At 61.7% G+C, this 42,881-nt stretch carries 46 protein-coding genes, 1 tRNA gene and 2 pseudogenes; 15 read left to right on the top strand and 34 right to left on the bottom strand.

Annotated features, from left to right (window positions below; translation table 11 throughout):
* Positions 1-57: 57 nt before the first annotated feature.
* The gene (locus G9463_RS12250) at positions 58-1,062 is read left to right on the top strand and encodes a phosphate uptake regulator PhoU (RefSeq protein WP_004958590.1); all 1,005 of its coding nucleotides are present in this window, start codon (positions 58-60) and stop codon (positions 1,060-1,062) included.
* Positions 1,063-1,102: 40 nt separating this feature from the next.
* Here G9463_RS12250 and G9463_RS12255 read toward each other — a convergent pair whose 3' ends face one another.
* The gene (locus G9463_RS12255) at positions 1,103-1,888 is read right to left on the bottom strand and encodes a hypothetical protein (RefSeq protein ID WP_121303895.1); all 786 of its coding nucleotides are present in this window, start codon (positions 1,886-1,888) and stop codon (positions 1,103-1,105) included.
* Between the two features lie 603 nt (positions 1,889-2,491).
* Between G9463_RS12255 and G9463_RS12260 the strand changes: the two genes are divergently transcribed.
* The 4 genes from G9463_RS12260 to G9463_RS12275 all read left to right on the top strand — a co-directional run bounded on the left by G9463_RS12260 (position 2,492) and on the right by G9463_RS12275 (position 6,688).
* On the top strand, positions 2,492-3,097 hold the full coding sequence (locus G9463_RS12260) for a hypothetical protein (RefSeq protein WP_165896856.1): 606 nt from the start codon (positions 2,492-2,494) through the stop codon (positions 3,095-3,097).
* Between the two features lie 57 nt (positions 3,098-3,154).
* Positions 3,155-4,228 carry a signal peptidase I gene (locus tag G9463_RS12265; RefSeq protein ID WP_004958601.1) on the top strand — a complete coding sequence of 358 codons (1,074 nt, stop codon included), beginning with the start codon at positions 3,155-3,157 and terminating at the stop codon, positions 4,226-4,228.
* Positions 4,225-5,175, top strand: a complete 951-nt coding sequence (locus G9463_RS12270; RefSeq protein ID WP_165896857.1) for a hypothetical protein — start codon at positions 4,225-4,227, stop codon at positions 5,173-5,175. Before G9463_RS12265 ends, G9463_RS12270 begins: the two co-directional genes overlap by 4 nt.
* Before the next feature lie 304 nt (positions 5,176-5,479).
* Positions 5,480-6,688, top strand: a complete 1,209-nt coding sequence (locus tag G9463_RS12275) for a DUF5305 family protein (RefSeq protein ID WP_165896858.1) — start codon at positions 5,480-5,482, stop codon at positions 6,686-6,688.
* Between the two features lie 359 nt (positions 6,689-7,047).
* On the opposite strand, the gene G9463_RS12280 is transcribed toward G9463_RS12275, so the two are convergent.
* The 7 genes from G9463_RS12280 to G9463_RS12310 all read right to left on the bottom strand — a co-directional run bounded on the left by G9463_RS12280 (position 7,048) and on the right by G9463_RS12310 (position 12,514).
* Positions 7,048-7,431, bottom strand: a complete 384-nt coding sequence (locus tag G9463_RS12280) for a rhodanese-like domain-containing protein (RefSeq protein ID WP_011224056.1) — start codon at positions 7,429-7,431, stop codon at positions 7,048-7,050.
* A 38-nt stretch (positions 7,432-7,469) separates the two neighbouring features.
* Entirely contained in the window at positions 7,470-8,012 is a 543-nt protein-coding gene (locus tag G9463_RS12285) for an NUDIX hydrolase (protein ID WP_121302434.1), read from the bottom strand.
* Positions 8,009-8,422, bottom strand: coding sequence for a hypothetical protein (locus G9463_RS12290; protein ID WP_007189288.1), 414 nt, complete (start codon positions 8,420-8,422; stop codon positions 8,009-8,011). The genes G9463_RS12285 and G9463_RS12290 overlap by 4 nt, the downstream gene beginning before the upstream one ends.
* Positions 8,422-8,835 carry a DUF5809 family protein gene (locus G9463_RS12295; RefSeq protein WP_004958625.1) on the bottom strand — a complete coding sequence of 138 codons (414 nt, stop codon included), beginning with the start codon at positions 8,833-8,835 and terminating at the stop codon, positions 8,422-8,424. The genes G9463_RS12290 and G9463_RS12295 overlap by 1 nt, the downstream gene beginning before the upstream one ends.
* Before the next feature lie 23 nt (positions 8,836-8,858).
* On the bottom strand, positions 8,859-9,332 hold the full coding sequence (locus G9463_RS12300) for a DUF5810 domain-containing protein (protein WP_049919110.1): 474 nt from the start codon (positions 9,330-9,332) through the stop codon (positions 8,859-8,861).
* A gap of 131 nt (positions 9,333-9,463) precedes the next feature.
* Positions 9,464-9,961 (bottom strand): ribosomal protein S18-alanine N-acetyltransferase, encoded by a 498-nt coding sequence (gene rimI / locus G9463_RS12305; protein WP_004958630.1) that lies wholly within the window; start codon positions 9,959-9,961, stop codon positions 9,464-9,466.
* A gap of 579 nt (positions 9,962-10,540) precedes the next feature.
* Positions 10,541-12,514, bottom strand: coding sequence for an aconitate hydratase (locus G9463_RS12310; protein ID WP_004958634.1), 1,974 nt, complete (start codon positions 12,512-12,514; stop codon positions 10,541-10,543).
* A gap of 141 nt (positions 12,515-12,655) precedes the next feature.
* Between G9463_RS12310 and G9463_RS12315 the strand changes: the two are divergent.
* From G9463_RS12315 to G9463_RS12330, 4 genes and pseudogenes are all read left to right on the top strand, one after another.
* Positions 12,656-13,138: pseudogene (locus tag G9463_RS12315) on the top strand (deoxyuridine 5'-triphosphate nucleotidohydrolase); the annotation flags it as partial.
* 222 nt (positions 13,139-13,360) lie between these two features.
* A complete protein-coding gene (locus G9463_RS12320; RefSeq protein ID WP_121302431.1) occupies positions 13,361-14,020 on the top strand; it encodes a helix-turn-helix domain-containing protein in 660 nt (219 codons plus the stop codon).
* Positions 14,021-14,244: 224 nt separating this feature from the next.
* A complete protein-coding gene (locus G9463_RS12325; RefSeq protein WP_004958641.1) occupies positions 14,245-14,523 on the top strand; it encodes a HalOD1 output domain-containing protein in 279 nt (92 codons plus the stop codon).
* A gap of 58 nt (positions 14,524-14,581) precedes the next feature.
* A complete protein-coding gene (locus tag G9463_RS12330) occupies positions 14,582-14,965 on the top strand; it encodes a methylglyoxal synthase (protein ID WP_007189293.1) in 384 nt (127 codons plus the stop codon).
* 29 nt (positions 14,966-14,994) lie between these two features.
* Here the strand turns inward: G9463_RS12330 and queC are convergent, their stop codons facing one another.
* The 4 genes from queC to G9463_RS12350 all read right to left on the bottom strand — a co-directional run bounded on the left by queC (position 14,995) and on the right by G9463_RS12350 (position 17,466).
* Positions 14,995-15,693 (bottom strand): 7-cyano-7-deazaguanine synthase QueC, encoded by a 699-nt coding sequence (gene queC / locus G9463_RS12335; protein ID WP_165896859.1) that lies wholly within the window; start codon positions 15,691-15,693, stop codon positions 14,995-14,997.
* Between the two features lie 19 nt (positions 15,694-15,712).
* Positions 15,713-16,495, bottom strand: coding sequence for a 7-carboxy-7-deazaguanine synthase QueE (locus G9463_RS12340; protein ID WP_165896860.1), 783 nt, complete (start codon positions 16,493-16,495; stop codon positions 15,713-15,715).
* Complete coding sequence (locus G9463_RS12345) at positions 16,495-16,944, bottom strand: 6-pyruvoyl tetrahydropterin synthase family protein (protein WP_165896861.1); 450 nt, start codon at positions 16,942-16,944, stop codon at positions 16,495-16,497. The genes G9463_RS12340 and G9463_RS12345 overlap by 1 nt, the downstream gene beginning before the upstream one ends.
* Before the next feature lie 231 nt (positions 16,945-17,175).
* The gene (locus G9463_RS12350) at positions 17,176-17,466 is read right to left on the bottom strand and encodes a hypothetical protein (protein WP_165896862.1); all 291 of its coding nucleotides are present in this window, start codon (positions 17,464-17,466) and stop codon (positions 17,176-17,178) included.
* 141 nt (positions 17,467-17,607) lie between these two features.
* Between G9463_RS12350 and G9463_RS12355 the strand changes: the two genes are divergently transcribed.
* Positions 17,608-17,982: a response regulator gene (locus G9463_RS12355; RefSeq protein ID WP_004958661.1), complete on the top strand. Its 375-nt coding sequence runs from the start codon at positions 17,608-17,610 to the stop codon at positions 17,980-17,982.
* Between the two features lie 102 nt (positions 17,983-18,084).
* On the top strand, positions 18,085-18,774 hold the full coding sequence (locus G9463_RS12360) for a hypothetical protein (protein ID WP_049938968.1): 690 nt from the start codon (positions 18,085-18,087) through the stop codon (positions 18,772-18,774).
* A 465-nt stretch (positions 18,775-19,239) separates the two neighbouring features.
* On the opposite strand, the gene G9463_RS12365 is transcribed toward G9463_RS12360, so the two are convergent.
* Positions 19,240-20,568: a M28 family peptidase gene (locus tag G9463_RS12365; protein WP_165896863.1), complete on the bottom strand. Its 1,329-nt coding sequence runs from the start codon at positions 20,566-20,568 to the stop codon at positions 19,240-19,242.
* Between the two features lie 62 nt (positions 20,569-20,630).
* Positions 20,631-20,963 (bottom strand): hypothetical protein, encoded by a 333-nt coding sequence (locus G9463_RS12370; RefSeq protein WP_165896864.1) that lies wholly within the window; start codon positions 20,961-20,963, stop codon positions 20,631-20,633.
* A 111-nt stretch (positions 20,964-21,074) separates the two neighbouring features.
* Here G9463_RS12370 and G9463_RS12375 point away from each other — a divergent pair, with 111 nt between their 5' ends.
* Together G9463_RS12375 and G9463_RS12380 are read left to right on the top strand one after the other, a co-directional pair.
* Positions 21,075-22,142, top strand: coding sequence for a zinc-dependent alcohol dehydrogenase family protein (locus tag G9463_RS12375; RefSeq protein WP_165896865.1), 1,068 nt, complete (start codon positions 21,075-21,077; stop codon positions 22,140-22,142).
* A gap of 38 nt (positions 22,143-22,180) precedes the next feature.
* On the top strand, positions 22,181-22,417 hold the full coding sequence (locus tag G9463_RS12380) for a hypothetical protein (RefSeq protein ID WP_004958673.1): 237 nt from the start codon (positions 22,181-22,183) through the stop codon (positions 22,415-22,417).
* Between the two features lie 10 nt (positions 22,418-22,427).
* On the opposite strand, the gene G9463_RS12385 is transcribed toward G9463_RS12380, so the two are convergent.
* The 7 genes from G9463_RS12385 to gnd form a co-directional block, all read right to left on the bottom strand.
* Positions 22,428-22,745: a 2Fe-2S iron-sulfur cluster-binding protein gene (locus G9463_RS12385; protein ID WP_007189301.1), complete on the bottom strand. Its 318-nt coding sequence runs from the start codon at positions 22,743-22,745 to the stop codon at positions 22,428-22,430.
* 22 nt (positions 22,746-22,767) lie between these two features.
* The gene (locus G9463_RS12390) at positions 22,768-24,162 is read right to left on the bottom strand and encodes a selenium-binding family protein (protein WP_165896866.1); all 1,395 of its coding nucleotides are present in this window, start codon (positions 24,160-24,162) and stop codon (positions 22,768-22,770) included.
* 112 nt (positions 24,163-24,274) lie between these two features.
* Positions 24,275-25,177 carry an NAD(P)-dependent oxidoreductase gene (locus G9463_RS12395; protein WP_165896867.1) on the bottom strand — a complete coding sequence of 301 codons (903 nt, stop codon included), beginning with the start codon at positions 25,175-25,177 and terminating at the stop codon, positions 24,275-24,277.
* Positions 25,178-25,237: 60 nt separating this feature from the next.
* Entirely contained in the window at positions 25,238-26,122 is an 885-nt protein-coding gene (locus tag G9463_RS12400) for an NAD(P)H-binding protein (protein WP_127014154.1), read from the bottom strand.
* Between the two features lie 243 nt (positions 26,123-26,365).
* Positions 26,366-26,438 (bottom strand) — tRNA-Arg (locus tag G9463_RS12405).
* Positions 26,439-26,482: 44 nt separating this feature from the next.
* The gene (locus tag G9463_RS12410; protein WP_004958689.1) at positions 26,483-27,067 is read right to left on the bottom strand and encodes a 2Fe-2S iron-sulfur cluster-binding protein; all 585 of its coding nucleotides are present in this window, start codon (positions 27,065-27,067) and stop codon (positions 26,483-26,485) included.
* Positions 27,068-27,194: 127 nt separating this feature from the next.
* On the bottom strand, positions 27,195-28,094 hold the full coding sequence (gene gnd, locus G9463_RS12415) for a phosphogluconate dehydrogenase (NAD(+)-dependent, decarboxylating) (RefSeq protein WP_011224074.1): 900 nt from the start codon (positions 28,092-28,094) through the stop codon (positions 27,195-27,197).
* Between the two features lie 264 nt (positions 28,095-28,358).
* Between gnd and G9463_RS12420 the strand changes: the two genes are divergently transcribed.
* Entirely contained in the window at positions 28,359-29,456 is a 1,098-nt protein-coding gene (locus tag G9463_RS12420) for an aminopeptidase (RefSeq protein ID WP_165896868.1), read from the top strand.
* A 261-nt stretch (positions 29,457-29,717) separates the two neighbouring features.
* Here the strand turns inward: G9463_RS12420 and flaJ are convergent, their stop codons facing one another.
* The 10 genes from flaJ to G9463_RS12470 form a co-directional block, all read right to left on the bottom strand.
* Positions 29,718-31,466 (bottom strand): archaellar assembly protein FlaJ, encoded by a 1,749-nt coding sequence (gene flaJ / locus G9463_RS12425; RefSeq protein ID WP_165896869.1) that lies wholly within the window; start codon positions 31,464-31,466, stop codon positions 29,718-29,720.
* Positions 31,467-31,468: 2 nt separating this feature from the next.
* Complete coding sequence (locus G9463_RS12430) at positions 31,469-33,142, bottom strand: type II/IV secretion system ATPase subunit (RefSeq protein WP_127014150.1); 1,674 nt, start codon at positions 33,140-33,142, stop codon at positions 31,469-31,471.
* Between the two features lie 13 nt (positions 33,143-33,155).
* Positions 33,156-33,917 (bottom strand): ATPase domain-containing protein, encoded by a 762-nt coding sequence (locus tag G9463_RS12435; protein ID WP_004515259.1) that lies wholly within the window; start codon positions 33,915-33,917, stop codon positions 33,156-33,158.
* On the bottom strand, positions 33,914-34,366 hold the full coding sequence (locus tag G9463_RS12440) for a CARDB domain-containing protein (RefSeq protein WP_165896870.1): 453 nt from the start codon (positions 34,364-34,366) through the stop codon (positions 33,914-33,916). Before G9463_RS12440 ends, G9463_RS12435 begins: the two co-directional genes overlap by 4 nt.
* Before the next feature lies 1 nt (position 34,367).
* Positions 34,368-34,805: a flagellar protein F gene (locus tag G9463_RS12445; protein ID WP_007189309.1), complete on the bottom strand. Its 438-nt coding sequence runs from the start codon at positions 34,803-34,805 to the stop codon at positions 34,368-34,370.
* A complete protein-coding gene (locus G9463_RS12450) occupies positions 34,789-36,474 on the bottom strand; it encodes a FlaD/FlaE family flagellar protein (RefSeq protein WP_165896871.1) in 1,686 nt (561 codons plus the stop codon). The genes G9463_RS12445 and G9463_RS12450 overlap by 17 nt, the downstream gene beginning before the upstream one ends.
* Positions 36,475-36,715: 241 nt before the next feature.
* The gene (locus G9463_RS12455; RefSeq protein WP_004958717.1) at positions 36,716-37,237 is read right to left on the bottom strand and encodes a chemotaxis protein CheD; all 522 of its coding nucleotides are present in this window, start codon (positions 37,235-37,237) and stop codon (positions 36,716-36,718) included.
* Positions 37,237-38,454: a chemotaxis protein CheC gene (locus tag G9463_RS12460; protein WP_004958720.1), complete on the bottom strand. Its 1,218-nt coding sequence runs from the start codon at positions 38,452-38,454 to the stop codon at positions 37,237-37,239. Before G9463_RS12460 ends, G9463_RS12455 begins: the two co-directional genes overlap by 1 nt.
* On the bottom strand, positions 38,455-38,814 hold the full coding sequence (cheY, locus tag G9463_RS12465; protein WP_004515265.1) for a chemotaxis protein CheY: 360 nt from the start codon (positions 38,812-38,814) through the stop codon (positions 38,455-38,457).
* Positions 38,815-38,962: 148 nt separating this feature from the next.
* The gene (locus G9463_RS12470) at positions 38,963-39,526 is read right to left on the bottom strand and encodes a hypothetical protein (RefSeq protein WP_004958722.1); all 564 of its coding nucleotides are present in this window, start codon (positions 39,524-39,526) and stop codon (positions 38,963-38,965) included.
* A gap of 89 nt (positions 39,527-39,615) precedes the next feature.
* Between G9463_RS12470 and G9463_RS12475 the strand changes: the two genes are divergently transcribed.
* A complete protein-coding gene (locus G9463_RS12475) occupies positions 39,616-40,212 on the top strand; it encodes an archaellin/type IV pilin N-terminal domain-containing protein (RefSeq protein WP_004958725.1) in 597 nt (198 codons plus the stop codon).
* A gap of 581 nt (positions 40,213-40,793) precedes the next feature.
* On the opposite strand, the gene G9463_RS24430 is transcribed toward G9463_RS12475, so the two are convergent.
* The 3 genes and pseudogenes from G9463_RS24430 to G9463_RS12485 form a co-directional block, all read right to left on the bottom strand.
* Positions 40,794-41,753, bottom strand: a complete 960-nt coding sequence (locus G9463_RS24430) for a hypothetical protein (protein ID WP_370457912.1) — start codon at positions 41,751-41,753, stop codon at positions 40,794-40,796.
* Positions 41,748-42,218 (bottom strand): annotated as a pseudogene (locus tag G9463_RS24520) (archaellin/type IV pilin N-terminal domain-containing protein); the annotation flags it as partial. The gene G9463_RS24430 and the pseudogene G9463_RS24520, both read right to left, overlap by 6 nt.
* Positions 42,219-42,468: 250 nt before the next feature.
* Positions 42,469-42,744, bottom strand: coding sequence for a hypothetical protein (locus tag G9463_RS12485; RefSeq protein ID WP_004958731.1), 276 nt, complete (start codon positions 42,742-42,744; stop codon positions 42,469-42,471).
* Between the last annotated feature and the right edge of the window lie 137 nt (positions 42,745-42,881).

Raw genomic sequence — 42,881 nt, forward strand, 5'->3', positions numbered from 1 at the left:
AATACAGTATATAGATATGAGTGGATTTATATCATCGCATGAACGAGTGTCAGTCACATGGAGACACGCAAGGTCCAGGTGACGGGCGGGTCGACATACACCGTCTCACTACCCAAAGAGTGGGCGACAGAAAACGACGTGAGCGCGGGCAGCGTCGTCGAATTCCACGCTGAGCGGGACCTGCTGCTGCTCGCTCCACAGCGGGACAACGGCCGCGTAGAAGGGAGTCTCGACGTGGAGGGACTCGAAAACAGGCACGAACTCACGCGAGCGGTGATGACGATGTACGTCAGTGGCTTCGACATCATCCAGCTCGAAGCGACTCGGATAACGGCCGAACAGCGACGCATCATCCGTGATGCGACACAGGGGCTGGTCGGTCTGGAGATGATTGAGGAAACGACCGACCGGGTCGTCCTGCAGGACCTGCTGGATTCCTCGGAGCTGTCTGTCCACAACGCGATCACGCGTATGCGGCTGGTCTCGTTGACAATGCTCTCCGACGCTGTCGAAGCGCTCATCGAGGACGACGACGACCTCGCGGCGGACGTGATGCAACGCGACGACGACGTGGACCGCCTCTGGTACATGGTTTCGCGCGTGTTCCGCACCGTCCTCCGAAACCCAACGGCAGCTAACGAGATCGGCTTCCCGCGCGAGACCGTCTTCGACTTCCAGTCCAGCGCCCGCCAGCTAGAGCGTATTGCCGACCACGCGACGAAGATCGCCAGCCTCTCCCAGGAAATCGGGGAGATCACCGGCGAAACAGCCGAGCTTCTCGATCAGCTGGAAGCCGAGGCCATTGCAGTCCCCGAGACTGCGATGGACGCCCTGTTGACCGAAGACTCCGACGAGGCCGTCGAACTGGCAAACGGAGCCCGTAGCCAGATCCCCGATGTCGACGAGACTGCCCGCGAAGTCGATGGCCAGATCCGCGAGTTCGACCCACAGAGCGCTCAGGTTCTGGGCCTAATCGTCGACTCCCTGTCCCGGACCGCCGACTACGGCGGCAACATTGCCGAAAGCGCCCTCCAGAAGGCCGCGCCTCGACCGCAGTCCTGACCACCCGGCACGGCAAAAACTAGAGAGCCGTCCTGCGACCTTAGCTTGTCGAAACGATACAATGACGACGATGCCGCCTGATCGTATCGAGGCACGTGACGGTGTCAACAAGCGCCGGGCACGTCACCGGACAGCCGTCGTAGAGATACCGAACGAGACTGGTCCCGTCAACACCGGAGAGAGCGGCGGCCGACCGGCTGTGGAGTTGCTGTTGGCGGGTCGCTGCCGCCGCCTCACAGTTAGCTTCAATTTCAGCAAGCTGGTCGTCGATGGTGTCGAGCCGCGCCGGGTCGGTTGTGCGGCGTGCGTTCGCACCGAGTGCAGCTGCACGGCGTTCGCAGTCATCAAGCGTCGCTTGCACCGACTGTAATGACTCCCGTTCGCGTTCGAGCGCCGGGAGCAACATTTCACGTTCGTCGCGCGCCCCCTCGCTTGCAGTCAACAGTGCCTCGTACAACTGCGCCGTCAAGCGCGTTCCCGTGGCGATCTGCGTGCCGAGTTCCGGGCCGAACTCCATCGACATATTCGCTTCTAGCGAGTCGTCGTACTCGGCTTCGAAATGTGGTACAGCCATGACCGTCTCGCGGTAGGCTTCCCGGACAGCACGCAGGCTAGTATCGGGTTTCGGCTGCCGGGCACTGAATGCCGACATCCCACCCCCGGAGGTGTCAACGGTACCCGCGGATTGGGCCGTCGGCTCAATAGATACCATCTGGGTCCGAAAACGCCTGAGCGCCGCCAGTTCAGCCTCGATGCAGTCGGTCTCTCGCTGAACGACAGCGAGCGCCTGCTCGATCCGCGGCTGGCTTGTCTCGGTGGTAGACACGGACACTCAGCCGGAGTATTTGCTGTCGTCGTATAGGTATTTTATATGTTCGCTATATAGACCGTCGTACCGCTACCGTCGGAATCCACAGTGGTGCGATTCGCTCCGAGCAGCAACGTCCCTGCCAGCGACAGGTACTGTCAGCCCGGCCCGTCCATGTCGTCCGCAACGGATTCACTTTTCCCGAGTGGGGAACTACGACCTGCTGGTAGCGATGACGAGATGTTACCCCCACTGAGAGCCAGTTTCTATGAATAGATTACGTCGCTTAGCGAGGCTACCAATCGGAACTCATACTGTTGGAGAGAGCATTTCACACTCAACGTTCAGTGAGAATGCGGTAGACGGCTTGGCTCTCGGGATAGCGTGTATTGACGGTTCGTGAGAACTGTCGTTCATATACTGCGGCCAAGGAAAAACTCTTGTTTTGCTCGAGATCACCGATGAAAGGACGTTCTGATGGCTTTCACGACCGTTCGAGTGTTAGAGCCTCTGAATCGTGCTGGCCGGAATTCGGATAGGGGACTAACAGCGCGGTAAGCGATACGCATACAAATTTGTTCGCTGATACTTATCAGCTGCTGGCTGTTTTACTATCGTGTAATGGCACGAATTATTCGGACGGTGATGCTCGCGGGCATTGTTCTGATTGCGACGACTGCGGTGGGTGCGAGCGCATTCACGGCGGCGACGGTCGACCGACAGGCGAACACCGACGTGGTGTCCGACGAAGACGGTCTCATCGGCCTGACTGACGGGAACTCCGGCAATCTCGTCTTCCAGAACCAACAAGACCAGCTCGAGATTAACTTCGAGAACGGCACTGCACTCGGCGCGAACACAGACGCTAAGTTCGAGCTCGGTGATCCCGCAAATCCCGGCACGTCACAGGCCTTCCAGGTCAGGAACAACGACGACGAGGCCCACATGATAAATGTCGGGTATTCCCTTGATGCGGACGACGGTAACACCGCCGACAACTACGAGTTCCGCATCTTCGACAGCGAGGGCAACGATGTCGGGACGGTCACCGAAGAGGGAACGACGGCCGCGGTCAACGCGGCCGCCGGCGCTAGCTACAACGTCGTTGTCGTCGTCGACACCGGTCACGGGACCGAGACGCTGACATCAACGAGTGACCTCTCGGGGACCCTCTCGTTCACCGTCGACGATGTCGACGAGGGCGGCACGAACTCCGACGGGAACTAACACTTGAAGGAAACCGCGGGTCGTTCGCGCTGAAACTCCGTCCACTTTCATACACTAATGCTCAGAAACCTCGGCCTCGCGCTCCTCCTGTTGTTCGTGGGCGCACTCGTCGCCCCAGCCGCCGCACCGGTCCAGGTTTCGTACGTTGTTTCTGACAGTATGGAACCGACGATAGCCACGAACGACGGCTACGTGCTGGTCGACGCCGGCACCGTCTCGGCGGGCGACATCATCACGTACCACTCCGAGGAGCGGGGCACGTCTGTCACCCACCGCGTGGTCGATATCACCGAGGCCGGGTTCGTGACACAGGGGGACGCGAACCCCTCGACTGACCAGGCATCGGGTTATCCGCCGGTACAGCCCGCGGATGTCTCGGGGACGGTCCTGACCGTCGATGGCGACCCGCTGCTCATCCCGAATCTGGGCGTCGGCATCGCGCTGCTCCGGAGCTATTGGCACCTGACCGTGGCGCTTCTGGCCGGCCTCGTCCTCTACCGCGTGGCTGGGTCGGCGAGGCAACGCGACAGGGACAGCGTCATTCGGAGCCGGGAAGTGATACTTACGACTGCTGTCGTCGCTGTCGTCGTCGGTGTCGCGCTGGTCTCGTTTGCCGGTACCGCTCAGACGACTGTGTATCAGGTCACCGAAGCGGAGACCCCGGGTGGGCAGACGCTGACTGTCGGGGCCGAACGGACCGAGTCACTGGTCGTCCGGACGGCCAAAACGCCGCTGACACACGTTGTCACCGACACCGACGGGATGACCATCACGGACACGACAACCGTCGACGAGCCAACGGCGAGCACCGGGGACGGTGACGGGGGAGCTATCGCCCGGCTCCAAGCCCGGGTTCTGGAGCCCGAGCGACAGAATATGACAGCCAGTATCCCCCCACAGGAGACGACTGGTCCACACCGGACGAGTCTGCGCGTCTCCCCGTACCCGGCGACGCTCCCGTACGGCGTCGTTACGACGTTGCACGGGATACACCCGCTGCTGGCGGCGCTATCGACGATACTGGTGATCGTCGCCCCGCTGTACGTGCTCTACTGGCTGCTCGTCGACACGATGGCCCCGCTCCGAGGCACGCGTAGTCGGCGGCTCCGTCGTCTGGGGAGGGAGCGATGAGCCGCCGGCGTCGTTCGGGTGGGCGGGGTTCGGGGCCGTCGTCGCTGTCCGTCGCGCTTTTGCTCGGCATGGCGCTCTTGGTGGTGACAGCCGGCACCCCGACGGTAGCGTTCACCAGCGCCACGTTCGACCGCGGGTCGGCGGCCACTGTCGCAGACGACGCGAACGGACTCCTCGCACTCGACGTCGCCGGGAGCGTGAGCGCGGGGTCGAGCAGCCGGCTCATCACAGTCACGAACCAGCTGGACCGGCCCCTCGACGTCACCGTCGTTCCTGAGAGCGCCTCGGTGATGCTGTCGAACGCACAGGCGACGCTCGATCCGGGCGAGTCGCTGACGACGTCGACGACGATCAGTTGCGATTCCCCGCCGGACTCGGTGTCCGCGACCGTAACGGCGGTTGCGGGATCGGCGTTCAGCGGGACGGCCACCCGGTCCACGACTGTCGATACCGGCGACTGTTCGAGCGACAACAGTCCGTTCTCGGCGGTGTCGGCGTCGGCGAGTACCGGCAGTTTCAGTGGCCCCAGTGGCGGGTCGACAGGCAGTGTCCGGTTCAACATCGAGAACACGGGGACGACGGCACACACCATCACCGCGTTCGAGCTCGTTGAGGCGGGAAACGCCACGGTACTCTCGTTCGGCGGACCAAAACCGGTGAATCTCAACCGGGGGAAAGACGAGGTGTATATCGACGCGACAGGCGGCGCTACCAGCAGCGAAGGCGCCGCCGAGGACGCCAGACGTGGGACGACCTTCGCCGTCGGCAGCGGCACCAGCCACAGCCTCGACCAGTCGGTGACAGTCGAGGCCGGCGAGTCAGCAGGGGTGTTCCTCTACCAGTTCACCGAGAACGGGGCTCCCTACACCTTCCAGAGCGGTGACGGCGTCACACTGGCGCTGACGCTACAGGACGGGACCCAGGTGACGGTGACGGTAACTGTCTGAGACGAATCAGCGTAGCTTATTTTCCGATTACGCCGCCCTCGGGGTCAGCAGGCACCGGAACATTGCTACACTGATCTGTATGAGAGAGGGAGCCACGAACCAGCGTCGGAGGCCGAATATCGTTTCGATAGGGCGGGACCCACGTCGGGGTCGAAACTATCGGAACCCGGTCTGTACGAGCGGTCGCCGACCGGCTTTCCAGCGAGTAAGTAGGCTCCTGAGTGAAAGGTTAGATTACCCTTTAGAATGTCGCTAACGGACCGATTAGTGTGTATGTGTGTAGCCCCGAAACCGGTGAGTTCGGATGAGTGCCAGCCTCCCACTCCGCCTGAAGTACGTCTGTGGCAGATACGGCCGTGCCATGATCGTGTCGCTGGTGGTTCTGAGCGCGCTCCTGTTCGTCGGAGCCGCCGTCGCCGAACCCTCCACCCAGCAGAAGACGGTACAGACGAACGAGCAACGCGTCAGCACAGAACTGACCGCGTCCGGAGAGGTCGTCTCCGACTCGTCGCTGTACGAGGAGCGAGAGACGGTGACCGACTCGCCGGTCTACATGATGGAATCGATTCCGGCGCTCACGATAGAGGCGGCGAGTTCCGTCCCGTCTGAGCAGTCGGTGACTGTCACACACGAGATAACGCTGCAGCTGTCCGTAGAGCGACAGGGTGAGGTGTTCTGGACCGATCAGCGGACAGTCGCAAACAGGACACAGCGTGTCAGCGACGGAACCGCGCAAACGACGGCAACGCTCGATGTCGCGTCGCTGGCCGAGAATCGGTTGCGTGCGCTGGAAGCGGACACGAACGGCGTCGGCACAGTGCGGGCACGGGTCGTGCTTGACACTAGCTATGAGACGAACGCGTACACGGGATCGACGACCATCAGCTCGCCACTTACCGTCTCTGACCGCTACTACGAGTTCGACACGCCGCGGAAGGCCGAGCGAATCCACACCACCCCTGTCGTCCAGAACAACACGGCAGCACCGAGCGGTGTCGGCGCGCTTGCGACCGCCATCGGCATCCCCGGTCAGTCGGTGTGGCTGCTGTTTGCCGGACTACTCGGCCTGGTGGGTGCGGTAGCGATCAAGACGGTCAATGTCCGCACCGGTGACTTTGAGGCGTTCGAGCGCCGCTACGAGAGCGTTCGGTACGCGGAGTGGATCTCCCGCGGCCGGATCCCGGACACCGGACAGTACGCCCGCGTGCCCGTAGAGCGGTTAGTCGATCTCGTCGACATCGCAATCGACTCGGAAAAGCGTGTCATCTACGATACAGAGCAGGAGTACTACGCCGTCGTCGACGGGAATCTCATCTACGAGTTCAGAGAGGAGTCCGACGCCCCGGGTCGGATGCACGAGTTCGGACTCGCACCCATCGACGGGGAGTCGGTGACGCCAGAACAGGCACTGCAAGAGGCCGAGGCGATGGTCACTACTGAGAACGGTGACGCAGGGGGCGACGGGTCGTCGACGTTCAGGAGCGAGTTGGATTCGCCGCCGGAGAGGAACTAGCGCGGTGAGCGAACGCCGCACGACGGAGGGGGCAGAACGGCGACTCGACGCCATCGAACGCGTTTCGGACGGCGTGGTAGTGCTGGATTTCGGGCGCCGCTATACGCACCACAATCGGAGCGCTGCGATCAGCCTCGGTACCGACCGGAGTCACTGTGTGGCGAGTACGTACGGACAGAATGCCAAGATATGCAGGGAACTGCGGTACAGGACGCGGTCAGGCGGGCACTCGATAATAGACGTATTTTTTAGCGGTGACGGTATACCCGTTATTGGTGGCGATGACGAGATGTTACCCCCGCTGAGCCCCTTGTGACGATGGACTTTTCCTGAGCCACCATTTCAACTCCGAACAGCGACTAAAACGGTGCAGCAGGGCCTTCGTCGGAATCTCTGTCAGCAGCTGCAGTGTCTGCCGGCGTCTCCTCATCTTCGGCACGCTCCAGCGGGCCGTCCCAGCCGTTCAGCCCCGGTGCAAAGCTTACAACGTCACCATCAAACCCTTCGTACGACGCGATGAGCCGGGCGGCCTGCACACTGGACTTTCCTTTCGGGCACACTGTCACGACCTCGTCGTCGCCTTCGAACCGTTCGACTTCATCGACGAGCGACGGGAACGGGACGTTCTCGCTCTCGGGGATGTGGCCTCGCTCGAACGCGCCGGGTGAGCGGATATCGACTACCCGGACCGTCTCCTCGTCGAGTTTCGACCGTAGCTCGTCGGCGTCGATTTCGCCGTCCATATCCAGCCGCTAGCGGGCGATACCTAAACCTTCACCGGCTACAGCAATCCATCAGCCTGTGCCAGCAGGATGCCTTCGATGGTCGCGTCGTTAGCTGGCTCGCGACGGGCGACCGCCAGTGCCTCGTCGATGGGAACTGTCGTCACCGAGAGGAACTCGTTGTCGTCAAGTTCCCGGTCGACCGGTTCGAGGCCCTCAGCGAAGACGATGCCACGGCGGTGCCGGAGCACGCCGGTCGAACACGAGAACTCTTCGATAAGTGAGACGCCGGCGGCCTCGAAGCCGGTCTCCTCGCGGAGTTCGCGCGCACCGGCGGCCGTGTAGGATTCGTCGTCCTCGACGATGCCGGCCGGGAGTTCGAGGCACTGCTCACGAATGGTCGGGCGGTACTGGTCGACCATGACGAGTTCGTCGCCGGTCGTGGCGACCACGACGGCCGCATCAGGCAGTTCGGCCCAGTAGTAGTCCTTCTCGGAGCCGTCGGGCTGGCGAACTCGGTCGTAACCGCCGGTGTACCAGCCGGTCTCGTACTCGCGTTGGCTCTCGACGATTGGCCACTCGTGGTCCGGTTCGCGGGTCATACGTCCTGTCGGACCGCGACGTGGTAAAACGTGCCGTTGTGCCGGACGACGACGCCGTCGTCGGTTACAGCCCCGTCGTACTGCTGGCTAAGCGCGTCTCGCTCGTCGAACGGCGAATGAGTGAACGCACCCTTGAACCCGAGCGGCCCGCGCCAGTACGGCTCGGATTGCCCGGTCGCCGACGGAGATGCGTCGGCCAGCGCCTCGCTCGTGTACGGGAAGCGTCGCTCAGACTGGCTGCTCCAGTTGATTGCCGTACCGTTGTCGACGCTGTACTCGCCGTCGGTCGGCGTAGCAACGGCGTAGTAAGGGTCCCCGCTCTTGAGGAGGCCCGGCAGCGCACCCAGCGCCAGCAACAGCACGACGACGGCGATGATACCGAGCAGGGTGTTCCGTGTGACCGGGCGCATCAGATGACCTCGCGGTAGATGCGGCCGAAGGCCTGGCGACGAAGCGTCCCGACAGCAGCGCGACGTTCGTCCTGAAACGTCGCCGCGACGGCCTGCTCCGCGAAGGGCGCGGCGTGCCAGACAACGTTGTCGACGTTCTCCGCGCCGACTAGCGTCACCTCACAGTCGGTGTCTTCGCGCCACTCTTCGAACTCCGCCATCGAGCCGACCTGAACCGCGAGCGATTCTGCGAACAGCACGTCGCGAGCGGTTTCGACGACCTCGCTGGTGACTCGCTCCTCGTAGGTCTCCGGGTCGAGACCCATCGCCTTCGCGACTTCCTTGACGACGACCTGCGCCGTCGGCCCGAACGCGTCGTAGCGCTCGCGGGCCTCGGCTGCCGATACCGGCGCGAACTGCCCCTCAGTGTCCATACGTCCTGTTGCTGCCGGCGGGACTATTCGGTTTCGTCTCCGGTCGCGCCAGCCTCGTCGCCAGCGTCGGATGCCGACGTGTCGCTATCAGTGGTGTCCGCATCGTTCTCGTCGTCGCTATCGCGTAGCATCTCCCGCGTCAGGTCCCGAGCCTCGGCCAGCACCTCGCTGTCGTGGTCGCTGAGCGCGTTCGATCCCCGGTGGCGGTCCGCGCCCTGCGGGAGGTCGCCGTGGCCGTGTCCGTGCGCGTGGTCGTGGCTATGCCCATCGCTGCGGTCGACGGTATCCTCGAACACCTGTGGGAACTCCGTCTCCTCAGCGTATTCGACGACTTCGGTGGACAGTTCGTCCTCGCCGAGTTGGCCCCAGTCGGGGACGCGGTCGTCAAGCCACGCTTCATGATCATCGCCGCCGGTCATCGCGGTAAACGCGAGGTGGTTCGCCAGATGCACGTCATCGGCTTGCGGGTCGTCACACACTGGACAGGCGTATCCCATCGGTGTGCAAAGCGTGGATGCGGAGCCGTATATGTAGTCGGGGTCTCGAAGCGGTCGTCGTTTCAGACCGGCGCTCCCGCTCTTCGCCGGGACTGCATCTGAGTATACGGACCGCGGAGTGAGGCAAGCGCCTACAGCAGACAGACCATTACCAAGGCGTCCTCGCCGTTGCTGTAGTAGTTCGGAATCGTCTTGCGGTGTTCGAACCCGAAGCGCCGGTAGAGCTTTCGCGCGCCGCCATTGTCGGCCCGGACCTCCAGCTTGACCGAGCCGGCACCGGTCTCGTCGATGACCTCCATCGCACGCCGCAACAGCGCGCTCGCAACCCCCTGCCGTTGGTACGCCGGCCGAACCGCGAGGTCCTTGATGTGACCGAGCGGGGTACCGTGGTTCGGCACCGTATCCGCGATGACGTAGCCTGCGACAGCGGGCGGGTCGTCGTCGTCGTTACCGGTTTCGGCGACGAGAAACCCCGTTTCGCCGAGATAGCTCTCCAGTGCAGAAAACGGCCATGGCTGTGGAAATGACGCCTGCTCGATGCGGTGGACCTCGATGAGATCCGCACGGACGGCGCGTCGAACCGCTGGCGTATCCGGCGTCTCCGGTCCGTCAGGAGCGACCGTTGTCACGTGTGTACTTCGGTATGGACCTACATATGTGTTACCGCCGACCGAAGATATCCCGGGTTCTGACTGTTTGTCGATAAGTGCTGATAATTCATGCATCGATAGGGGCAGGACAAAGTTAGAACTCCGGAAGGTTCTTTAGTCTGACGAGTCTATCTATAAGCGCACCCATTTTGGGTGCCACCACCCCCACCCCCACCCCTCTTTCCAAACTTTTCCATCGCTGCCGAGTTGTACTAGACGTAGGTTCTGCCAGAGCCGACTGCAGGCGTCGGAATGAAGGCGTCCCCAGCTACGGAATGGGTATCATATCTCTGGCGCTGGTGCGGTTCTAGTATCCTGTTATCTGAAGGAAACGTGGTACTAGGCTTCGTTTCTCGATAAAAAACCGCGGTCAGAAGGCGACCGCGCTGTCTCACGGCGCAAAGCGCCGTTCGACCTGAAATCGATTCCTCGCTACGCTCGGAATCGCTCCGTCACGGGTCGTTCCTCCCCGTCGTCGGGCGGCGATGCTGCCCGACTGCCTGCGGGACCTACGGTCCCGCTCCGCTCCGGAATCTGAGGTCGCTTCGCGACCTCGCGTTAGTCGTCAGCAGGTGCAGCGCCGCCGTCGTCGTGCTGCTGCTTCGTGTGCGAGAGTTTGCCACCGGCGGCGAGGATCTCGCGTTCGCGCTCGGAGGCGTCAAGCTGGCCAGTCGCTTCCCAGTCGTCGTTCACGCGGATGGTGAACTCCGTCTGGCCGGACTTGACGGCCTCGGCCGCGTCGTCGACGACTTCGATGTCGTCGCCTTCCTCGATCTTCTCGTAGGTCTCCTCGTCGATGGTGAGCGGGACGATACCGAAGTTGAACAGGTTCGCCTTGTGGATGCGGGCGAAGCTCTGTGCAAGAACGGTCTCGATACCCAGGTACATCGGGCACAGGGCCGCGTGTTCACGCGAGGACCCCTGACCGTAGTTCTCGCCAGCGACGAGTACGCCGCCGTCTGCTTCGAGTGCGCGCTCCGCGAACGTGTCGTCGACGCGCGAGAGCGTGAACTCGGAGAGCTTCGGGACGTTCGACCGGTACATCAGGATGTCCTGTGTGGCCGGGATGATGTGGTCCGTCGTGATGTTGTCCTCCATCTTCAGGAGGGCTTCACCACCGACTTCGGTCTCAAGCGGGTCCTTCAGCGGCACGTCGCCGATGTTCGGGCCCTTGATGAGTTCGTCGTCGACGGCGTTGTCCGGCGCGATGAGGTCCGATTCGGAGTTGCCGATGTACTGGTCGGGCATCTCCAGACCGGGTGCCTCGAGGTCGCCGAGTTCGTCGGCGAGGTCTCGCGGGTCAACGATTTCGCCTTTGATGGCCGCCGCAGTGGCGACTTCCGGCGAGCAGAGGTAGACGTTGTCGTCCTCGATACCGGAGCGACCCTCGAAGTTGCGGTTGAACGTCCGCAGGGAGACGGAGTCGGAGGCCGGGACGTGACCGATGCCGATACAGGCACCACACGTCGCCTCGGAGAAGTTGACGCCAGCGGCCATCATCTCCGCGGTCCAGCCCTCGCGGGCCAGCATCTCGGAGGCCTGCTTGGAGCCGGGGGCGACGATCATCTCGGTCTTCTTGTCGATGTTGCGCCCTTCCAGCATCTTCGCGGCCGGGAGGATGTCCTCGTAGGCGCCGTTCGTACAGGAACCGATCATGACCTGCTCGACGTCGACGCCCTCGACCTCGGAGACCGGCACGACGTTGTCAGGCATGGACGGCTCGGCGATGAGCGGTTCGAGGTCCGAGAGGTCGACGACGATTTCGTCGGCGTACTCGGCATCCTCGTCGGGGCCGATGTCCTCGAAGACATCCTCGCGGCCGAGGCGTTCGAGGTAGTCCTTGGTCTGGTCGTCCGTCGGGAAAATCGACGAGGTGGCACCGAGCTCGGTCCCCATGTTGGTGATGGTGGTCCGCTCGGGGACGGTCAGCGTCTCGACGCCGGGACCGGTGTATTCCAGCACCTTGCCGACGCCGCCCTTGACCGACAGCCGGCGGAGCAGCTCCAAGATGACGTCCTTGGCAGTCGCCCATTCGGGCAGTTCGCCTTCGAGGCGGACGTTGACGACTTCCGGCATCTCAATGTAGTAGGCGCCGCCACCCATCGCGACGGCGACGTCGAGGCCACCGGACCCGATAGCGAGCTCGCCGAGGCCGCCGGGGGTCGGTGTGTGGGAGTCGGACCCGAGCATCGTCTTGCCGGGTGCAGCGAAGTTCTCCTTGTGGACGTTGTGACAGATACCGTTGCCGGGGCGCGAGAAATGGGCCCCGAACGTGCCTGCCGCAGAGCGGAGGAAGCGGTGGTCGTCGGTATTCTTGAAGTCGAACTGATAGGTCTGGTGGTCACAGTACTGGGCGGCTAGTTCCGTCTGAACCTCTTCGAGGCCCAGCGCTTCGAACTGCAGCCAGACGAGTGTCCCGGTCGTGTCCTGTGTCAGCACCTGATCGATCTCGATCCCGATCTCTTCTCCGGGTGTTAGCTCCCCTTCGACGAGATGGTCGTCGAGAATTTTTTCCGTAAGCGTCTGTCCCATAACGTGCGTCAATGGATGGCGCGGCGGTATAAATCCCGCGTATTCCGTCGTATTTTTCATATAAAAATCCGTGCCGTCGGTCACTCAGAAGCGAGTCAACAGGCCGGGACAGCGGTCGACCAGACCGGCAGGTCTTTCCACGACACTCGCACAGAACCGCGTATGTTCAAGAGTGGGCGGTTCGTCGCCGATGCTCTCGGCGACCTGAGAGACTCGCAGGTGCAACCGAACGGCGTCGACCTTACGCTCGGTGCAATCTACGAACAGGTCGAGCCGGGGCGCATCGAACGCGGCGACAAAACTGTCGGCGAGCGACAGGAAGTTGAGCCCGACGACGGTGTCTATCACCTCGACCGGGGCGGCTACATCGTCGAGTACGCCGACCGGGTCGTCATTCCGGATGGCCACATCGGCTTTCTCCTCCCGCGGTCGTCGTTGCTCCGCAACTCCTGCATGCTTGATACGGCTGTCTGGGACGCCGGTTACGAGGGGCGAGGCGAGGGGCTACTGGAGGTCCACCACCCAATCGAACTCGAACAGGGCGCGCGGATCGCACAACTCGTGCTCGCTGACGCCGCTCACGAAGGGACGTACGAAGGGTCGTATCAGGGTGAAAATCTCTGAGATGTAATCGCAGTCCCAGACGTGTCTCATCGTCCGAGACATGGTAGGCCATGCTGTGAATTTAAGTGGATTTCCTGAGTGCTATCGATTGGTGCTTGAAGCAACTATACCCCGGTCCACACTGCCGTTAGCCTTCAGTACCCGGAAATTACACAAGCACCGTTTTCAGGTACGACAACTGTCTGACCGGGGTTTATCATCGTTGCTGCGTGACAGTGAGACATGATAGTAGAATTTCACATCGATGCCCCCCTCTTGCAGCGAACAGCTGAAACGCTGAGTAAAGCAGCGATACGGATACAGCGACTTCACTGCGAGAGCGGCGACTGCCGTGCCGTCGCCTGGATTGGCCCCGTCGAACGGCCCGCCATCGAAGCGAATCTGGCCCAGGACGAGAGTATCACCGACTATGCCCATGTAGCGGCAGAAGGAGATGGTCACTGGTATACCCTGCATACAACTGATACGACAATCGACACGATCGGAGAATCGTTATTAAACGCGGACGGGTTCCTGCTCGGTGCCGCACAGACCGGCGATGACTGGGTGTTTCGAGCCCGGTTCCCCGAGAAGAGTTCCGTACTGTCGTTCCGTGACACACTCGTGGCCAGTGATATCAACATCGACATTCAGACTATCACTGACGACACGGAAGCCTCCCCACAGTTCGGCGTGACGGACCCACAGCGAGAAGTGCTGTTGCTCGCGCTCAATCGTGGGTACTTCACCGTCCCGCGGGAGTCGTCCCTCTCGGACCTCGCCACGGAGCTCGGTATCTCCAGTCAGGCCGCTTCAGAGCGGCTCCGGCGGGGGACGCGAACGCTGGTACAGAACACGCTGGCGGCCCCTGAACGGCCGCTTGTCGGCTCACCGCCGGAGTAATCGGACCAGGAACGGCTTCCGGCTGGTGAAAAGCGAGGGTGGTGGGACGCTGACCCGCTGTGAGAACCGGGTCTGGGGGCGACAGATTGCCGAATAGCTGTGTTTTGCGTCGTTTGAGCTGACAGTGTGTGACGCAGCGTCTGGTCTGTCATCGGCACGCCGGTTACTTCAGACAGTGAAACTGCTCATCCGCTGTTATAAGAGAAGGGAGCGTATGGTAGGATATGAGCTCGAACGAGGGGACTGTGTATATGCTGCGAAACCGGGCCACGGAGGGGTCCGACGACTGGGTGAGCCCCGAACCCGCAGAAGATGTTATTGCCGATGCGGTACTCGAAGCGACAGATCTGGATGCAGATGATATTGACGAGCTGGATACATACGTCAACAGCGAGTCACTCCGTGCGGTCGTCGGGGAAAGGACGACGGAGTCGCTGACGTTCACTGTCGAAGGACACGACGTGACGATAACGGCTGACGGTGAGGTTTCTGTCGACGGGTAACGGGCGCTGACACGTCCCCGTCCAAATGACATAAGACGGTGGCCCGAGAGCCCAAGGTATGACCCGCATCGCGCTCATCGCACACGACGACGAGAAGCCCGAGATGATCGACCTGGCACAGAGTTACGAAGCAACGCTTTCGGAGTTTGACCTCGTCGGGACCGGCACGACGAGCAAGCGCATCATGGCAGAGACCGACCTCACAGTCGAACGCAAGGAGAGCGGGCCGATGGGCGGCGACACGCAGATCGGCGCAGAAGTCGCTGAGGGCCGGATGGACGGCATCGTCTTCCTCCGGGACCCGCTGACGGCACAGCCCCACGAGCCGGACATCTCGGCGCTCCTGCGCATCTGTGACGTTCACGACGTGCCGCTGGCGACGACGCGGGCCTCTGCAGAATACATCCTCGAAGGGCTGGCACAGGACAGAGCCGACGACTAGTTCCGCAGTCGACACCGCCTACAATCTACTTATTCAGCGTACGTCGGTCGCTCCGCGTACTCGATGGGGTCCCGTTCCCCGATTCGCTGGAAGGCTTCGAGCCGGAACGCACAGGCGTCACAGGTCCCACAGGCCGGTTCGTCGTCCCGGTAGCAACTCCAGGTGTCCGCGTAGGGGACGCCGAGTTCGACGCCGCGCTTGGCGATGTCGGTCTTGGACCACTCGACGAAGGGCGCGACGAGGGCGATGTCGGTGTCGGGCTTCGTTCCGGCGTCGATGACGCCCTGAAAGGCGTCAAAGAAGGCGGGCCGACAGTCCGGATATCCCGAGAAATCCTCACTGTGTGCGCCGATGAAGACGGCTCCGCAGTCGTTGGCCTCGGCGTAGGAGACCGCCATCGAGAGGAGGTTCGCGTTCCGGAACGGGACGTACGAGGTCGGAATCTCGTCGCTGTCGGTGTCAGCGTCCGCTACCTCCATGGAGTCGTCGGTCAGCGACGACGCGCCGATCTGGGTGAGGTGGCCGGTTTCGACGTGGAGGAAGTCAGCCGCGTCGACGTGGTCGGCCAGCGCGCTGGCACACTCGTACTCCCGGTCCTCGGTGTTTTGCCCGTAGCTCGTATGCAGCAGGTACAGGTGGTCGTAACCGCGGGTCTGTGCTTCGTAGGCCGCCGTGGCGCTGTCCATGCCGCCCGAGGCGAGCACGACAGCGCGGGTGTCATCAATCATCTGTTGTCGGTCAGGTCAGTCAGGTGCCCGGTGCGTCGTTCCAGAGGTCGACGTGGAGTCGCGGCGTGTATCGGTAGCCGTGCTCCAGCGCGAGGTCAGCGACCGTCTCCCGGGTCGCTTCGAGCTGGTCTCGCGTCTGGCCTTCCGGCATCAGCAGCACGTCGTCGTCACGCACGCGGGTCGACGCGGCGTCGCGGAGTCGCTTGAGGAGGCGCTCGATTTCGGCCATATCCTCGCGCCCTGTGACGACGAACTTCAGTTGCGTGTCGTAGGTTTCGACGAGTTCGGCCAGCGTCGGCACGTCGAGCCGGCGCTCCTCGTGGCGGTCCGCCCACTCGCCGTTACCGTCGGGGTCGCGGTCGGCCGTCGGCGTGCTGGAGGCCAGTTTCGGGCTGACACTGGCGAGGTCGATAGGGGCGTCCGGGACGACGGTCCCGTTGGTCTCGACCGTCGTGTGATACCCCCGGTCGGTCAGCCGTGCCAGCAAGTCCTCGCTCGAATCGTGAATGAGCGGTTCGCCGCCGGTCAGGACGACGTGGTTGGCGTCGTACTCCTCGATAGCCGCGAGCACGTCATCGACGGTAAACCAGTCATGGGTCGGCTCCCACGAGGTGTGATAGGAGTCACAGAACCAGCACCGCAGGTTACAGCCGCTGGTCCGGACGAACACGCTCGGGACGCCCGCCAGTCGGCCCTCGCCCTGAAGGGACTGGAACAGTTCGTTGATGGGGAGGTCACCCGACTCTGCGTCGGCGTCGGTCCCCTCGATATCGACCCCGGGCGCGTCGTTTGCGACCGGCATCAGCGGATACAGAGTTCGCTTGTCTCCCGAACAGAGACGGCGACATCCGACACGGTCTCGGGGAGGCGGTCGGCGAGGCGCTGTTCCAGTATCGCCGCCATGACCTCGGCTGTCGGCGGGTGGTCGAGGACGACCACGGCGTCGCCGTCGCCGCTGGCGTCAAAGGCCTCGACCAGTGGGTCGCCGGCCTCAAGCAGGAAACGGTGGTCCCACTCGTCGATTACGTCCGTAATCTCGCCCTTGTCAACGACCCACCCCTCATCGGTGAGTTCGCCGGTGACGCGGACGGTTACTTCGTAGTTGTGTCCGTGCGGGCGCGAGCATTTCCCGTCGTGATGGAGCAATCGATGGCCCGCAGAGATCCGGAGCGGCCGGTCACCGCCGACGACGAGTTCGCGTTCGCCAGCGTCGGCGAGTGTGTTATCGGCCTTCGATAGTCGCTGAGACATATCACGGTATTATCGGTCGGTGGCTTAACTCTCACGGGAACTGGCCCGCAAGTGTCTCGGTAACACGGAACTGAGATAGAAGGGACTTCAGTAGTCATTCTCCGACAGTATGCGTGCAGTGGCGGACGCGCATCGAGAGCAAATAGACAGTAGCTAATCGGACAGCGTTCACCGCAGGATGGTGCTCAGCAATCTCCAAAGCCGGTTCCGCGTCTTAGTATGGGTGCCAGATTACTCAGAGATTGTTCCGTCGTCAACGGCCGCAAGTCGTCGGTTCATCGCTCGGAGATACTCGGCGGCAGCGTCGGGATCGTCGGTATCGAGCACGGTGTACACTTGCTCACAGCCGTGGAGCAACTGCGAGCGCAACTCACACTCCGGGAGTTTGTTCCGGCTGACCGTCTCGACCGTCGCAACCGTCTGCCGAGCCGTATCGAACTCCGCGCCGCTGATCGCCGTCTCTCCCTCTTCAGCGAGTTGTGTCAGCACCGCGTGTACGTCGCTGGGCAGATCTCTGGACACAGACGCTGTTAGGTATGCACAGTGATAACGGTCGTGTTGAATGCACAGCGGAAAACGCGGCACAAGCCCCAGACGACAGTTATGATTGCTTCCGAGATGCACTGACGGTGGTTTTAATCTGTCCTGTCCCTAGCGTGTACTATGACGACCGATCGGCTGTTATTGGTCGAAGACAGCGATTTTCTCGGGACACAACTACAGGACGCACTTCGGGGCTACAATTTCGCCGTCGCCGTCGTTTCGACTGCCCGTGAAGCAGCACGACACGTTGCCCAGAACGAGGTCGACTGTGTCGTAACGAACTACGACCTGCCGGATGAAACTGGTATTGCGCTGGCCAGGGATCTACCCGACTCACTGCCGGTCCTCCTGCTGACAACGACCGAACTGAAATCGATTGCGGCCGAGGCGCTGGAGGCCGGTGTAACCGATTTCGTGCACAAAGACAACATTGTCGGAGAGATGAATATCGTGGCCAATCGGGTCTCCGTGGTAGTCCGTGCAGGCCGGGAGTGACCTCGAAACACGGCAGTCGGCAGCGGTGGCCCATGTTGCGAGGGACTATCGGTGGCGAACATCGGCGTAAGGGATAGGTCACTGCAGCCCACAGAGTCGGGTGTGACACGACGTGCCGTCGAACGAGAGTTCGAACGTTACCTCTCGCAGTTCGTCGACGAGACGTACGCGGCGTTTGACGTGGCAGCCGTGCTACGCGGGTCAAACGGGAGCGGAGGCCGCGTTGCGGGCAAACTGCTGAACAACAGCCGCCCACTAGAGCGCCACGTCATCCGGCCGAAACTCCAGTCCTACCAGCAACAGATACTCGACCAGCTGGAGCCGGTGCTCGATTACGCCGCCACTGACGCGGCGTTCGACACCTATGCTGACGAAGTGCTGGCCCGGGACATCTACTGGGACGCGCTCCGGGACACCGTCCGTGGCGACCGACGAGACCAGATTCGGGAGCGACTGCTGGCCCGCCAGCAGTCGTTTGGCGATGACCTCGAACCGCTGGTGGCCGCCGACAGCGACGACTTCTGGACTGCTGTCACCGACGCATACGACCAAGAGATGGCGACGGATATTGTCCAGACACACTTCGAGTTCTCCGTCCCACTACAGGAGGACCAGAACGCCTTCGCCTTCGAACTAAGCATCGACCCCGGCGAGGTGCTGGGCGGTCTCGCACGGGCCCTCCCCACGCTCGATGTCGAGTTCACCGACGAGGCATTGCGGTCGATGCGACGGGCTGAACAACAGGTCATTCCGTCGGCGAAGGCTGACGTAGAACAGGCGTACGAGTCATAGAACCCTCGTCGCCGGATGTCGGTTTCTACAGTACGCGCTCCCGGCTGGTGTTCCTCAGAAGTTCAGTCCGAAAGTGGACACGACGGCCGCCTTGGCACGTGGACGGCCGTCGCGTCAGGTATTGGTGTTGGTGTTGACTGACGACGGCAGGGATGGTTTACTCACGTCGGCTCGGTCTCGGACTCCGCGAGACCGAATAGCATGGGAGCTTGGCAGCGAACGCCGGTGACAGCGTTCACATGCGGGCTTCAGTACGTAGACCAATCGACCTGCCATCGGTTTCCATGTACCCATATGGTAAATAACCTACGGAATATGTTACTTCTATACTGAGTAAATCATTATAGGCCGCCGTCAGCGACTAGAACACCGGAACGCAGGTGGGGTCGAAAATACTAGAAATCTGGTAATTCTTTGGCACAGGTCACGGGAGTCGAACGTGGCGGTGAAGCGGGCGGCGTCGCGTCAATCGCCGAAGGGCCAGTCTCCTGTAATCCGCATCCCTTCGGCGAGGTTCTGTGCTTCGAGCGCATCGGCGATCTCCGCGGGGTCTTTGTGAGCAGGCCGTGCAGAGTCGTCCGCAAGCGCCACAGCAAGTTCGGTTAGAAGGACGGCCTGTTCGCGGAACGTCCGGGGTTCCAGTTTGTCCAGCGTATCGGCGTGGGTGTGGCCCCAGCCACGTCCCTCGCCGCCGGTTTCGCTGGTCACGTGATAGCCGGGGACGCCCCGCTGCACGAACGGCCAGTGGTCGCTATGGGGGCCTTGCTCCGGCGTGAGCGAAATGGGGTGGTCAAAGCGGTCAGCCACGTCCTCGGCAGCGGCCGTAAGTGCGTCGAAGCCGTGAGTGTAACACTTCAACGTGCGACCCTGAACGACGCCGTCGAAGTTGAGCACGGCCGTTACGTCGTCGAGGGTAGTTTCGCCGGCCAGCCGATTCGAGCCGACAAGTCCGACCTCCTCGGCACCGAAGGCGACGAACTCCACGCGCGTCGCCAGTTCGTCCTCGCGGCCGGCCAGCGCGCGGGCCACCTCAACGACCATCGCCGTCCCGGCCCCGTTGTCCATCGCCCCTTCCGCGATGTCGTGGGCGTCGACGTGGCTGGTCACCAGCAGTCGCTCGTCCGTGTCCGGTCCCAGTTCGGCGTGGACGTTCTGGCTCGTCGCCTTGGGGGTCTCGCAGTCGACGCTGAGGGTGACGTTTTCTCCGGCGTATCGGCGAGCTAGCCGTGCGCCCGTCTCGCTTGCGACGCCGATAGCCGGAATCTCGCCGATTGGTGCGTCCGCGGTGCCGACGCTCCCGGTCGGTGGCAGCACGCCGTCGACGTGGTTACGGTAGATGAACCCCGCGGCTCCCGCCTCGACAGCGTGGTAGTACTTTTCGCGCCGGTGGATATACCGGTCGTACCAGTCGGGCACGTCCGAGCGGGCCAGCACTATCTGGCCCTCGCAGTCAGCGTCTTCGAAATCCTCTGGGAGACCGTGACCGACATCGACCAGTTCGCCGGTCACCTTGCCGGCCGGCGACCGCGGGAGGGCGATGGACTCGTGGGCCTGTGTCGCGACCGGCGACCCGCTGGCATGGACGGCGCTGTCGCCCCGCTCCCAGCCCTGTATCCCGAACTCAGAGAGCCGAGCGTCGCGGGCGTACGCCGCCAGCGCGTCTCGGGTCGCTTCTGCGGCCGCCCGTTCGCCGCCGCTGCCCGCCATCCTGTTCCCGATGTCGACCAGCGTCTCCAAGTGGTCCCACCCGACCGTGCTGGTGAACGTTTCTCCGATCCAGTCAGTGTCGTCCATACGTCTCGGTGGGGCCGTGCCGGCTTTGAAATTGGGGGTCGCCGAGCCGAAATCGGCGGCGGTTACGACGACGCGAGCGGGCCGTATCGACTGGTGAGTCCATATCCAAGAACAGCCAGTGCAGTGACAGCGAGGCCGAAGCAGAGCAAGGAAAGAAGCAAATCAAGCGGCGTGACGGCTATGACCGGCTGGTTCAGGAGGCGATAGGACGCCGAAAGGAGCCCACTACCGAGAGCACTCGCGGCGAGGAATCCGCCGAAACTGGCGAGCCCGACGGCAAAGGCGGCGACAGTGTAGTACCGCTTGGACAGGTCGCGCCGCGTGGCGTCGACGTACACCAGCGCGGCGGCGGCCGGCGACACGAACAGGGCGACAACAACCGGGAGGAGGGTCATATCCGGGATGTGGCTGCGAGTCTACATAAAATCGGCTCCCAAGAGCTGACCCACCACCACCACAGCGGCCGCCGTCCCCGGTATTTTATCCGGGGCCCGCGAAGCCGGCCCATGCGCGCGGCAGTGCTTGAGGCGTACGGCGAACCGCTGGCCGTCCGGGACCGCGACCCGCCGACGCCGAACCCGGACGGGGCCGTCGTCGCGGTCGAGGCGTGTGGGATCTGTCGGAGCGACTGGCACGCCTGGCAGGGCCACGGCGACTGGGCCGACGACGACGTGCCGATAGGGCAGGTGCTGGGTCACGAACCGGCGGGTCGCGTCACCGCAACGGGCAACCAGGTGACGACAGTGTCGGTCGGCGACCGCGTCGTCGTGCCGTTCAACCTCGGCGACGGGACCTGTGGCTACTGCCGGAACGGTCACGGCAACGTCTGTACAGACGGGTGGGCGCTGGGCTTCGAATCCGATGCGCCGGGCGCGTTTGCCGAGCAGGTCGCCGTCCCGCAGGCCGACTACAACCTCGTGGGGCTGCCCGACGGCGTCAGCTTCGACGCCGCGGCGGCGCTTGGCTGTCGATACGTCACAGCGTTCCACGCACTGGCCCATCGGGCCGATATCGCCGCCGGGGACCGCGTCGCGGTGCATGGCTGTGGCGGCCTCGGGCTGGCAGCCGTCCAGATCGCGTCGGCACTGGGTGCGAGCGTCATCGCCGTCGACATCCGGGACGAGCCGCTGGCGATGGCCCGTGACGCGGGCGCAAGCACCGTTGTCGACGCCAGCGCTGTCGAGGACGTGCCGGCGGCCATCGAGGGCGAAACGGACGGCGGCGCGGAGGTGTCCGTCGATGCGCTGGGCCGAGCCGAGACCTGTCAAAACAGCGTTCGGAGCCTCCGCCCACGGGGGACACACGTTCAGGTCGGGCTGACGACCAACGCCGAGCGCGGCGAGGTGGCGCTGCCGACCGACTGGATTACCCGCTGGGACATCGACGTGCTCGGCTCTCGCGGGATGCCGCCGTCGCGGTACGACGAACTCCTCCGACTGGTCGCTGACGGGCCGCTCGACCCCGGTGCGCTCGTCACTCGCCGAGTCGCGCTAGAGGCGGTTTCGGAGCGGCTGGCGGCGATGACCGACTACGGAACCGACGGCATCGAACTGGTGACAGAGTTCGGTCGGTAGCGGGTACGCTTTTCCCGCTTCAGCCTGACCACCCAAGCATGTCCGACATACTGCGTGACGCTGTCGTCAACCCAGTCCGGGACGCCGTCCCGTTTCTGGTCATCACCGTCCTGTGGGTTCTCGTGATGCTCGTCCTCTACGGCCTCTTTCTCGTGACCAAGCCGGGCAATATCACCTACGACGCCTGGGTCCACGCGACGGTGTTTGTCGTTCCAGCTATCGGGTTTCTGGGGCAGGTACTCCAGCAGGCGCTGTCAGGCCAGCACCGGGCCTGAGCGGCCCCCGTCACTTCCAGGGGTTCGGGACCAGTTCTGCTTGCACCGTTGCACCGACAGCGAGATGCGTGTCGGTCGTCGGCTCGGCGATACAGAGCAGGACGTAGCCGTCCGCCAGATGCCGGTCCTTGAGCGCCCGCGGCGGGCGGTGATGGACCACGTCGCCGGACAGCAACCGAGCAGTACAGGTCCCACAGGCGCCAGTCCGACAGCCAAAGGGCAGCCCGATATCCGCGGCCGCCGCGGCATCGAGTATCGTCTCACCGTCCGGCACCGCAATCGTCTCGGTGCGCTCACTGTCCCGCCAGTCCAGCAGGACCTCGGTCATCGGCTGTCCAGCCACACCATGGTCATTTCCACACGTCGCTGGTGCAGTCCCCGTCGGGCCACCGAATCTCGTGGGCACGAGCAGGGCCTTCGGGGAGGTCGCCGAAATCCACGAGGAAATCCCGATCCAGCGACATCGTTCCCGTTCGCGGGTCCACGTCGGCTTTGAGCATCACTGACCCCTTCTCGGCTTCCTCGGGGAAGAACTGGTTGTCCCACGAGGAAAACAGTGAGGTCGTCCAGTACAGCCGCTCGCCGTCGAGCGAAAGCTGGAGCATCTGCGGACCCGCGACGATATCACGACCCTGAACCTGTTCGATGTCGCCGAAGTAGCCGCCAATAGAGATGGAATCCGCCTTTCGGGGGTTGGAGGGGTCCGAGATGTCGTACATCCACACCTCCCCGTGGAGCCAGCTCGACCCGAAGAGGTAGCGGTCGTCCATCGAAATGAGGATATCCGTCACCAGTGCCGGCACCGGCATGTCCCAGCCTTCGTGCTCGCGGTCGTCGAACTCGATGACCGGCTCGGCGTGGTATCTCTCGTCTGACTCGTGGAAGTGAATGATATTCGAGGACAGCGCCGCGCCAACGTAGCCGTGGGTGCTCTCGGGCGTGTGCAAAAAGCGGGCTTCCAGCGGAATCAGGCCGTCCTCGCCAAGGTCGATGGTCTGCTCGATGACACCGTCTTCCCAGTCCCAGAAGTTGAGCCGCTGGCCGTACTTCCCGTCCTTGACATCGTCCAGATCGAAACCGGGGTAGTAGGTTTTCGGGGCCGCCCACTCCGTAGACAGCATCACGTTCTGGCGGGGCTGATACCAGTAGTCGTAGTTCATCTCGATCTCGCCGGGCGGGTCCCACCGCCCCTGCACCTCGAAGTCGTCGTTCAATTCGAGGAATCCACCGGGGAGGTCGCCGTCAGCATCGCCGAGCATGGAAATCAGAATCTCACCGTCGGGGATGCAGTGGACGGTATGGGGCGCGGAGAGGTCGTGCTCGTACACCTCTTCCGGTTCGATGACTTTCGTCAGTTCGGGGTCGCGGCGCTCCTTTGTGTCGACGATGTGGATGCGCGAGGACCGCTGGCCAGGAATGACGAGATGCCGGCGCTCCAGCCCGTCCATATGACACGAGGAGGAACAGGCGTTCCACCCGAAGTGGTGGAGTTCATCGCCCTTGTTCGGCATCTGGACCCGATTGATTATTTCGCTGTAGGTGTCGGAGTCGGGATCAAGGTCAACGACAGCCAGAAAGTCCGGTGCGTCGACATCCTGACCGACGTGAAGCCCCATCACGTACGCGGTCTGTTCGGGTTCGGCCGCCTCGATGGCGGCCTGCGGAGTGGCATAGCCCGGCCCTTCGTGATCGTGGTCATGGTGGTCGTGTGTCTCGCTCTCGGCTGGCTGCTCTGCATCACTCATGCGTGTTAGTTACAGACACATTACATTTTAGCAACGTGTTCCGGCTGAAACAGCCGCTATATGCGTCGCGGTAATGGTGGTGTCCGGAGCGATGGACGGACCACCGCTGGCTTCACGCCAGTTGTCGCCAGCTCCAGGTCGGTTCCCAGCCAAGCAGCCGCTCAGCTTTCGTCGTGTCAATGAGCGCCGTGTAGGGGCTTCCGTCGTCGCCCGTTTGGCCCCGGTAGTCAGCGTCGGAGTACAGCTCCGCCGCGAGTTCAGCGCTCGGTGTCTCAGCGCTGGTGTCCGGAGCCGATACCCAGAGCCGCTCGTGGCCGACGAACGACGCCTCGATGGCTGCCTCAACGAGCGCAACGGCGTCTGTGACGTGGACATAGCCACAGAGCGTGTTGCGCTGGGTGTGGAAATGGTCAGAGTTCCGAAGTCCGGCGAGGGTACGGTCGGCCTCGACAAACGTCTCCTGAGCCAGGTCATCGTCAACGACCCACGGGAACCGAAGCGATGTGATGGTCTCCGGCGCGTCCGTACTCCGGCGAGCGAACCCGTCGGCGGCGACCTCCAGTGTCTGCTTCCCCATTGCATACGGGTTCGATGGCGTGAGTCGGTGGTCCTCGTCAATCGGGAGGTAGTCGACTGTTATCAGGTCCGGTTCGAACCCGCCGCCAATAGCGCTGAAACTCGACGCCAGCGCAACCGTGTCGATTCCCAGTTCGCCAGCGGCCTCCAACACATGATAGCTGGACATGACGTTGCTCTCGTAGGTCCGGTATCCCGGCGTCTGGTCGGGCGTGGGAATCATTCCGAGGTGGACGACAGTGTCGGCATCGCTCTTTGCGAGTGCACCGTACACCTCGCCCGCATCGAGCAGGTCAGTCTTGATGTACGCGTCCGAGTGTGCCTCGTCGCACTTGCCACGGGAGAGGTTGACCGTTCGATACCCGGCTGTGGTCAGATGGTCGAGGACGTGCTTGCCAATGCGGCCGTTGCCACCGGTGACGGCGACCGATTCAGGCATGCGAGGGTATGCAGCAGACAGGCCCAAAGGGGTTCCGCCGGAACACGTCGCCGCCAGTCGTCACGCCCCAGCAAGCGCCTTCCGAACGGCGTCCTTGATCGGCGTCTGGTGGATTGGCACGGCATCCTGCAGGTCCATTTCCGGGTCGACCGTGACCGGGTTCCGCATACTCTCGGCCAGCGGCCGAGCGATGGCGTACTGTACGTCTGTCGTGAATCGAAGCCAGTGCGAGGACAGGCCCGGCGTCATCACTGGCACGGGGACAATAAACACCCGCTTGCCCTTCTCGGCGGCGGTAAGTTTCAGCAGCGACTCGTAGGACCACACCGATGGCCCGCCGATGTCATAGGTCTCGCCACGGGTCTCGTCGGCATCGAGTAACTCCACGAGGTAGCTGATAGCGTCGTCGACGCCGATGGGCTGACACGGCGTTCGGACCCACTTGGGAACGAGCATCAGCGGCAGGCGGTCGGTCAGGTCGTCGACGATCCGGAAGCTCGCGCTCTCCGGGCCGATGATGACCGCCGCCCGGAGCACTGTCAGGTCGAACGACCCCTCCGCCAGCACCGATTCGACTTCGCGCCGCGACGCCAGATGTGGCGAGAGATTCTCCTCGTCGCCGCTGATGCCGCTGAGATAGACAACTCTGTCGACGCCCGCAGCCGACGCGGAGTCCGCGAACCGACGGGCGTAGCGACGGTCTAACTCGGCAAAGTTCTCGGAGGTGAGCGAATGGATAAGATAATACGCGACATCGATATCATCACAGAGGCCATCAAGAGAGTCCGGTTCGCCGAGGTCGCCCTCAAACGGTTCAACCCCCTCGGGAAAGGACTCTTCGCTCGCGCTCCGGGAGAACGCCACCACATCGTGGCCTGCGTCGTCCAGGGCACGAACCAGTCGCCGTCCAATGAATCCGGTCGCACCCATAACGAGCACACGCATGTGTTCGTACCTTGGGTCGGAACCCCAAGGACGTTGCGGCGATTCCCGTGCAGTTCTGTCGATGTCCGGGACCACAGAACGAGACACGTGGTCTATGCAGTGGGTCGCAAAAAGCGGGCGGCGAGGGATTTGAACCGAGTGGAGACGGTCGCCTTCGCTTCGCTCGGTCGCTGCGACTCCCTGATTCGAATCTTCGCTGCCGGTTCACTCACAGTCTCGCTGTTGCTCGGCAGGTTCGTTACACGGGCGGCGAGGGATTTGAACCCCCGACCATCTGGTCCGGAACCAGGCGTTCTGTCCGCTGAACTAGCCGCCCACAGAAAACGGTATCAGACTGTCCGTCTTAACGGTTGTGAACCGTCAGGGTGACTCGCCGGTCTCGATAGTGAACTCGCTGGTCGGGTACGCGACACAGGTCAGGCAGTACCCCTCTTCCATGTCGTCATCCATCAGCGAGTCGTTGTTGCTGTGGCGAATGTGGTCCGTCGCCGGGCCGTCCTCAATGTGGCCGGCACAGGAGATACACTGGCCTTCGCGGCAAGCGTAGGGAAGGTCCCAGCCTTCCTCTTCGCCGGCGTCGAGAATCGTCTCGTTGTTGGCGACCTCGATTGTCTCGCCTTCCTTGGCGAATTCGATTTCGTAGTACTCGACCTCGTCGTCGGCGATGTCGTCGGGGTCGAAGCCTTCGTCTTCTTCTTCGACCGCTTCACCTTCGCCAAGTTCGCCTTCGGCCTCACCAGCCGGAATCGCTACGGCACCGCCACCACCGATAGAGCGGTTGTACGGCTCCGCAAAGTCAGTCTCGGGGACTGTCGCGGCCCGCTGCTCAAGGACCTCCTGGGAGATGTCTTCCGGTGCCTCCCAACCGGTCCCTTTGGCGTAGTGGAGCGCGACCACTATCAGGGTGAGCGTGGCCCCGGCGGCGAGTCCAACGAGTTCTACCATGTGCACGGCTATGGAATACTGGTTTAATTAGCTGTTGTTTCAGCGCGCGAGCACCGTCGACACCGCTTGACGAAGCAGCCCTCGGCACAGAACGGGGGCGCAGAAAGCAACCGCAATCGGCGGCAGGCTACTCCCGTCGTGGGACCTCGTGACGACCGAAGCCGTATCGGAGTCGGCTGGCGAGGCGGCGCGCGAAGCGACCGTCGTCAGCCCGCGAGCCGAACCGCTCGGCCAGCGACTGGTAGATGAGCGGCACTGGAACTTCCTGTTCGAGCGCTTCCTGTACGGTCCAGGTACCAGTCGATCCACCCTCCACTCGGTCGGCCACGTCGCCGAGGTCATTGCCCTCCTCGCGGAACGCCTCCTCACAGAGCTCCAGCAGCCACGAGCGGATGACAGCGCCGTTGTTCCACGTGTTGGCGACTGATTCGAGGTCGAGGTCGTACCGGCCGTTAGCCAGTAGTTCGAAGCCTTCGCCGTAGGTCTGCATCAGCGCGTACTCGACGCCGTTGTGAATCATTTTGACGTAATGCCCGGAACCCGCCGGCCCCATCCGGTCGTGGCCGTCCGGTCCGGTCGCAACGGCATCGAAAACAGGGACCAGTTCGTCGTAGGCCCACTCCGGGCCGCCGACCATCAGCGAGAAGCCCAGATCTGCACCGGCGGGACCGCCAGAGGTCCCACAGTCGAGGTATGCCGCGTCGGTCGACTCGGCGCGCCGGACCGAGTCCTCGAAGTATGAATTGCCGCCGTCAACCACGACGTCATCGCTGTCGAGTGTCGGAGCCAGTTCATCCAGCGCGGCGTCGACCGGGTCCCCGGCCGGGACCATCAGCCAGATCCGTTTCTCCGAGCCGAGTTTCCCCGCGAGATCCGCGATGGACGATGCCGGTCGAGCACCGGCGTCTGCCGCGTCAGCGACGCTCTCCTCGTCGATATCGAAGACGACGACTTCGTGGCCGGCTTCGAGTACGCGGTCGACGACGATGCGGCCCATGCGTCCGAGTCCAATGACGCCAAGTTCCATACCGAGGAGTCGCCGACCGAACAGGTAGGGGTTGCGGTTCGACAGAAAAGCGTGGCACGAACACCATCCGTGCCGTCGTCAGTCCTGACGCCGTCGTCAATCGGCTGTCCCGGAAACGGCCCTGAGAGAATCGCCATGAGTCCTGTCCCGTACTGCACCAAGTATTCCAGCGCTGGAACGCAAAAAATTCACGGAATACACTCACATCAGCCGTGCCAACCCGGGGACCACCGCCGTTTTGTTCCGGCCACACTTGGTGGGGATATGGACGACCGCATACGCGAACACGCCCGGATTCTTGTTGACTGGAGCGCTCGCATCGACGCGGGCGACGACGTGGTGCTGGCCGTTGAGGACGGTGCCCACGACCTCGCAGTCGCCGTGGCCGAACAGCTGGGCGACCGCGGCGCGAATCTTATATCGACGTACCAGTCAGACGAACTCACACGGGCCTATCTGCAGGCGCACGACGGGTCGTTTACCGAGAACCCAGACTACGAACTGGCACTGTACGAGCGAGCCGACAGCGTGCTGTTCCTGAAAGGGTCACGGAATACCACCGAGACGGCCGACGTGGACAGCGACCAGCGGCAGGCGTACTCGACGGCTCGACAGGAAATCAGAGAGGCTCGGCTGGATACCGACTGGGTATCGACACAGCATCCGACACGGGCGATGGCCCAGCAGGCCGGAATGGCGTACGCCGAATACAAGGATTTTGTCTACGACGCGACGCTACGGGACTGGGAGGCGCTGGCGGATGAACAGGCTCGTCTGAAGGAGATTCTGGACGACGGTTCGGAGGTCCGTATCGTCGCGGACGGCACTGACATCACGCTGTTCATCGATGGCCGTATCGCCGTCAACTCCGCCGCCAGCGTGGCCTACGACTCCCACAACCTCCCCTCCGGCGAGGTGTTCACCGCGCCCCACGATACCGCCGGCGTCGTCACCTTCGACGTGCCGATGACGATACAGGGTCGTCGCGTCAAAAACGTCGAGCTGACGTTCAAAGACGGCGTCGTCGTCGACTGGTCGGCCGAACAGGGCGAGGCAGTCATCGACGAAATCATCGGGACCGACAGCGGCTCCCGCCAACTGGGTGAACTCGGTATCGGGATGAACCGCGGCGTCGACCGCGTCACCGACAATATCCTCTTCGACGAGAAGATGGGCGGGACAGTCCACCTCGCGCTCGGCCGCGCGTACGATGCCTGCCTGCCCGAGGGCGAGTCCGGCAACGACAGCGCCGTCCACGAGGACCTCATCACGACGATGGGCGAGGGGTCGCGGCTCGAAGTCGACGGCGAAGTCATCCAGCAAGACGGCATGTTCCGCTGGGAAGACGGTTTCGAGGGGTAGCGTCGCGGGACTGCGGTGCTGTGGGCCGGGAATAGATGTCATGATTCTGTGGGCCGGGAGCGCCCTCTGTGGCGCGACCCGGGGGAGGGCAGGTTTGCCGGCGGTTGTAGCGCTGTTACTGTACCGCGAGCGGAGCGAGCGGTTTCACTCCGAGCGCGGCCGCAGGCCGCGACTCGGAGGTTGTTTTTAGGGTAGATTTTTACAAAGGGGGTTCCCGCAGCGCCGCAGGCGCGAGGAAACCCCCTGCAGTAAAAAGGTACTTCAGATTGCGAGGAACTGCGACACCAGCCACTTCGTGAACGTCCCAGTAATAGCGCCGATCCACGAGAGCACCACGAAATGCATGTACGTGTTGGCGTTGTGGCCGCCGTCGACGGTCCGGATCATCAGGGACGACAGCATCGCGCCGAACATGATGATGATGATAAGCAGGAACTCGATGAGCGGGATGTTGTAGACGCTGGTGTTGATAAGCGAAGCAGCGTCGAGCCGGCTCCCGGTGCTCAGGTTGAGCGACATATCGGCGAGGATGTTGACGACCTGCAGGCCGATGAAGAAGGCGAAGGTCGATGCGGCGGTCATCCCGTAGAGGAGGCCAACGAGGGTGGTCGCCGCTTGCTTGCGCTTCTGCCGGAGTTGCAGCACCTGATTCATGTTCTCGGAGATAAGCTCGCCCAGTTGCTTGGGAGACCCACCCATCTCGCGGCCGATGAGGTACATCTCGGAGAAGGTCTGGATGAGATAGGAGCGGCAGTCCGCGGTGAAAAAGCGCCAAGCAGAGGTTGGCTCGATTCGCATATTCAGTCGTTTGTAGAGATTATCGATGTTGGGCGAGAGTGCGCCGAAGTCCTTCTTGCGGAGGGTGCGAAGCACCGCACCGGTGGTAGACTGCTTTGCGCCTTCGGTCGCACCGAGCGCACGGATGAAGTTCGGGAACTCCGAATCCCGGTCCTTGATACGCTGTTCTTCCTGTCGGAAGACGAGACCGGGGATGAGCATCGGGGTGATTGGCGCGGCGGCGTACAGCGGCAGCGGCACTTCGTCGAACATGAAAAAGAGGTCGTTCAGCGTGATCGGCGAGATGCCGAGCATCCCGCCCAGCGTGATGAACACGAGCAGCATCGACAGCCCCACGCCGGCAGCCATCGATCTGTTGAGTTTGGACTCAATCGGCGACGGGTAGTCGACCGGATGGAACCACACCGGGTCGTAGGGAGCCATCGAGCGGACAGCGAGGTAGAAGCCGGTCTGGACGAACACGAACATCACGATGACGGCGCTGACGGTCATCGTCGGGTTCGTCCCGGTCAGCACCGGAAGGACGACGGCGAACACAAGCGCGAACGTCATCGACAGAATCATCGACAGGTAGAGGTCTTTCATCACTTCGAGGCTGTCGAGTGAACTCTTGTACACCGTCGAGTAGTGCTGGATGATCTGCTCCTGTTCGGTCAGGAGGTAGTCGTCGAGTCCCTGTCCGGCCCCGAGCGTGTACGCGAGGCGGTCAAAGAAGTCCGAAACTGCGCGGCTCGGGACCTGTTTGGCGCGGCGACGACAGGCGTCGTCGAGGCTCAGGTTCCAGGTGTCGACGAGCTGGACGATGCGATGCATCTCCATCGCGAGTTCGCCGTACTCGTCTTCCTCGGCTAGCGTTCGGAACACCTCCATCCGGTCAATCTTCGTCGTCGCCAGCACGGTCATGTGCGTAATAAGCAGGTGAAACCGGTTGTTGAGTTCGCGCTTGCGCTGGCTCAGGAGGATCTTGGGGTAGAAAATCGCCGATGCCATCACCAGGAACCCAAGCAGGGGGATCGGTGCTCGGACTGCAATGGGCTGCTCCAGCAGCAGGGCGACGACCGTAGAGATAATGAAGAAGCCGACGGCTGGCAGCAGGATGAGAAAGAGATACCGCTCCAGCGGGATCGTCATCTGGCGGTAGGACTCAACGAGCGACTGGATCGTCTCGGTTATCGTCAGATCGATGTTGCTCTCGGCTTCACCCTGTGACATTGTTAGTCGGGCCTGGCCATATTGAACGGAATCCCTTCGACACCGTCGCGCTGGAAGTCCGAGATGAAGTCGTTGACCTCGTGATACCCCAGAATTCCCTCCTGCATGGCCCGCTCGATGAGGTTCGCACGGAACTCGAGGTCGTCGTAGATGTCACGCGTATCCTCGTAGCCGAGCAGGGTCGCGATCTGCTCTTCGAGGACGAAGGAGTTGTTCATTCCCTGGAAGATGATTTCGTCCTCGACGGGGTCCCAGTTGAACACCTGCCGAGTGACGACACCGTCCATCTCCTTGGAGTAGCCCTCGATTTCCTGAACGCTCGTCACGCGGCGAAGGACCTGGTCGCCCTGCTTGACGCGGTTCTGGAACAGCGCCACGTCGGCCACGTCCATGAACGTCTCGGGGACGTTGATCGGTTCACCGGTGAAGCGCTGAATCATCGAAACGATGTCGCTCGCGTGGAAGGTCAGCATCACCGGGTGGCCGGTCTGGGCGGCCTGGAACGCCATCCGTCCCTCCTCACCACGAACCTCACCCACGATGATGTAGTCGGGGCGAGAACGTAGCGCGGCGGCGACCAGGTCGAACATGTCGATGCTGGTGCCCTCGTCTTCACCCTCACGAGTGAGGAGTTGCTGCCAGGTGTTGTGCGGGGGAAGCACCTCGGCGGTGTCCTCTGCGGTGTAGATCTTTGCGTCGTCAGGAATGAACGAGGTGATCGCGTTCAGCGTCGTCGTCTTCCCGGACGCCGTCTCCCCGACCACGAACACCGTCTGCTCGTTCTCCAGACAGAGCCAGAGATACGCGGCCAGTTGCGGCGACAGCGTCATCCACTTGGTAATCTGGAAGACAGACAGCGGGACATCATCGCCCTGACGAATCGTGAGCGAGGGACCCTTCAGGCTCACGTCGTCGGAGTAGATGAGGTTCAGACGCGACCCGTCCGGGAGCGTCGAGTCGACAATGGGGTCCGAGTCGGAGACCGGGTCGCCCATCCGCTCGCCCATATTGCGGAGCCACTGGTCGAAGGCTTCCTCGCTCTGCCACTCGACCGTCGTTTCCAGCATACCGTAGACGCCGTGGTCGACGTGGCATTCGCTACGGCCGATAACGTGAATATCCTCGTTGGCCGGGTCGCGCATAACCGGTTCGAGCGGGCCGAGACCGACGATATCGCGGTTCAGCCGGTAGAGGATGTTCTCGTAGGTCTCCTGTGTGACTTCGACGCTGCTCACGTCGGTAAGATTCGACAGGCGGGTAAGCACGCCGTTTTCGCTGTCCTCGTCCCGGACCTTCGTGGTCTCCTGCAGGAGTTCCTCGATGCGGTCGTCGAACTGGGCCTCGTTTTCGGGCGCGGGCTTGTTGACGCTACGCTGGAGCAGGCGGTTCCGGACCTTCCCGAAGACGGCCCGCTCGTCCTCATCAAGTTCCGGCTCAATGGCGTAGTACTTCATGTCCTGACCCACGTCGCCGTAGATATGACAGAAGATAGGGCCACCGACCGGGTACAGCACGTTCGGCCGATTCGTCTCGTAGTCGTCGTCGGCCTCGTCGATGAGCATCGGGAACTCACCGGTGATCTGTTTGAACTTCTTCAGGTGGTCCCGCAGGTGGGGCCGCCGCGCTGCCATCTGTCGAAGTTCGTCCGACGGTTTCGCACGTCCGTGGTCTGTCATATCTTAGTCACCTCTAGGCGACACTGCGCGATTCGATGACGATGCCGGTTCCCGAGCGGACCGAGAACCCGATGGTGTCACCGACCTGTTCGCCCATGCCGGCAAATCGGAGAACGTTGATCTGCCGGCGCACGTCGTTCCCGACCTCGATCATCTCCAGTTCGATGAACACGTCAGCGATGGCCCGGAACGGACCGATAGCCTCCTCATCCAGCGTCGATGGATCGACAGTGAGCATGATGCATTTACCCTGTGAAATGACGTCCCGGAAGTAGGAGATAACCTCCAGAGCGGCCTGTCGCTCCTCGTTTTGCCGGACGAGGGCCTCGAACTTGGGGTCGTTCCTGAGGATAGCGTCGAAGGTGTCGATGACGACGACGTCGGCGTCCCACATCACCTCGGCCTCCATCAGCCGCTTGAGGAGCTCCTTCCGGTCGGACTGTTCGTCACCGCCGGTAAGGGCGTTCGATTCGCCGATGTCGGCGTGCAGGAACAACACGTCCTCATCGAGGATGTGGTCGACCATGTCATACGACAGCGAGTGCATCTGGTCGAGGAAGCTCCCGACAGTGAGTTCCGTCGAGAGGTAGGTCACTTCGTGGCCCTCTTCACAGAGGCCGTAGGTGAACCGCTGGCTCATGGCGGATTTGCCGGCGCCGTAGTCACCCTCGACGAGGATGATGCTGCCGGGTGGGATACCGCCGCCCAGTTCCTTGTTCAGCCGGTCGTGGTCGTCCAGTCCGAGCGAGAATAGGTCAGTACTTGCGATACTCATGTGTTGAACTCGAACACCTCCTCGTCGCCGTTGACGATGAGTTTGAGCCGGTGGTCGCCGCCACTGAGGCTGCCGTTGATGTCGATGCGAACGACCTCACCGGGCCGCCAGCTGTTGCCACCGTTTGGCTCCAGCGTTACCGTGTAATCACTGGCGAAGGTCCCATCGACGAACACATCTATCTGTCCGGGGACTGGAGCTAACGTCTCTGAACCGGTGTTTTTGACGTGAACCGTGATTGTGTTCGCGCCGCTGTCGTAGATGGTGTCGCTACCGCTGTCGGAAATGATTTCCACGTCGGTTCGGACGTCGCTGCTCACGTCTAACCCCTGTTCCGAAACAGCGTTGCTCAGTTCGCCGATACTGCTCGTAAAGACGCCAGCCACGCTCGCGGCGATAGCCATCGACGCGATGAACAGGATCAGGTGTGAGACGGAGACGCTCGCCATGTTAGCTCACCACCATCGTTTCGGCGATGCCGTTCTCTGTGACGACTTTCACCCGGTCGGGCTGACTACTGAGTGAGGTGACGGTAATCTCTAACCGCTCCTGTGACGCCCAGATGTCCGTCGAACCGTCACCGTCGACCGTCGTGCCGTAGCCTGTGCGGTAATCGTTGTCGACCAGCAGGTCGGTCGCTTCGACCGACAGCGTCTCGGAACCGGTGTTGTCGACGGTCACGACAAGGTTGTCGTTCCCGCTGCTGTTCCACGTCGCCGACACAAGCGAGATATCGGTGTTTTGCTGGTCGAGGAGCCGGTCGCGCTGGTCCTCGCGGGCGTCGTTGACGCGTTCGAAGCCGTTCGCGGCTGCGGAGTAGAACATCCCGAAGCCGATGAACGCGGCCACGAAAATGACGGCTGCCGAGCCGCTAACGCTGAATCCCATCGGAACCACCCCCCACCAGTTTCGAGAGCGCAACGGCGTCAGCGCCGCTGTCACTGTCAAGCTGTGAGATGTAGTGCAGGCTCTCCGTGTGGTGGTCGATAGACAGCCCATCCCCGGTGTCGTTCACGCCGTCGAAGCCGCGGAGGTACTCCTTGAGCTGGTCCGCGACCGACTCGTCGATCCAGTCGATAGTCTCATAATAGTCGATAGCGCGAGCCGTCTCACGGTAGCCCGAGTGCTGGACCAGGAACTCGAGCCACTCGACGATGATGAGGTCCGCCGCGAACCCTTCCGGCATCGTCGCCAGGTAGGGTTTCCCGTCATCGTCCGCGTCCGAGCCGTCGTCTGCCGTTGCCGCATCACCGCTGCCGGTAGCCGCGGTGTCAGTCGATTCCGGCTCTGGTTCAGGCTCTGGCTCTGCGGCCGGTTCCGGCTCTGGCTCGGGTTCAGGCTCCGCGGCCGGCTCAGGCTCCGGTTCCGGCTCTGGGTCCGGTTCAGGCTCTGGTTCGGCTTCCATAGCTTCCGTCTCGGCCTCATCAATCCCATCGTCCTCGATGACCTCGTCGAAGAGGTCGTCGTCTTCCAGCCCGCCCGCGTCGCCGTCCGAATCGTCTTCGCCCAGCAGATCATCGCCTTCGTCGGCCAGCAGGTCGTCATCGTCGTCAGCAAGGAGGTCATCGTCGTCCGATTCGCCCTCAGGTTCCTCGCCCTCTGCCCACTCGGCGTCGCCGGACTCGTACTCGTCTTTGAGCTCTGCGAACGATTTGCCGCCGTCACCATCGTCGCTGTCCTCGTCCATACTCTCCCCGTCGTCCATGCTCATCCCATCGTCCATGCTCATGTCGTCCTCCGTGTCGTCGAAGTCGTCGAACTCCTCGTCGAACGACCCGCCGTCGTCCTCGAAGCCGCCCATGTCGTCGCCGCCGTCATCGGGAAACATATCGTCGACACCGCCATCGTCCATCGACATATCACCGCCAGTGTCATCCGTCAGGTCTTCGTCGAAGAACCCTTCTGCGTCGGCGTTGGCGACATCGTCGTCGATGTCCTCCTCGGTATCGTCACTCCCGTCGTCGTCGAACAGGCCGAAGGAGCCGCCGCCTTCGCCCATGCCGCCCATGCCGCCGTCGACATCATCGGCGAAGGGGTTGACGCCACGGGTGACCATCTCGTAGATGTCGAGCAGCTTCCGGACGTTCTCCTCGGTTTCTTCGACAGATTCGGAGATGCTCTCGTTTTCCGTCCGCACCGTGTTGACCGTCGAGGAGAGGCTACCGACCTCGTTTTCCAGTTCGTCGAGTCGGTGTTCCAGCTCGTCAGTGTCAGGCCCGCTCGCGTCCTCCATATCGCCGAACTCGTCATCACCGAACCCACCCATGTCGTCGCCGTCGTCGTCGAGGCCGCCGAGGCCACCGAGATCGTCGCCACCACCGCCGAGATCGTCGCCACCGCCACCGTCGTCACCCATCAGGCCGCCGCCGTCGGCCATCCCGCCGCCACCGTCGTCGCTTGCGTTCTCGCTCTCGTCGTCCGATAGAATCGAATCGAACATATTCTTGATGCTCATACCAACCAGCCCGCCGGTCAGCAGAACAAAGAGGGCGGGTGCCAGTCCAGCCAGTTCCGGTGAGACGGCTGGAGCCAGTGGCACGAGAGCGAGACTACTCATCTCTTGTATCTCACGCTTTTTCTACTCTTGAATATTCCCCTTAGCGTATCATATTTGATAATAATATCCCATTTTACCAGCTCAGATGGGGTAAATTAACGATCCAAGTACTAGCCTGTTACATTTCAGATTAATTTCGAGCGGAAAGCCGGGGAACAGAGTGTGGCAGTGCGGCCCCGGCAGACGAACGGCTGTCACTCGTCTGACGCCAGACGTTAGACACGATTACTGCTCGCAGACATTACAGTGTTATCGAGTCCGTGTTCGCGCTTTTGACAACGAAGTTGCCAGTGTCCGCTTCGAGTTTGACGGACCGGCCGTGGTCGCCACCCAGGTCTTCGCCGACAACGGGAACGCCGTGTTCGTCCAGCGTCTCGCGCACCTTCTTGGCGTTGCGCGAACCGATAGAGGATCCGTTCTCGGAGAAGTCGAGCATATCGCTCCCGCCAGCGATTTTGGCCTCCATGGCCTCCGTCGACGCCCCGGCATCCGCCATGGCCTCGATGAGTGCTTCGATGCCCGTGTCCGCGAACTTCGCATGGTTGCCGCCGTCGATATCAGCCGCCGACGGAAGCATGACGTGGACGAGTCCGGCCACCGTGTTACGGGTATCATATATTGCGATCCCGATACAGGAGCCCAGTCCGCTTGTGGTTAGCATGGCCGGCTCTGTGGTCACCTTGTACTCCGCGATGCCGACTTTGATGCGCTCGGGCGTACTTTGTTCGGGACTCTCTGTTTGGCTACCATCGTATACTTTCATTATTTGAATATCTGTTCGACGTCCGCGCCCGTCTCGGTCGCCCGCTCAACATCGAGGTCGTTGAGGGCGGCGCGCAACTCTTTCTCGTTGGGGAGAGCGTGAATCTCAGCCTGAAACTCGATGTCGTCGGTCTGCATCTGGGAGTCGATGATAAACGCATGCTCTTGATACTGTCCGACCTGCGCTGCAAGCGGATCCATAATCGCCCGACCCATGTCGTGGACGACCCGCGGTGGCGTGTGTTCGACCGACGTCTGAAGGACGTTCGCCCAGCCGTCGACGAACCCGCTCGTCATGATGTTCCCCAGTTCCTCGATGGCGGCCTTGTGCTGGTCGGTTAGCTCATCACTGTCCATTTCGATGGGCATCATCGCCTCCGCAACGTTGATTGCTGAGACCTCGTCGAACAGCACCATGAGGTAGCCACTGGGCGTCCCAGTGAACTCGACGACCGTCCCGACGAACGTGTCCGTGCCGATCTGCTTTGGCACGTCCTCAATGGGAGCGAAACTGATCTGTGTCACCTCCGATTCAGTCGGGATACCGGTCATCATTTCGACGTTGTCAGCGGCTTTTTGAGTTCCCCTGGTCGTCATCTCGTTGAACGTCTGGAGCTTGTCGATGGGGATAGCGTCGCCGTCCGTGTCGACGTGCTCTACCATCATCTCCGTGAGTGATTCGTACTCAGGGAGCATGTAGATGTAGAAATTCACCGATTCGTCGATCCATTCGATCTCCGATTTGAACACGAACACCTGCTGGTGGTCGCCGCTCTCGGGCGCATCAGGGAGCACGTCGCTACCGGACTCCTCAATATACTCCGGCGGCGAGTGGTCGATGGTCGCACCGACGTAGTCGGCCCAGCCGTCGATGAACCCGCTCATCATGATGTTGCCGATCTCCTCGATACCGCTTCTGGCCATCGCCTCGTCGTCGCTGCTACCGGGCATCATTTCCTCGGTGATCGTCCCGGCGCTGTCAACGTCGAAGGCAAGCACAGTATCGCCCTCTAGAACGCCATCGAAAGAGAACTCGACTCCGACGAAGTCCCGGCCAGCCAGTTCTTCGCCGACATCAGCCCTGTCGAGCAGCGTGATCTTGGTGACGTCGACGACAGCATCGATGCCAGTCATCTGGCCCATCGACTGCGTGGCCTGTTCAGCCCCCTCGTGAGCGAGTTGGTTGAACGTGCCGAGCGACTGAATATCGACGTTCATCTATGAGGGAACGACGTCCTCGATAGCCTCCATCACGCTGGGTTTCTGGAACGGCTTGGTGATGTACCCGTCGGCCCCCGCTTTCACGGCCTCCTTCATCTTCTCTTCCTGACCAACGCTTGTACACATGATGACGTTCGCATCGGGATTGGAAGATTTGATTTCGTCCGTGGCCTCGATACCATCCCGGATGGGCATCACAATGTCCATCATCACCAGGTCTGGCCCTTCTTCTTTGAACACTTCGACAGCTTCGACTCCGTTCTCGACCTCCCCAACAATCTCGTGGTCTTCTTCGAGAATCTCGCGGAGGAGGTTACGCATAAACTCTGAATCGTCGGCGATCAGTACGTCTGGCATGCCTATCAAGCCTACATATCGTGATGAGTTAGATAAAGGTGTCCCGTAAATTATCGCGTGTGATATCGGTGGGACCCGAAACCGGGCAACTGCGTTCCGATTCTGACCGCGATGACAGGTACAACGCCTTCGTGTGCTGGTGCCTGCTTTAGAACTTCGCACCGTCTCGTGCTTCGATAGCCTCAACGAGGTCTGCGATACTGTCGTCCGGCGAGAGACCGGTCGACTGGACCATCCGCTTGAAGCTCTCTGGCGGGTGTTTGACTGGGACGTTGGACTCCGAGAGCAGAATGCCGAGCACGTTCTCGACCGATGTCGACCCGTCCATCTGCCGGCCGTACCAGAGCATGAAACTCTCGAACGCGGTGATGATGTCGTTGGACACAACCTGTTGCTGGTCAACGTTCCCGTCAAACTTCGCGGTCACATCGAACCCATACCGGCTATTTGATTTCGCCATTTGCTCGGCGAGCCACTCGTGAACGTTCGCGTCGGTAAACTCAGGAGCGTCGGGCTCGGGAGCTGGGTCCGGGTCAGGGGTGGAGTCAGACGAAACCTGATTGCCGTAGGAATCGTTGGTTCGAACATCAGAGGAGACGACATACCGTCCTTCGTCGATCTCTGTGACGTGCTCGTCATCCGCGATGTCTAATTCTTCCGGAGAGAGGATCTTACCGTCCTCTGGATTCGGTTCGTCTGACCCCGAGGCCATGCAGATACATGAGAGATGGGATGATATAATTCCGTCGCTGCTCAGGGGTAGCCGACACGGTTTTGACTGGTCGTGGATACGTTCACAGTGTGAGCGAACCGAACCGGCGAGAGGAGCGAACGACCGTTAAACGGCGGGCACAGAGCTCTCTCGGGTCGATTATCCTCCTGATTGCGGCGCTCCTGATCGCCGCAGCCACGGCTGGCGTACTGTTCGAAGTAGTCGGTGGGTTTCAGTCCGACGCGGCCACGGCCAGCGACAAAAGCGCCGACCGGGTCATTGCGCGGACCGAAGTCGTCGGGAGCACTGGCCACGTTAACACGACTGGACAGAGCATCGAAGCGGTGACGCTCGTGGTGAAGCGAGCGGAAGGGGGCGGGAACATGGACCTTAGCGATGTTGTCGTTGGGACGACAATCGGGAGCGGGGCCGACGCGCCGGTGGGTTCCGCTGCTGAGGTTACGGTTACCCCACTCAGAGATGACGACGACTCACTCTCGCGGGACATCCTGAACGACGACGGCGACCGGGCAGCCTTGCGTATCGACCTCGCGGCACTGACAGGGGTCGAGCTCCAGCCGAGCGAAAGCGGCACGATACGGTTGCTGTCACCTGACGGCGCGACGACAACGGTCAGAGTCTCGGTCCCATCGTCGCTCAACGGGAAGACAACGGTCCCGCTCTGACGGCCGGCAGTAGCAGCCGACCACCCGAACAGTGTGAGCCGGCTCACGGATACCGATGCGGAGAGGCGTGCTGACCCGAGTTCTTGACGCCCGACTTCGACCAGTAGACAGCCATACCGCGTGGCGTTTGGCCGTCTATGCATCCGGCGGCTGCTACAATCGTCTCTCCCGAGTCTGGTCGGGAGGAAATATGGTGTGTCACACGATAACTGCGAGCCGACGCAGTTCGCTATGTCGCCGTTGACGAACGTACCGACGCACAGAAACAGACCGCACAGCGACAGAAACAGTGTGAAACACTGACCTGTGTATGAGTTCGATCCGTCCAACCGAAGCACGTCGCAAATGTATCGAGCCCTCGGCGTGGGCTTCTTGTCACTGTCTGGATGTTTGGACGGGAATGTGAAACTGACACGACGTAACAGAATCGAGATCGTACCTGCAAAGAGGTGCTTGCAGTAGAGCTTCGCTTACATGATAGAACCGACCACAGAGCATAGTCGACGCCCCACGAGATGGCTGTCGCTGGTCGCGGGTGGAAAACAGAGAGAAAAGTTCTGCAAGCGAAAGAACGGCTCGCGTTAGACCTGCACTGCGGTTTCGCCCGATAGCGTGTTGGGCACGCTAACGCGGATTTCGGTGGTCGCGCCGGACTCTGTCGTCACTTCCAGCGTCATCGTCGCACCGGTTTCGAGCGTGCCGGGATCAACGATGATGCGGAAGCGGTCAGCGTCGGTCATCACCGGCAGTGAGTCGTCCTCGTCCTGAACGGCCTGAACACCGAACGTCTCACCCTGTGAGGCGCTGGTGCCGCCGTAGGTGAGGGTGTTCGTCCCGCTGGGGCCGATTGTGGTGATGGTCGTCTGTTCGAGGTTGATCTGGTCTGCACCGGAACCTTTGATCGCGATGATGCTGATTTCAGAGACGCCGCCGCCGCCGCTGTTGTACTCCGCGTTCACGAGGAGTGCGGAGTCCGCAGCGGTTCCTTGAGTGATGGTGATACCACTGTCAACGTCGTCAGGTTCGAGCCCGTAGAAGGATCCTCCACCTGAAACGGTGATAGTGTCGCCATCTCCGTTCTCGAACTCGATGGTACTACTGCTGACAGAGAGCTCGTTTTCGAACGGGTTGAAGGTGAACGATGCACCCGATTCGACGTTAATTACCTCGACCTCGTTGTTGGAGAGGACATCGAAGCGGATTTCGTCGCCAGCGTCGACATCGAGAGCGCCACCGGATCCGCTAGGCGCAAGTTCCGCACCATCAGCGGTGTTCGACGTAGCGGTCAGCACTTCGCCATCACTGACTACCAGTTGATCGGAGGATGAACTGCTTGACAGCGGAATGTACTGCTCGGTATTTTCGCTCACCTCTATCGGGAGAGTCTGGTCAGAGGGAGTTGCGTCGCTGTCCGTTAGCTTCAGCGTTTGTAGAGTGACCTCTCCGTTGATCGGGTCCTCATAGGTGCGCTGGAGACGGATGCTGTCAGCGGCCCCGGGTGAGTTCGACGCATCTATCGAGAGGTCCTCACTGGTGTCCACGGTGATTGATGCCCCGGTTTCGTCGTTCTGCACTTCCACTGAGGAGGCGCTCGCCTTCGTGAATGTGAGAGTGTCACCATCCTCAACGGCGATTTCGTTACTGCTGGTTGCAGTAAGAACAATGCTGCCATCACCATCTTCAGTGACAAGGACATCCATCTTAGACCCGTCATCGATTGCGATCTCACCGTGGGTGTCTGAATTTGCTCCTGAGCTGTCGAATACGATCGTGTCTGTTGGACCGCTTCCAGAAACAGATCCAATCTTCGATGCCACCTGAATCTGGTTGGTCACCTGGTCGCTACTTTCTTGGCCGGTCTGTTCAGCTGAACTCTGCAGGAAGCCAGCAGTGTTAATCAGGACGCCTGCCGCGATTGCGGCGACAAGCACCATCGCGATGAACACGATGAGGGTCCCGATCCCCACTTGGCCTCGGTCTTCTGGATTTGTAATGCGTTCGAACATATGTAGTCCGGGTCGCTCTGACCCTATCGGAACGAGTACGTACCACCTAATAACATCATCCCTCAAAATTTTATTCTTGATAACGATGGTTTCAGCCGGTTTAGACGGTACTTCTCAATAGTATTCAGCGTCGATTTGAACCGATTTCACGGTCGTATAGCGATCGTCGGAAAACCCGGAATCAGTATTGAAAATTAATTTTGCAAGCTGAAAGCGGCCGGTCGACCGGTCGGGTCACACGCAGGGACAGTCATTCGTACGTGATGAGACTGTACATCACAAACAGATAACCGAAGGTCGTCAGCCCACTGTTGACCAGCAGCAACGAGCGGACGCCTTCGAAGTCATTGATGAACGCGCTAATCATGGTCGCGGCCGCGCCCGCGATTGCAAGCGAAAATCCCACCGAGAGGTGAAGCATCGCCTGCCGGGATGTCTGGACGTACGCCCGCATGGCCATCCCAACCATTGTCAGTCCGGCCACGACGAATACCAGCGTCGATATGGCATAGAGAAGTTCTATCATCAGCACTGTGCAGTGCTACAGCGAACCCGTTATTAAATCCATGCTCGAAAATATCTTTCGTGATAACGGCGAAAAGAGGGGCTCTACCGCTCGGATAGGGTCCGCCACGCCTCGTCAAGTTTGTTGGTCACTTCCGA

This window comes from Haloarcula sp. JP-Z28 (assembly GCF_011440255.1).
GTDB classification, from domain to species: Archaea; Halobacteriota; Halobacteria; order Halobacteriales; family Haloarculaceae; genus Haloarcula; species Haloarcula marismortui.

What these genes read in the sequence shown, in the direction of transcription:
- G9463_RS12310 (WP_004958634.1), bottom strand. Translation starts at nt 12,514, where the DNA reads ATGGGACAGACGCTTACGGAAAAAATTCTCGACGACCATCTCGTCGAA.
- G9463_RS12400 (WP_127014154.1), bottom strand. Translation starts at nt 26,122, where the DNA reads ATGCGTGTGCTCGTTATGGGTGCGACCGGATTCATTGGACGGCGACTG.
- G9463_RS12370 (WP_165896864.1), bottom strand. Translation starts at nt 20,963, where the DNA reads ATGACCCTCCTCCCGGTTGTTGTCGCCCTGTTCGTGTCGCCGGCCGCC.
- gnd (WP_011224074.1), bottom strand. Translation starts at nt 28,094, where the DNA reads ATGGAACTTGGCGTCATTGGACTCGGACGCATGGGCCGCATCGTCGTC.
- G9463_RS12455 (WP_004958717.1), bottom strand. Translation starts at nt 37,237, where the DNA reads ATGAAAGTATACGATGGTAGCCAAACAGAGAGTCCCGAACAAAGTACG.
- G9463_RS12365 (WP_165896863.1), bottom strand. Translation starts at nt 20,568, where the DNA reads ATGGACGACACTGACTGGATCGGAGAAACGTTCACCAGCACGGTCGGG.
- G9463_RS12380 (WP_004958673.1), top strand. Translation starts at nt 22,181, where the DNA reads ATGTCCGACATACTGCGTGACGCTGTCGTCAACCCAGTCCGGGACGCC.
- G9463_RS12290 (WP_007189288.1), bottom strand. Translation starts at nt 8,422, where the DNA reads ATGCGCCCGGTCACACGGAACACCCTGCTCGGTATCATCGCCGTCGTC.
- G9463_RS12320 (WP_121302431.1), top strand. Translation starts at nt 13,361, where the DNA reads ATGATAGTAGAATTTCACATCGATGCCCCCCTCTTGCAGCGAACAGCT.
- G9463_RS12470 (WP_004958722.1), bottom strand. Translation starts at nt 39,526, where the DNA reads ATGGCCTCGGGGTCAGACGAACCGAATCCAGAGGACGGTAAGATCCTC.
- G9463_RS12345 (WP_165896861.1), bottom strand. Translation starts at nt 16,944, where the DNA reads ATGTCTCAGCGACTATCGAAGGCCGATAACACACTCGCCGACGCTGGC.
- G9463_RS12285 (WP_121302434.1), bottom strand. Translation starts at nt 8,012, where the DNA reads ATGACCCGCGAACCGGACCACGAGTGGCCAATCGTCGAGAGCCAACGC.
- G9463_RS12250 (WP_004958590.1), top strand. Translation starts at nt 58, where the DNA reads ATGGAGACACGCAAGGTCCAGGTGACGGGCGGGTCGACATACACCGTC.
- G9463_RS12390 (WP_165896866.1), bottom strand. Translation starts at nt 24,162, where the DNA reads ATGAGTGATGCAGAGCAGCCAGCCGAGAGCGAGACACACGACCACCAT.
- G9463_RS12265 (WP_004958601.1), top strand. Translation starts at nt 3,155, where the DNA reads ATGCTCAGAAACCTCGGCCTCGCGCTCCTCCTGTTGTTCGTGGGCGCA.
- G9463_RS12260 (WP_165896856.1), top strand. Translation starts at nt 2,492, where the DNA reads ATGGCACGAATTATTCGGACGGTGATGCTCGCGGGCATTGTTCTGATT.
- G9463_RS12340 (WP_165896860.1), bottom strand. Translation starts at nt 16,495, where the DNA reads ATGCCGGTCGCAAACGACGCGCCCGGGGTCGATATCGAGGGGACCGAC.
- G9463_RS12270 (WP_165896857.1), top strand. Translation starts at nt 4,225, where the DNA reads ATGAGCCGCCGGCGTCGTTCGGGTGGGCGGGGTTCGGGGCCGTCGTCG.
- G9463_RS12420 (WP_165896868.1), top strand. Translation starts at nt 28,359, where the DNA reads ATGGACGACCGCATACGCGAACACGCCCGGATTCTTGTTGACTGGAGC.
- queC (WP_165896859.1), bottom strand. Translation starts at nt 15,693, where the DNA reads ATGATTGATGACACCCGCGCTGTCGTGCTCGCCTCGGGCGGCATGGAC.
- G9463_RS12295 (WP_004958625.1), bottom strand. Translation starts at nt 8,835, where the DNA reads ATGGACACTGAGGGGCAGTTCGCGCCGGTATCGGCAGCCGAGGCCCGC.
- G9463_RS12300 (WP_049919110.1), bottom strand. Translation starts at nt 9,332, where the DNA reads ATGGGATACGCCTGTCCAGTGTGTGACGACCCGCAAGCCGATGACGTG.
- G9463_RS12445 (WP_007189309.1), bottom strand. Translation starts at nt 34,805, where the DNA reads ATGGGATTCAGCGTTAGCGGCTCGGCAGCCGTCATTTTCGTGGCCGCG.
- G9463_RS12450 (WP_165896871.1), bottom strand. Translation starts at nt 36,474, where the DNA reads ATGAGTAGTCTCGCTCTCGTGCCACTGGCTCCAGCCGTCTCACCGGAA.
- G9463_RS12355 (WP_004958661.1), top strand. Translation starts at nt 17,608, where the DNA reads ATGACGACCGATCGGCTGTTATTGGTCGAAGACAGCGATTTTCTCGGG.
- G9463_RS12325 (WP_004958641.1), top strand. Translation starts at nt 14,245, where the DNA reads ATGAGCTCGAACGAGGGGACTGTGTATATGCTGCGAAACCGGGCCACG.
- flaJ (WP_165896869.1), bottom strand. Translation starts at nt 31,466, where the DNA reads ATGTCACAGGGTGAAGCCGAGAGCAACATCGATCTGACGATAACCGAG.
- G9463_RS12375 (WP_165896865.1), top strand. Translation starts at nt 21,075, where the DNA reads ATGCGCGCGGCAGTGCTTGAGGCGTACGGCGAACCGCTGGCCGTCCGG.
- G9463_RS12275 (WP_165896858.1), top strand. Translation starts at nt 5,480, where the DNA reads ATGAGTGCCAGCCTCCCACTCCGCCTGAAGTACGTCTGTGGCAGATAC.
- G9463_RS12395 (WP_165896867.1), bottom strand. Translation starts at nt 25,177, where the DNA reads ATGCCTGAATCGGTCGCCGTCACCGGTGGCAACGGCCGCATTGGCAAG.
- G9463_RS12280 (WP_011224056.1), bottom strand. Translation starts at nt 7,431, where the DNA reads ATGGACGGCGAAATCGACGCCGACGAGCTACGGTCGAAACTCGACGAG.
- G9463_RS12385 (WP_007189301.1), bottom strand. Translation starts at nt 22,745, where the DNA reads ATGACCGAGGTCCTGCTGGACTGGCGGGACAGTGAGCGCACCGAGACG.
- G9463_RS12440 (WP_165896870.1), bottom strand. Translation starts at nt 34,366, where the DNA reads ATGGCGAGCGTCTCCGTCTCACACCTGATCCTGTTCATCGCGTCGATG.
- G9463_RS12485 (WP_004958731.1), bottom strand. Translation starts at nt 42,744, where the DNA reads ATGATAGAACTTCTCTATGCCATATCGACGCTGGTATTCGTCGTGGCC.
- G9463_RS12460 (WP_004958720.1), bottom strand. Translation starts at nt 38,454, where the DNA reads ATGAACGTCGATATTCAGTCGCTCGGCACGTTCAACCAACTCGCTCAC.
- cheY (WP_004515265.1), bottom strand. Translation starts at nt 38,814, where the DNA reads ATGCCAGACGTACTGATCGCCGACGATTCAGAGTTTATGCGTAACCTC.
- G9463_RS12430 (WP_127014150.1), bottom strand. Translation starts at nt 33,142, where the DNA reads ATGACAGACCACGGACGTGCGAAACCGTCGGACGAACTTCGACAGATG.
- G9463_RS12330 (WP_007189293.1), top strand. Translation starts at nt 14,582, where the DNA reads ATGACCCGCATCGCGCTCATCGCACACGACGACGAGAAGCCCGAGATG.
- G9463_RS12435 (WP_004515259.1), bottom strand. Translation starts at nt 33,917, where the DNA reads ATGAGTATCGCAAGTACTGACCTATTCTCGCTCGGACTGGACGACCAC.
- G9463_RS12410 (WP_004958689.1), bottom strand. Translation starts at nt 27,067, where the DNA reads ATGGTAGAACTCGTTGGACTCGCCGCCGGGGCCACGCTCACCCTGATA.